Annotated in this window: 38 protein-coding genes and 1 pseudogene; 21 read left to right on the top strand and 18 right to left on the bottom strand. The window is 72.3% G+C overall.

Annotation, left to right across the window (positions count from 1 at the left end; translation table 11 throughout):
- The coding region (locus AB0K82_RS37715; protein ID WP_364406416.1) for a CHAT domain-containing protein at positions 1-1,218 on the top strand (1,218 nt) is incomplete at its 5' end.
- A 4-nt stretch (positions 1,219-1,222) separates the two neighbouring features.
- Here AB0K82_RS37715 and AB0K82_RS37710 read toward each other — a convergent pair.
- Entirely contained in the window at positions 1,223-1,576 is a 354-nt protein-coding gene (locus tag AB0K82_RS37710; RefSeq protein ID WP_364406413.1) for a hypothetical protein, read from the bottom strand.
- Positions 1,577-1,830: 254 nt separating this feature from the next.
- Here AB0K82_RS37710 and AB0K82_RS37705 point away from each other — a divergent pair, with 254 nt between their 5' ends.
- Complete coding sequence (locus tag AB0K82_RS37705) at positions 1,831-2,394, top strand: TetR/AcrR family transcriptional regulator (protein WP_364406410.1); 564 nt, start codon at positions 1,831-1,833, stop codon at positions 2,392-2,394.
- Between the two features lie 224 nt (positions 2,395-2,618).
- Positions 2,619-2,984, top strand: coding sequence for a DUF2203 domain-containing protein (locus tag AB0K82_RS37700; RefSeq protein ID WP_345363990.1), 366 nt, complete (start codon positions 2,619-2,621; stop codon positions 2,982-2,984).
- Between the two features lie 61 nt (positions 2,985-3,045).
- Here the strand turns inward: AB0K82_RS37700 and AB0K82_RS37695 are convergent, their stop codons facing one another.
- A complete protein-coding gene (locus AB0K82_RS37695; protein WP_364406407.1) occupies positions 3,046-3,879 on the bottom strand; it encodes a sulfurtransferase in 834 nt (277 codons plus the stop codon).
- Between the two features lie 209 nt (positions 3,880-4,088).
- Here AB0K82_RS37695 and AB0K82_RS37690 point away from each other — a divergent pair.
- Positions 4,089-5,268: pseudogene (locus tag AB0K82_RS37690) on the top strand (RNA-guided endonuclease TnpB family protein); the annotation flags it as partial.
- Positions 5,269-5,319: 51 nt separating this feature from the next.
- Here AB0K82_RS37690 and AB0K82_RS37685 read toward each other — a convergent pair.
- From AB0K82_RS37685 to AB0K82_RS37675, 3 genes are all read right to left on the bottom strand, one after another.
- The gene (locus AB0K82_RS37685; protein ID WP_364406404.1) at positions 5,320-6,432 is read right to left on the bottom strand and encodes a nucleotide pyrophosphatase/phosphodiesterase family protein; all 1,113 of its coding nucleotides are present in this window, start codon (positions 6,430-6,432) and stop codon (positions 5,320-5,322) included.
- Positions 6,429-7,019 carry a DUF5998 family protein gene (locus AB0K82_RS37680; protein WP_345363984.1) on the bottom strand — a complete coding sequence of 197 codons (591 nt, stop codon included), beginning with the start codon at positions 7,017-7,019 and terminating at the stop codon, positions 6,429-6,431. Before AB0K82_RS37680 ends, AB0K82_RS37685 begins: the two co-directional genes overlap by 4 nt.
- Positions 7,020-7,542: 523 nt before the next feature.
- Entirely contained in the window at positions 7,543-10,089 is a 2,547-nt protein-coding gene (locus AB0K82_RS37675) for a GNAT family N-acetyltransferase (protein ID WP_364406401.1), read from the bottom strand.
- Positions 10,090-10,231: 142 nt separating this feature from the next.
- On the opposite strand from AB0K82_RS37675, the gene AB0K82_RS37670 reads away from it, so the two are divergent.
- Positions 10,232-11,128: a sugar kinase gene (locus AB0K82_RS37670; protein ID WP_364406398.1), complete on the top strand. Its 897-nt coding sequence runs from the start codon at positions 10,232-10,234 to the stop codon at positions 11,126-11,128.
- Between the two features lie 319 nt (positions 11,129-11,447).
- Here the strand turns inward: AB0K82_RS37670 and AB0K82_RS37665 are convergent, their stop codons facing one another.
- The 3 genes from AB0K82_RS37665 to AB0K82_RS37655 all read right to left on the bottom strand — a co-directional run bounded on the left by AB0K82_RS37665 (position 11,448) and on the right by AB0K82_RS37655 (position 15,580).
- The gene (locus tag AB0K82_RS37665; RefSeq protein WP_364406395.1) at positions 11,448-13,574 is read right to left on the bottom strand and encodes a RecQ family ATP-dependent DNA helicase; all 2,127 of its coding nucleotides are present in this window, start codon (positions 13,572-13,574) and stop codon (positions 11,448-11,450) included.
- Between the two features lie 63 nt (positions 13,575-13,637).
- Positions 13,638-14,798: an alpha-hydroxy-acid oxidizing protein gene (locus tag AB0K82_RS37660; protein ID WP_364406392.1), complete on the bottom strand. Its 1,161-nt coding sequence runs from the start codon at positions 14,796-14,798 to the stop codon at positions 13,638-13,640.
- Positions 14,799-15,100: 302 nt separating this feature from the next.
- On the bottom strand, positions 15,101-15,580 hold the full coding sequence (locus AB0K82_RS37655; RefSeq protein WP_364406389.1) for a MarR family transcriptional regulator: 480 nt from the start codon (positions 15,578-15,580) through the stop codon (positions 15,101-15,103).
- Between the two features lie 113 nt (positions 15,581-15,693).
- Here AB0K82_RS37655 and AB0K82_RS37650 point away from each other — a divergent pair, with 113 nt between their 5' ends.
- Positions 15,694-18,228 (top strand): DNA topoisomerase IV subunit A, encoded by a 2,535-nt coding sequence (locus AB0K82_RS37650; RefSeq protein ID WP_364406386.1) that lies wholly within the window; start codon positions 15,694-15,696, stop codon positions 18,226-18,228.
- A gap of 51 nt (positions 18,229-18,279) precedes the next feature.
- Here the strand turns inward: AB0K82_RS37650 and AB0K82_RS37645 are convergent, their stop codons facing one another.
- From AB0K82_RS37645 to AB0K82_RS37620, 6 genes are all read right to left on the bottom strand, one after another.
- Entirely contained in the window at positions 18,280-18,819 is a 540-nt protein-coding gene (locus AB0K82_RS37645; RefSeq protein ID WP_364406383.1) for a GNAT family N-acetyltransferase, read from the bottom strand.
- 187 nt (positions 18,820-19,006) lie between these two features.
- A complete protein-coding gene (locus AB0K82_RS37640) occupies positions 19,007-19,363 on the bottom strand; it encodes a hypothetical protein (protein ID WP_252778589.1) in 357 nt (118 codons plus the stop codon).
- Positions 19,364-19,518: 155 nt separating this feature from the next.
- Positions 19,519-20,175, bottom strand: coding sequence for a response regulator transcription factor (locus tag AB0K82_RS37635; protein ID WP_364406380.1), 657 nt, complete (start codon positions 20,173-20,175; stop codon positions 19,519-19,521).
- A 49-nt stretch (positions 20,176-20,224) separates the two neighbouring features.
- Complete coding sequence (locus AB0K82_RS37630; RefSeq protein ID WP_364406377.1) at positions 20,225-21,388, bottom strand: histidine kinase; 1,164 nt, start codon at positions 21,386-21,388, stop codon at positions 20,225-20,227.
- Positions 21,385-21,861, bottom strand: a complete 477-nt coding sequence (locus tag AB0K82_RS37625; protein WP_364406374.1) for a hypothetical protein — start codon at positions 21,859-21,861, stop codon at positions 21,385-21,387. The genes AB0K82_RS37630 and AB0K82_RS37625 overlap by 4 nt, the downstream gene beginning before the upstream one ends.
- A gap of 1,476 nt (positions 21,862-23,337) precedes the next feature.
- On the bottom strand, positions 23,338-25,431 hold the full coding sequence (locus tag AB0K82_RS37620; RefSeq protein ID WP_364406371.1) for a DNA topoisomerase IV subunit B: 2,094 nt from the start codon (positions 25,429-25,431) through the stop codon (positions 23,338-23,340).
- Between the two features lie 188 nt (positions 25,432-25,619).
- On the opposite strand from AB0K82_RS37620, the gene AB0K82_RS37615 reads away from it, so the two are divergent.
- The 4 genes from AB0K82_RS37615 (at position 25,620) to AB0K82_RS37600 (ending at position 28,866) form a co-directional block, all read left to right on the top strand.
- Positions 25,620-26,522, top strand: a complete 903-nt coding sequence (locus AB0K82_RS37615; RefSeq protein ID WP_364406368.1) for an ABC transporter ATP-binding protein — start codon at positions 25,620-25,622, stop codon at positions 26,520-26,522.
- Complete coding sequence (locus tag AB0K82_RS37610) at positions 26,519-27,583, top strand: ABC transporter permease (RefSeq protein ID WP_364406365.1); 1,065 nt, start codon at positions 26,519-26,521, stop codon at positions 27,581-27,583. The genes AB0K82_RS37615 and AB0K82_RS37610 overlap by 4 nt, the downstream gene beginning before the upstream one ends.
- A gap of 132 nt (positions 27,584-27,715) precedes the next feature.
- Entirely contained in the window at positions 27,716-27,946 is a 231-nt protein-coding gene (locus AB0K82_RS37605) for a hypothetical protein (protein ID WP_364406362.1), read from the top strand.
- Between the two features lie 197 nt (positions 27,947-28,143).
- Complete coding sequence (locus AB0K82_RS37600; RefSeq protein ID WP_364406359.1) at positions 28,144-28,866, top strand: peroxide stress protein YaaA; 723 nt, start codon at positions 28,144-28,146, stop codon at positions 28,864-28,866.
- Between the two features lie 210 nt (positions 28,867-29,076).
- Here the strand turns inward: AB0K82_RS37600 and AB0K82_RS37595 are convergent, their stop codons facing one another.
- The 3 genes from AB0K82_RS37595 to AB0K82_RS37585 all read right to left on the bottom strand — a co-directional run bounded on the left by AB0K82_RS37595 (position 29,077) and on the right by AB0K82_RS37585 (position 33,911).
- A complete protein-coding gene (locus AB0K82_RS37595; protein ID WP_364406356.1) occupies positions 29,077-30,696 on the bottom strand; it encodes an RNA polymerase sigma factor in 1,620 nt (539 codons plus the stop codon).
- 198 nt (positions 30,697-30,894) lie between these two features.
- Positions 30,895-32,952 (bottom strand): SpoIIE family protein phosphatase, encoded by a 2,058-nt coding sequence (locus tag AB0K82_RS37590; RefSeq protein WP_364406354.1) that lies wholly within the window; start codon positions 32,950-32,952, stop codon positions 30,895-30,897.
- A complete protein-coding gene (locus tag AB0K82_RS37585; RefSeq protein ID WP_364406351.1) occupies positions 32,949-33,911 on the bottom strand; it encodes an HhH-GPD-type base excision DNA repair protein in 963 nt (320 codons plus the stop codon). Before AB0K82_RS37585 ends, AB0K82_RS37590 begins: the two co-directional genes overlap by 4 nt.
- Here AB0K82_RS37585 and AB0K82_RS37580 point away from each other — a divergent pair.
- From AB0K82_RS37580 to AB0K82_RS37540, 9 genes are all read left to right on the top strand, one after another.
- Complete coding sequence (locus AB0K82_RS37580; RefSeq protein ID WP_364406349.1) at positions 33,893-34,579, top strand: molybdopterin-dependent oxidoreductase; 687 nt, start codon at positions 33,893-33,895, stop codon at positions 34,577-34,579. The genes AB0K82_RS37585 and AB0K82_RS37580 overlap by 19 nt on opposite strands.
- A 200-nt stretch (positions 34,580-34,779) precedes the next feature.
- Positions 34,780-35,517, top strand: a complete 738-nt coding sequence (locus AB0K82_RS37575) for a cytochrome b/b6 domain-containing protein (protein ID WP_364406346.1) — start codon at positions 34,780-34,782, stop codon at positions 35,515-35,517.
- 81 nt (positions 35,518-35,598) lie between these two features.
- Positions 35,599-35,850, top strand: a complete 252-nt coding sequence (locus AB0K82_RS37570; RefSeq protein WP_364406344.1) for a hypothetical protein — start codon at positions 35,599-35,601, stop codon at positions 35,848-35,850.
- 121 nt (positions 35,851-35,971) lie between these two features.
- Positions 35,972-37,471 carry a hypothetical protein gene (locus tag AB0K82_RS37565; RefSeq protein WP_364406341.1) on the top strand — a complete coding sequence of 500 codons (1,500 nt, stop codon included), beginning with the start codon at positions 35,972-35,974 and terminating at the stop codon, positions 37,469-37,471.
- A gap of 9 nt (positions 37,472-37,480) precedes the next feature.
- The gene (locus AB0K82_RS37560; protein WP_364406338.1) at positions 37,481-38,362 is read left to right on the top strand and encodes a TetR family transcriptional regulator; all 882 of its coding nucleotides are present in this window, start codon (positions 37,481-37,483) and stop codon (positions 38,360-38,362) included.
- Between the two features lie 36 nt (positions 38,363-38,398).
- Positions 38,399-39,184, top strand: coding sequence for a putative hydro-lyase (locus AB0K82_RS37555; protein ID WP_364406419.1), 786 nt, complete (start codon positions 38,399-38,401; stop codon positions 39,182-39,184).
- Positions 39,181-39,924: a 5-oxoprolinase subunit PxpA gene (locus AB0K82_RS37550; RefSeq protein ID WP_364406336.1), complete on the top strand. Its 744-nt coding sequence runs from the start codon at positions 39,181-39,183 to the stop codon at positions 39,922-39,924. Before AB0K82_RS37555 ends, AB0K82_RS37550 begins: the two co-directional genes overlap by 4 nt.
- Positions 39,921-40,562 (top strand): 5-oxoprolinase subunit PxpB, encoded by a 642-nt coding sequence (gene pxpB, locus AB0K82_RS37545; RefSeq protein WP_364406334.1) that lies wholly within the window; start codon positions 39,921-39,923, stop codon positions 40,560-40,562. The genes AB0K82_RS37550 and pxpB overlap by 4 nt, the downstream gene beginning before the upstream one ends.
- Before the next feature lie 10 nt (positions 40,563-40,572).
- Entirely contained in the window at positions 40,573-41,412 is an 840-nt protein-coding gene (locus AB0K82_RS37540; protein ID WP_364406332.1) for a biotin-dependent carboxyltransferase family protein, read from the top strand.
- A 37-nt stretch (positions 41,413-41,449) separates the two neighbouring features.
- Here the strand turns inward: AB0K82_RS37540 and AB0K82_RS37535 are convergent, their stop codons facing one another.
- Positions 41,450-41,794 (bottom strand): helix-turn-helix domain-containing protein, encoded by a 345-nt coding sequence (locus AB0K82_RS37535; RefSeq protein WP_364406329.1) that lies wholly within the window; start codon positions 41,792-41,794, stop codon positions 41,450-41,452.
- 158 nt (positions 41,795-41,952) lie between these two features.
- On the opposite strand from AB0K82_RS37535, the gene AB0K82_RS37530 reads away from it, so the two are divergent.
- Both AB0K82_RS37530 and AB0K82_RS37525 read left to right on the top strand, forming a co-directional pair.
- The gene (locus AB0K82_RS37530; protein ID WP_364406326.1) at positions 41,953-42,405 is read left to right on the top strand and encodes a DUF5709 domain-containing protein; all 453 of its coding nucleotides are present in this window, start codon (positions 41,953-41,955) and stop codon (positions 42,403-42,405) included.
- 143 nt (positions 42,406-42,548) lie between these two features.
- Positions 42,549-44,639 carry a catalase gene (locus AB0K82_RS37525; RefSeq protein WP_364406324.1) on the top strand — a complete coding sequence of 697 codons (2,091 nt, stop codon included), beginning with the start codon at positions 42,549-42,551 and terminating at the stop codon, positions 44,637-44,639.
- Positions 44,640-44,729 lie beyond the last annotated feature (90 nt).

Raw genomic sequence — 44,729 nt, 5'->3', positions numbered from 1 at the left:
CGGGCGCGGGCGATCGCCGACCGGCCGCCGGCCATCCGCCCACCCCGTGACCGGCGGCTCGCCGGGCTGCTGGCCGAGCTCCGCCGCGTGAGCGCCGAGGTGCCCGACCGCCCGGAGCTGCTCACCGCCCAGGCCCGGCTGGAGGACGCCGTCCGCGCCCGATGCCGCCGCCTGCCGTCCAGCCGTGACGCGGTCGCCGGGTGGGGCTGGCTCGTCCCCGCCCTCGCCGAGACGCTGGGCGACCGGATGCTCGTCGAGTACGTCCGCGTGGGCGCGGACCTCGTCGCGGTGACCCTGGCGAACGGGCGCTGCCGCCGCCGGCCGCTGGGCCCGTACGACCGGGTCCGGGACGACGTGCGGCTGCTGCGCTTCGCCGTCTCCCGGCTGGCCCGTGATCCGGAGAACGCGGCGGCGCGCGCCTCGCTCGAGGCCACCGCCGGCCGCCTCGACGCCCTGCTGCTCGGACCGCCGTCCGTCGGAGAGCGGCCGGTGGTCCTCGCCCCTGTCGGGGCGCTGCACGGCCTGCCGTGGCCCGCGTTGCCGTCTCTGCGGGGCCGGCCGTGCACCGTCGTGCCGTCCGCCGCGGGCTGGTTGCGCGCGATGCGGATGTCTTCGCCCGGCGGGCATGTGGCGTTGATCGCCGGTCCGGGCCTCGCGCACGCGGACGAGGAGATCGGGGCCGTACGCGCGCGGTATCCGGAGGCGCGGGTCCGCGCCGGAGCGGCGGCGACCGCCGAGGCTGCCCGGTCGGTCCTCGACGGCGCCTCCGTCGCCCACGTCGCCGCGCACGGAGTCTTCCGTTCGGGGAACGCCCTGTTCTCCGGCCTTCGCCTGGCCGACGGGCCGTTGTTCACCTACGACCTGGAGCACCTGGAGCGGGCACCGCGCCTGCTGGTGCTGTCCGCCTGCGACGCGGGCCGCGCGGAGATCTACGCGGGCGAGGCGGTCATCGGCATGGTCACCGCCGCCCTCGGCTTCGGCACGGAGACGGTCGTCGCCGCCGTGTCCCCGGTCGGCGACGCCGCCGCCCGCGACCTGATGACCGGCTTTCACGCGCGCCTCACCGCGGGCCTGTCCCCCGCCGAGGCCCTCGCCGCGGCGCCGCGGCCCTCGTCCGCACTCGGCTTCGTCTGCTTCGGCGCGGGCCACACCCGAGCGGGGCTTCCCGTTGCCGCCGAAACTTTCGGTCGTCAGGACGACCAGAAGTCCCGGCGGTAAGGGATCAGCGGGTGCTCTCGGCGCGACGAGCGATCGCGTTGAGGAACTCGAAGCGGATGAGGCCGCTTCCGGCGCGGATGAGCAGCCAGTACCGGCCGAAGGCGCGCCGGCTGGTCCCGTCCGTGGCCCGGATGCGGGTCTCGGTCGCCAGCAGGGTGCCCTCCCCCGCCGGGCTGAGCTGGAACGCCATCGCGGCCTTGGCCCAACCGGGCTCGGCGAAGGAGACGAACCCGGCGGGATCGGTCGTCTCCTTCGGGCCGTACGCGGGGCGGAGCCGCCAGAACTTCGCGACGATTCCGCCCACGGCCTCGCGCCCCTCCTGGCGGCCCAGCTCGTTCGCGGACAGGACCTCTGCCATGGGCCCGGACATGCGGCTGCGGCCGGCCGAGCGGACGCCCATCAGCAGCCGGGTGACGGGGAGCTCGGCCGCGGTGACGGCGTGGAGCGCCGCCCAGACGGCCTCCGGGGACGCCGCGATCCGGCGGGTGTACCGGCTGCGGAAGTCGTACCTCGGGACCAGCCGATCCAGGATCGTCCATCCGGTCGCTCCTTGCGAGAGGGGAGTCGTTCTGTACGCCGCCGTACAGAACTGCCCTCTCCCAAGGTGACCCGATGCCGCGTACCGCCCGCCTGACCCGCGACGACTGGGCCGCCGCAGCGCTCGACGCCCTCGCCGAAGGCGGGCCGAGCGCGGTGGCCGTCGAACCGGTGGCCGCACGCCTGGGCGCGTCGAAGTCGAGCTTCTACTGGCTGTTCGAGAACCGGCAGGCGCTGCTGGAGGCAGCCCTCGAACGCTGGGAACGGCTGCAGACCGAGGCGGTCGTGGCCGGGCTGGCCGAGATCCCCGATCCCGCGGAACGCCTGCGCCGCCTGGTCCATGGGGCGTTCGCGGCGACGGGCGCGGGCGATCTCGCGCTGCGGCTGCTGACCGCCTCCGACGAGCCCGCCGTACGAGCCGTCGCCGCGCGGGTCACCCGCCGGCGGCTCGACGTGATCGAGGCGGCGTTCGCCGAGCTGGGACATCCGCCCGACCTCGCGCGCCACTACGCGATGGTGAGTTACTCCGCGTTCCTGGGCGCCGCCGCGCTGCGGCGCGTCGCCATCTCCCCGGAGGACACCCACGCGTACGTCGACGCCGCACTCGCGCCCTTCGGCATCCCACCGCGGGCACCCTGAGGACGTCTCCGCCCTCCCCCGGCCACGGACCGAATGCTCGGCGACCGGCCTCCCCTTCCGGTACAAATCGCCCATCTCGCGACCTCAGCCCGGGCTTTCACCGAGCGAAGCGGCACGCCTCGCCGTCGTCGTCGGAGGCGGACGGGCCGAAATCGGGGCGATGGCTCGCCCGTCAGTGCGGCGGATCCGAGCGAGGGCCGCTTCGCGGCGGTAGCGTACGGTCCGTGACCGAACGTGTCTTCACGCTCGGGGAGGCTCGAGCGCTGCTTCCCGAGGTGCGCGCGCACATCGACGTGATCGTCGCCGCCCGCGCCGACCTCGCCGAGCTGGCCTTCGACCTGCGATCGGGCCGGCCGTCGCCGCTGGGCGGCACGCCGGAGCTGAAGGCGTACGAGGCGCGCATCGACGAGGCGATCGGGTGGTTCACCATCCAGGGCATCGAGGTGAAGGGCGTCACGCCGGTCCTCGTGGACTTCCCCGCCTTCCTGCGCGGGGAGTCGATCCGGCTGTGCCTGCTGGAGACCGAGTCCGCGCTCACCTGGTACCACCGTGCCGACCTCGGCTTCGCCGGGCGGCGTCCCCTGACGTAGCCGGGGCGCGCCGGGCCGCGGTCCGGGGTCCCGCGCGGGCGCGGAACCCCGGCCGGAAGGGCTACGACCCGGGCTGGTCGCCGGTCTCGACGGAACGGGTGCCGTCGGCGACCCAGTTGGACCACGAGCCGACGTAGAGGGCGGCGGGCACGCCGGCCACCGTCAGCGCGAGGATCTCGTGGGCGGCCGTCACCCCGGAGCCGCAGTAGGCGCCGATCTCGGCGGCGTCCGTGGCGCCCAGCTCGGCGAACCGCTCACGGAGCAGGCCGGCGGGCAGGAAGCGGCCGTCGACCCCGACGTTCCCCGTGGTCGGGGCGCTGACGGCGCCCGGGATGTGCCCGGCGACCGGGTCGACGGGCTCGACCTCACCGCGGTACCGCTCCGGTGCCCGGGCGTCCAGCAGGACACCGCCCTTGGCCAGGGCGGCGGCGCCGTCCGCGTCGAGCGCCGGCAGACCGCCCGGCCGGGCCGTGAAGTCCCCCGGCGCCACCCTCGGTGATTCGGTGGTGACGGGCCGGCCGGCCTCGACCCAGGCGTGGTAGCCGCCGTCGAGGACACGGACGCGCTGGTGCCCGAAGTAGCGGAGGGTCCACCAGGCGCGAGCCGCAGCGGTGGAGTCCGCGTCGTCGTAGACCACGACGAGGCCGTCGTCGCGCACTCCCGCCCGCCGCATCGCGTCCTGAAATGCCTGCCGCTCCGGGAGGGGGTGCCGACCCGCCGGGCCGGGCGGCCCCGCGAGGTCGGCATCGAGGTCGACGAAGACCGCTCCCGGCAGGTGGCCCCGCCGGTACGCCTCGATGCCGGGCGGACCGCCGAGTCGCCAGCGGACGTCGAGCAGGACGACGTCACCACGGAGTTCGCGGACGAGTGACTGGACGTCGATGAGAGGTTGCACGCCGCCAGTCTGACCGTTAATCCCGCCGTCTGCGAGAGGCCGCCCGGCGTTCATCTGAATCTTCGAGGAGACCCCACCCTTCAGGGCGGGCAGGAATCGGGCCCCTGCGGAGCAGGGTGAGGATCAGTCGGGTCGCCGTCGCGGCGATCCGGCGTCCAGTCGCGAAAAACCCGTATGTGGTTACGCACTGACGCTATAGTCCACTGATTGTGACCATCCCCCGTGTGAAGCGTGCGTTCAAGTACCGCTTCCATCCCACCGATGCGCAGGCAGCGGAGCTGTCGCGCACGTTCGGGTGTGTGCGGAAGGTCTACAACCTTGCGCTGGAGGCCCGCAGCGAGGCGTGGCGGTCGCGGCGGGAACGCGTCGGTTACAACGACACCTCGGCGATGCTGACGGCGTGGAAGAAGACCGAGGACCTGGGATTCTTGAACGAGGTGTCCAGCGTTCCGTTGCAGCAGGCGCTGCGGCATCTGCAGACGGCGTTCGCGAATTTCTTCGCCAAGCGGGCGAGGTATCCGCGGTTCAAGGCGAAGAAGAAGTCTCGCAAGTCCGCCGAATACACGACCAGCGGATTCCGGTTCCGGGAGGGGGCACTCACCCTCGCCAAGATGACCGAACCGCTGAACATCGTCTGGTCCCGGCCGCTGCCGGAAGGGGCGAGGCCGTCGACGGTGACGGTGTCCCAGGGTGCGGCCGGTCGCTGGTTCGTCTCCCTGCTGTGCGAAGACCCCGGCATCCAGCCGCTGCCTGCGAACGGTGACGCGGTCGGGGCAGATGCCGGGCTGGAGCGTCTGCTGACCCTGTCCACCGGGGAGAAGATCACCAACCCCCGGCACGAACACCGTGACCGGGCCTTGGCCCGGGCGCAGCGGGAACTGTCCCGCAAGGCCAAAGGGGATGGGGCCAACCGGGCCAAGGCCCGGCGTAAGGTCGCCCGGATCCACGCCCGGATCACCGATCGGCGCCGCGACGGTCTGCACAAGCTCACCACTCGACTCGTCCGCGAGAACCAAGTGGTCGTGATCGAGGACCTGACCGTCAAGAACATGCTGAAGAACCATGCACTGGCCCGCGCCATCTCCGACGCCGCATGGAGTGAGTTCCGCAGCATGCTGGAATACAACGCCAAATGGTACGGCCGGCAGGTGATCGTGGTCGACCGCTGGTTCCCCTCCTCCAAACTGTGCTCGGCCTGCGGCACCGTGGCCGACACGATGCCGCTGGACGTCCGCACTTGGACGTGTGGCTGCGGCACGACCCATGACCGGGACGTGAACGCAGCGAAGAATCTTCTGGCCGCCGGGCTGGCGGTATCGGCCTGTGGAGCTGCGGTAAGACCTCGGCCGGGACTCTTCCCGGTCGGGGCTGTCGGCCTTGAAGCAGGAAGCCCTGCGGTGTGATCCGCAGGAATCCCCCTCGTTCACGAGGGGGAGGAAGTCAACCCGGATCCTCGTGGGACAGCAACGGAACAAGTTGCTCGGCGGCGACCAGCGAGCCGTGCATGCCGACGATGCTGGACTCCAGCGGTTCCGCCTCGGTCGCGACGATGGCCACGTCGGCGTACGGGATGGCGAGGACGTCGCCGATGCGCGGGGCCAGGGCCGCCTCGACCGGCCCGAACAGGCCCTCGTCGATCGCCTCCTCCCGGGACAGCACCCACGCCTGACCCGCGAGGCGCTCCCGCCAGGCGGCGAGCACGTCGGCGGCGGCCCCGGGCTCGGCGTACACGTGCCGGGCCCGCGCCTCACCGCCCAGCAGGGCCACGCCCTGCCGCAACCCGGCCTCGGCGTCGACGTCGACCCGGTCCGCGGGGTCGGTCATGCCGTGGTCCGCGGTGACGTACAGGGCGGCGTCCGGCGGCATCACCTCGGCCAGCCGCCGCGCCAGCAGGTCGACGAAGCCCAGGTGGTGGCGCCAGGCCGCCGACCGTGACCCGTTGATGTGCCCGATGGCGTCGAGGTCACCGTGGTAGACGGTGACCAGGGCGCGCTCGCCCTCGCGGACGGCCTGCTCGGTGCGGGCGACGAGCAGGCCGAGCAGGTCCGCGGGGAGATACCGCGCCCCGCGGTAGGCCGAGCGGGTCAGCCCGCTGTTCCGGAAGGCGCTCGCCGAGACGTGCCCCGTCGCCACGCCCGCGGCGGCGGCCCGCTCGTAGATCGTGGGCGCGGGCTGCCAGGTCAGCGGGTCGATCCCGGCGCTCCAGCGCAGGCAGTTGTGCAGCCGCCCCTCCCCCGGGACGGCGACCTGGTAGCCGAACATGCCGTGCCCGCCCGGCGGCCGGCCGGTGCCCAGCGAGGTGACGCTGGTCGCGGTCGTCGACGGGAAGCCGGCGGTCAGCGGCCGGCCCGGCAGCGCGGAGAGGTACGGCGCGGCGCCGGTGTGCGCGCGCAGCAGCTCCCAGCCGAGGCCGTCGATCAGGAGCACACAGGCGCGCGGCAGGTCGGGCAGGCCCAGGACGTTCGCCTCGCCCGGCACGCCCAGTGCGGCCAGCACGGAGGACCCCAGATCGGCCAGCGACTCCCGGCCGTACGCCGGAACGGGCAGTCTCATCGGCCCTGCGCGGACGTGACCTCCGACAGCGCCTGCGCGAACGCGAGAACCTGCTCGACGGCGTCGGCGCCGTCCGCGGCCTCGCTCACCCGCAGCGACAGGTCGTCGGCCGTGAGCGTGCCGGTGTAGCCGTGGTCGGCCTCACAGGACTCGTCACCGCAGGACGCCGGCTCGAGATCGATGTGGGCGATCACGCCCCAGCCGATGGTCAGCATCACCTCGGTCGGCGGCACACCGGGGACGTACGACGCGGGCTCCGGCACGACACGCGTCACCGCGACCGACTGGACCCGGCCCAGGCGCACCGCCTCCGTCGTCGTGGAGGCGTGCGGGTGCGGCACCGACTCGGTCGGCGGGTGCTCGTCGGTGTGACAGACCAGCAGACGCGTCGGCGACAGCACCAGCACGGTGACGTGCCGCCGGACCTCCATCGCCGGGTCGAACGTCGCCTCATGATGGACGACGTAGGAGATGACGGTCTCAGTGCCCAGAAGCGACTCGACCGCGTCTGCGACGAGCGCCGGGTAGTAGCCGCTCCGCTCGATCGCGGTGCGCAGCCCCTGAGCCATCGCTCGGGTTTCCCTCATGGCTCCCATCCTGCACTGCCCGGGCGTCACACGCACACCCACGGGTCGCGATCTGTGCATGACCGGGCGGAGCGAGGGAATCGTGGAGGTGCTTCCCCGATGGAGGAGGAACCATGAGCGAGCGGATCGGAAGCGCAGCGCCTCTGGTCACTTCTCCGACGAAGGAGGAACCATGACCCGACCGCCGACCCCTCCGCCCCAGCCGGAACCGCCCACGCCACAGCCGCCGATACCGGCTCCCGAGCCGCCGGTCCCGCCGCCGGAGCCACCGCCGGGACGGCCCACCCCACGGCCGATCCCCGAACCCGACCCCAGCCCGATCCCGCCGATGCCGGACCCGATCCCCCCGCCCCAACCCACCGAGCCCGCCTGACCGCGAGACCGCCCGCCCGGAGAGGCCGTACCGATTGCTCGGAGAAGAGCCCACGCCAGCGGCGAATCGTTGGCATCCGTCCTCTTCGGCGGCGCGGTAACCGAGCTCCCGGTCAGCCGTGGAGGAGCCCGGGTCCCGGCGGGGTCCCGGTCAGGAGGGTCTGAGGCGGCGGACGTGGTCGATGCGCGGGCCCGGGGGTCTGGCCAGCCACAGGCGCGCGGAGCGTACGACGGCGCCGGACGTCCGGGCGGCCACCTCGAGCTCCAGCCGCGCGACCTCCGGCAGGTCGTCGGACAGCCGGGAGGCCCGGAGCAGCAGGTGCTCCAGGGCCGCCACGTCGACGGGTTCGGCGCCCCGGTGTCCCAGGAGCAGCGGCGCGGCGCGGATCGCGCGGACCAGCCCGGCCGCCTCGACGTCGGTCAGCGGCGCCAGCCGGTACGCGCGGTCCTCGAGCAGCTCGGCGGTCGGATCGGCGAGCCCGAACGACACGATCGCCCCGAACGACGGGTCCTCGGCCGTCCTGATCTGGGTGACGACCCCTGCGCCCCCCGCCTCGGCACCGTCGGCGGGCTCGATGCCGTAGCAGGCGAGCAGTTCGGCGGTCCGCTCCGGGTCGAGTTCCCGCCGCTCCACCGGTGCGGGATCCGCGGCGCTGCCGGGTGGGGCGGCGAGGAGTTCCTCGATCAGCGTTCGGGCGCGGTCCCGGTCGACGCCGGGCAGGTCGGGCACCCGGCCCGGCGGGCGACGGCGCCGCTCGGCGTACCGGACGGCGTACGCCAGGGCCCGGACGGCGTCCTCGGGCGCCGGATAGGACGGCACGCTGCCGTGCAGCAGGCCGCGCTCGCCGAGATAGGTGGCGATGACCGGCTTGGCGGCGCCCTCCGCCTGCCGGACGATCGCGGCCGCCACCTCCGGGTCCAGACCGCCGCGTACCGGTGGCGCGAACACCGTGACCACCGCGTCGGCCGCCTCGTCGGCCAGGATCTCGGCCAGCGCGGCCTCGAACTCCGCCGGGCCGGCCGCGGGGCCGAGCTCCACCGGCGGCAGCGGGTCGAGGTCGGCCGCGGTGGCGGCGTCCTGGGCGAGCAGGCCGATGGAGTTGGAGTTGCCGACGATGGCGACGCGGCGGCCGGTCGGCAGAGGCTGGTAGGCCAGGATCTGCGCGACGTCGAACAGGTCGCCGAGCGTGTCGACCCGTACGACGCCGGCCTGCGCGAACAGTGCGCTGACGGCGTGGTCGGGCAGGCTCAGCGCCCGCGCCGCGTGGCCGAGCGGCACGCCCTGGGTCGTACGCCCGCTCTTGACGGCGACGATCGGTTTCGCCCGGCTGATGCGCCGCGCCAGGCGGGTGAACTTGCGCGGGTTCCCGATCGACTCCAGGTAAAGGAGGATCACCTCGGTGGCCGGGTCCTCCTCCCAGTACTGCATCAGGTCGTTGCCGGACACGTCGGCGCGGTTGCCCGCCGAGACGAACGTCGACAGGCCCAGTCCGCGCTCGGCGGCCCAGCGCAGGATCGTGATCCCCAGCGCGCCGGACTGGGAGAAGAAGCCGACCGGTCCGCGCCCCGGCAGGGTCGGGGCGAGCGTGGCGTTCAGCCGCACGGCCGGGTCGCTGTTGGCGATGCCGAGGCAGTTCGGCCCGACGACGCGCATGCCGTTCGCCCGCGCGAGGCGTACGAGGTCGTCCTGGCGGGCGCGGCCCTCGGGCCCGGCCTCGCCGAACCCGGAGGAGACGACGACCAGCCCGTGCACGCCCTTGGCCGCGCACTGCGCCACGACCTCGTTGACGTGCTCGCCGGGCACCGCGACGACGGCCAGGTCGACCGGGTCGGGGATCGCCGCGACCGTCGGATGGGCGCGGACGCCCGCCACCGCCGGCGCCGTCGGGTTCACCGGGAACACCGGCCCGGTGAAGTCGCCGCCGAGCAGGTTGCGCAGGACCGTCTGGCCGACGCTGCGCGCCTCCCGGCTGGCGCCGATCACCGCGACCGAGCGGGGGAACAGGAGCCGCTCGATCGACCGGGACTCCGCGCGGTGCTCGCGGGCGGCCATGACCTCACGGGACGTCTCGGTCGGCTCCAGGTCGAGGGTCAACCGGATCACGCCGTCCTCGAAGCGCTGCTGGGCCTCGTAGCCGGCCGCCCGGAACACGGTGGTCATCCGGCGGTTCTCCGGCAGGACGTCCGCGATGAACCGCCGGATGCCGCGTTCGCGGGCCGCGGCCGCGATGTGCTCCAGCAGCACGGCGCCCAGGCCGCGGCCCTGCTGGGCGTCCTCGACCAGGAAGGCGACCTCGGCGGTGCCGGCGGATTCGGCCGTCGCGGCGGTGTACCCCGTGACGGCCGCGCGCCAGATGTCCCCGCCGGGCCCGTCGGGCCCCGCCGAACCGTCGCCGGCGCCACCGGGCGCGTCCGGCCGGCGGCCGAGGCGGTCGTAGCGCACCACCGCGATCATCGCGTCTCCGATGGTCGCGATCAGCGCCACCCGGTCGACGTAGTCGACGGTCGTGAAGTGCTCGATCTCACGGTCCGAGAGTTGCGGCCGCGGTGAGAAGAAACGGTAGTAGATCGATTCGGGCGAGAGCCGGGCGTAGAACTCGCGCAGCAGCTCGGCGTCACCGGCCCTGATCGGGCGCAGGTGCGCCGTCCCGCCGTCGGCGAGGACGACGTCGGCCTCCCAGTGATCGGGGTACGGCACACGTCGAGAGTATGGGAGATCCCGATTTCGCGCCGGTTCGGGACCCACCCGGGTAGCGGGAGCTGTTAGGTTTTTCTCCGGGTCACGCAGGCAGGCCGTCGTTCGGGGCGCGGCAGCCGCAGGGAACAAGGTGGGTGACGTCATGACGCGCGTGGTCGTGGTCGGCGATCTGATGACCGATGCCGTCGCGCGAGCCGCCTTCCCGCTGGCGAAAGGCGGCGACACGCCGGCCAACGTGTCGATGCACGGCGGCGGCTCGGGTGCCAACGTCGCGGCCTGGCTGGCGGTCGAGGGCGTCGAGTCCGGGTTCATCGGGCGGCGCGGGGCCGACATCGCCGGCCGTAACCGCGACATGGAGCTGATGGGCTACGGCGTCGACGCCCGGCTCGTCATGGACCCGGAGCGCCCCACCGGCACATGTGTGGTCATGGTCACCCACAAGGGCGACCGGACGATGCTGTCCGACCCCGGCGCGAACGCCGCACTGCTCCCCGACGACATCCCGCAGGATCTCTTCGGTCCCGGCGCGCATCTGCACATCTCCGGTTACTCCCTGCTCAACGAGGGGTCCCGGCAGGCCGCCCTGCACGCCATGAACCTGGCGCAGAAGGCCCAGATGTCCATCACCGTGGACGGCGGCGCCAACTCCCACCTCAAGCGGGCCGGCGCCGAGCCGTTCCTCGAGTGGACCCAGGGCGCCGGGCTGCTGTTCGTCAACGCCTCCCAGGCCGAGGTGCTCACCGGCCGCGACAACCCGGAGCAGGCGGCCAAGGTCCTGACCGCCTGGTACGCCCAGGTCGTCGTCAAGATGGAGGCCGAGGGCGCGCTGTGGTTCAGCAACGGCCGCGGCGCCGAGCCGGTCCGGGTGCCCGCCGAGCCGGTCGACGAGATCGTCGACGGCACCGGTGCGGGTGACGCCTTCATCGCCGGGTTCCTGCCGGGCTGGCTGGACGGCAAGCCGCCCGCCGAGGCCCTCGCGAACGGCTGCCGCCTCGCCGCGCGGGCCATCAGCCACCTCGGCGCTCGCCCCATCCTCTGACGCCCCGGCGGACCGCCGTACGGGGCCGACCACGCCCCGACGCCTGTTCCCCGCCACGCCACGCCAGGCAGAGCCGGGTACGACCGACCGCGCCTCGACGCCCGGCGATCCGCCGACGCGCCCGGCGGCCGTACGCGCCGGCGACGCCCCGGCAGCCGTACGGCCGACCACGTCGGGACGTCCGTTCCCCGCCCCCGCCACGCCAGGCAGAGCCGGATACGGCCGACCACGTCTCCAGGCCCAGCGATCCGCCGGTTCGCCCGGCGGGTGTGCGCGCCGGCGACGCACCGCGCCGTCCGGCGCGGGGCCGGGGCCACGGTCAGGCGACGGTGGCGAGGACCAGGGGGAGCACGGCGGGAGCGCCGGTCTCGCGAAGGAGCCGGGTCACGACCGTCATGGTCCAGCCGGTGTCGACCTGATCGTCGACCAGCAGCACCGGGCCGGTCAGGGAGCGCACGGAGTCGGGGACGGCGAAGGCGTTCCACAGCGCGCGGACCCGCTGGGCGCTGTTGTGGCGGCGCGGACCGGGTCCGCCGTCGGCGTACGCGACCTCACCGAGATAGGGCAGCCGCCCGATCCCGGCGATGCGGCGGGCCAGGTCGGCGATCATCCCCGGCCGGGTGGCCGACGCCATGGCCAGCACGCCCGCGGGCCGGTCCGCCCACTCCCAGGCCGAGAGCACCTTGACCACCGCGCCGAAGACCTCGTCGGGCACCGGGGCGTCGGGGGCGCCCTCGGCCAGCAGGTCGCGCAGCCGGTTGCCCCAGCCGATGTCCGTCAGCCGCCCGAGCGCCCGGCCGGGCTCGGCCTGCAGTTCGGCGGGGATGCGCCCGGAGATGCCCTCGGCCTTCATGCCGGTGGGCCACATCCGCCGTGGTGTCAGCTCCACGCCGGGACGGCTCAGCCGCTCCCGGGCGCGTACGGTCTCCTCTTCGGGGACCTCCGCGGGCAGGTGCCGGCCGGTGCAGTTGTCGCACCGCCCGCACGGCGCGGCCTGCGGATCGTCGAGTTGACGGCGCAGGAACTCCATGCGGCAGGACTCGGTGGTCAGGTAGTCGAGCATGGCCCGCTGCTCGCGGGACCGCTCGGCCGCGACCCGCTCGTAGCGCTCCCGGTCGTACGCCCAGGGCGTGCCGGTCGCGGTCCAGCCGCCCTTGACGCGGCGTACGGCACCGTCGACGTCGAGCACCTTGAGCATCATCTCCAGGCGGCTGCGCCCCAGGTCGACGCGGGTCTCCAGGGCGGCGGTGGACAGCGTGCCCCCCGCCTCCTCCAGCGCGCCCAGCGCCTGGCGCACGACGGGTTCGGGCGGGAAGGCCAGGCCGGCGAAGTACGCCCAGATGTCGCGATCCTCCCTGCCCGGCAGCAGGATCACCTCGGCCCGCTGGACGCCGCGCCCGGCGCGGCCGATCTGCTGGTAGTACGCGACCGGCGACTGCGGGGCGCCCAGATGCACGATGAACCCGAGGTCGGGCTTGTCGAAGCCCATGCCGAGCGCGCTGGTCGCGACGAGCGCCTTCACCTTGTTGTCGAGCAGGTCCTGCTCGGCCTGCAGGCGCTCGGCCTGCTCCGTCTGCCCGGTGTAGGCGGCGACGGCGTACCCGCGGTCGCGCAGGAACCCGGCGACCTCGTGCGCCGCCGCCACGGTGAGCGTGTAGATGATCCCCGAGCCGGGCAGCGCGTCGAGTCGCCCGGCGAGCCAGGCCAGCCGTTGCTCTGCGCCCCGCAACTGGACGACCGCCAGGCTCAGGCTCTCGCGCTCCAGCGGGCCGCGCAGGACGAGTGCCTCTGCCGCCTCCGCGTCGGATCCGCCGGTGAGCTGGTCGGCGACGTCCCGCGTGACCCGTGCGTTGGCGGTCGCGGTGGTGGCCAGGACCGGGATTCCGGCCGGCAGGTCGGCCAGCAGCGTGCGCAGCCGCCGGTAGTCGGGCCGGAAGTCGTGCCCCCAGTCGGAGATGCAGTGCGCCTCGTCGACGACGACCAGGCCGGCTCCGGCCGCCAGGTCGGGCAGGACCTGGTCGCGGAAGTCGGGGTTGTTCAGCCGCTCCGGGCTGACCAGCAGAACGTCGACGGCCCCGGCGCGGACGTCGGCGTAGACCCGCTCCCAGTCCTCGAGGTTGGCCGAGTTGATCGTCGCGGCGTGGATGCCGGCGCGCTCGGCGGCGGCGATCTGGTTGCGCATCAGCGCGAGCAGCGGACTGACGATCACGGTCGGGCCCGCGCCGCGCCGCCGCAGCAGAGCGGTCGCGACGAAGTAGACCGCCGACTTGCCCCACCCGGTGCGCTGCACGACCAGTGCGCGCCGCCGCTCGACGATCAGGGCGCGGATCGCCGCCCACTGGTCCTCGCGCAGCCGGGCGCGGTCGCCGGCGAGCGATCGCAGGCACGCCTCGGCGTCCTCGCGCAGGGCGTCTTCGGAAGGGTCGGGGTGTGCTTCGTCGGCCATGCGCTCCTGCATACCAGGTCCCGCCGACGGCCTGGGCCGGATCGGCGGTGCGGACCCGGAGGATCAGCCGACCTCGTGCAGATCGTCCGAGGACAGGGCGGCGACGTGGTCGTGGCCGGACAGCCGCAGCGTGAGCTCGAGCTCGGCGAGCAGGCAGCGCAGCACGTGCCGGACGCCGTCCTCGCCGTCGAGCGCCAGGCCGTACACGTACGGGCGGCCCAGCAGGACCGCCTTCGCGCCCAGCGCCAGGGCCTTGAACACGTCCGCGCCGGTCCGTACGCCGCTGTCGAACAGCACCTCGATCTGGTCGCCGACCGCGTGCGCGATGATCGGCAGCGTGTCGAGGGCGGCGACGGCGCCGTCGACCTGGCGCCCGCCGTGGTTGGACACGACGATGCCGTCCATGCCCGCGTCCACCGCGCGGCGGGCGTCGTCGGTCGCCTGGATGCCCTTCAGCGCGATCGGGCCGTCCCAGTGCTCGCGCAGGAACTCCAGGTCGTCCCAGGTCAGACCGGGGTTCCCGAAGACGCCGGCCCAGTGGAGGACCGGGTCGTCGCCGGCCTTGGCGGTGAACACCGGGTCGGCGAGGTAGTTCTGGATCCCGATGCGGCGCAGGAACGGCAGGTAGGCGTTGTCGAGGTCGTACGGCCGCCAGGCCAGCGTGAAGGTGTCCAGCGTGACGACGAGGGCGGTGTAGCCCGCGGCCCGCGCCCGCCGCAGGAGGCTGACCGCCAGGTCGCGGTCGCCCGGCCAGTACAGCTGGTACCAGCGGGGACCCGCGACCTCGGCCACCTCCTCCAGGGTGTGCGACGCGGCCGTGCTCAGGACGACCGGCACCCCGAGGGCCCGCGCGGCCCGCGCCGCCGCCAGCTCCCCCTCCGGGTGGACGATGTTCAGCACCCCGACCGGGCCGAGCAGGACCGGGGCGGGCAGGTCCGTGCCGAGCACCCGGGTGGTCAGGTCGCCGCCCGCCGCGCCGCGGAGCATGCGCGGGACGATCCGCCGGCGCCGGAACGCCTCCCGGTTGGCGACCGCGGTGTCCCCGGTGCCCGCCGACCCGGCGACGTAGTCGTACGCCTCACGAGGCAGTTTCTCGCGGGCCAGCGCCTCGAGACGGGTCAGATCGGTCGGCAGCGGTGGCCTGACGTCGTTCAGGCCGTTGAGGTAGATCTCGAACTGGAAGTCGGCGTACATGCGGCGCTCCTCCTGACGACGTGAGATCACGTTATCGGGCTCCGTACGGAGGAAGGCTCCGCTTGGACGGCAGCGGAACGTCGCCGGGGCGCGGCGGACGCGGGGGCCCCGGACGCAGGAGTGCCGGACGCAGGAGTGCCGGACGCAGGAGTGCCGGCGCGTCGCCGGGGCTCCGCGCCGATCGTCATGCCGGCTGCGGTCCCCCGTCGCGCGGAGCCGACCGACCGTCCTGGTCCCGGGCGCGTGAGGCGTCGCCCCACCACCGGAGGACGCGCAGGTGGCGTCCCCGATGCCGCTCCTCGGTGAGGTCGTGCAGCGCTCGCCGGGTCGGCTTACAGCGTTACGGGCCCGTGCGGCCCCTCGGCGTCGTCCCGGCCCACCGCCTCGTGGAAGCGGTGCAGCGCGGCGGTCAGAACCGCGCGGTCGGACGGAGTGAGCCGAGCGAGGATCCGCGCCAGTTCCGCGCGCCGCCACCGCATGACCTGATCGACCAGTCGCCGGCCCGAGGGCGTGAGCGCCAGCGTCACGATGCTGCGGTTGCCCGGATCGTGGCCCCGGGCCACGTGGCCGCTCGCCTGGAGACGATCGGCGAGCCGGGTCACCGACGAGGCGCCCAGACCGAGTTCTCGTGCGACCTTCGACGAAGGCGACGCGCCCAGGTCGGCGAGCACGACGAGCATCCGGAACTGGGCGAGGGACACCCGCCCTTCCAGCAGTTCCAGGCTGCGGACGGTCACGCCGACCAGGTCCTTCGTGGCGGTCTGGAACACGTCGATCTCCGCGTCCAGCGGCGCGCGCGAGGGGTCTGTCACCGGCAAAGTATTGCATATGGCAAGACTTGCTCTGGTCAAGCATCCGGCGACGGACATGCCGAAAGAAAGGGACAGCGGCCAAAGATGTCGTCGGGACCGGCAAGAATGTCCTCATGGCACGACGCGGTACGCAGACCCCTCCCCCGCCGGACTTCGAGGAGAACATCGTCGACGTCGACGTCTCCGAGGAGATGCGGGGCAGTTATCTCGAGTACGCCTACTCGGTCATCTACCAGCGGGCGCTTCCGGACGCGCGCGACGGGCTCAAGCCCGTGCAGCGCCGCATCCTCTACTCGATGAACGAGATGGGCCTGCGCCCCGACCGCGGGCACGTCAAGTGCGCCCGCGTCGTCGGCGAGGTGATGGGCAAGCTGCACCCCCACGGCGACAGCGCGATCTACGACGCGCTCGTCCGCCTCGCCCAGCCGTGGGCGATGCGGATGCGCCTCGTCGACGGGCACGGCAACTTCGGCTCGCTCGGCGGCGACGACTCCCCCGCCGCGATGCGGTACACCGAGGCCCGCATGGCCCGCGAGGCCATGCTCATGGTGGACAGCATCGACGAGGAGACGGTCGAGTTCCGGCCCAACTACGACGGCCAGGAGACCGAGCCCGAGGTCCTTCCCGCCGCGTTCCCGAACCTCCTGGTCAACGGCGCCTCCGGCATCGCGGTCGGGATGGCGACCAACATGGCGCCGCACAACCTCACCGAGGTGATCTCCGCCGCCCGCCATCTGATCGACAACCCCGAGGCGTCGCTCGACGAGCTCATGCGCTTCGTGCCCGGCCCCGACCTGCCCACCGGCGGCAAGATCGTCGGCCTGGAGGGCATCCGCGACGCGTACGAGAGCGGGCGCGGCACGTTCCGCACCCGCGCCACGGCGCACATCGAGCAGGTCACGCCGCGCCGCAAGGGCATCATCGTCACCGAGCTGCCGTACGCCGTCGGCCCGGAGCGCGTCGTCGCCAAGATCAAGGACCTCGTCAACGCGAAGAAGCTGGCCGGCATCGCGGACCTGAAGGACCTCACCGACCGGCAGCAGGGCCTGCGCATCGTCATCGAGATCAAGAACGGCTTCCACCCCGAGGCGGTGCTGGAGGAGCTGTACCGCCTCACCCCGATGGAGGAGACGTTCGGCATCAACAACGTCGCGCTGGTCGACGGCCAGCCGCGCACGCTGGGCCTGCGGGACCTGCTCCAGGTGTACGTCGCCCACCGCATCGAGGTCGTGCGCCGCCGCAGCATGTTCCGCCGCACGAAGCGCCAGGACCGGCTGCACCTGGTCGACGGCCTCGTCATCGCGCTGCTCAACATCGACGAGGTCATCCAGGTCATCCGCGGCAGCGACGACTCCGCCGCCGCCAGGTCGCGGCTGATGGAGGTCTTCGAGCTGTCGGAGATCCAGGCGCAGTACATCCTCGACACGCCGCTGCGCCGCCTCACCAAGTACGACCGGCTGGAGCTGGAGAAGGAGAAGAAGCAGCTCACCAAGGAGATCGCCCAGCTCACCGCGATCCTCGAGTCGGAGAAGAAGCTGCGCAAGGTGGTCTCCGACGAGCTCGCCGAGATCGCCAAGACGTACGGCACGCCGCGCCGCACCGTCCTGCTCGAGTCCTCCGGGGAGACGAAGACCGCCGCGGTGCCGCTGGAGGTCGCCGACGACCCGTGCTTCGTGCTGCTGTCCTCCACCGGCCTGCTCGCCCGTACGATGTCCGCCGAGCCGCTGCCCGCCGACGGGTCCCGCGCGGCGCACGATGTGATCACCTCCGCCGTGCCCGCGACCGCGCGCGGCCAGGTCGGCGCGGTGACCAACACCGGCCGCCTGATCCGGGTGGACGTCATCGACATCCCGGCCGTCCCGCCGACCGCGACGGCGCCGTCGCTGGCCGGGGGCGCGCCGATCAGCGAGTTCGTCGCCCTGGAGAAGGATGAGACGATCGTCGGCCTGGCCTCGCTCGACTCCGGCGGCCTCACCCTCGGCACCGAGCAGGGCGTCGTGAAGCGCGTCGCGCCCGACTATCCGAAGAACGCCGACGAGTTCGAGGTGATCGGTCTCAAGGACGGCGACCGCGTCGTCCGCGCCGTTCACCTGGAATCGGAGGACGACGACCTGGTGTTCATCACCAGCGACGCGCAACTGCTGCGGTTCCCCGCCTCGTCCGTACGCCCGCAGGGCCGCGCCGCCGGCGGCATGGCCGGCATCCGCCTCGGCGCCGACGCCAAGGTGATCTGGTTCGGCGCCTTCGACGGCGCCCGTGAGTCGGTGGTGGTCACGATCGCGGGCAGCTCCACCGCACTGCCCGGCACCCAGACCGGCGCGATCAAGGTGGCCGACTACGCCGACTTCCCGGCGAAGGGCCGGGCGACCGGCGGCGTCCGGGCGCACCGGTTCCTGAAGGGCGAGGACACGCTGCTGTTCGCCTGGGCCGGCCCGGTCCCCGCGAAGGCCGCGGGGATGACCGGCAAGTCGATCGACCTGCCCACCGAGCTCGGCCGCCGGGACGGTTCCGGCGAGAAGCTGCCCACCTCGATCGCCGCGGTCGGCGGCCCCGTCACCCTCGGCGCCGCGGACGCGACCGCCCAGGCGGGCGCCTCGTTTACGGAGGAGACGTCCACGGACGAGGCGGAGCAGCCTCCGTCGGAGTGAGGTCACGCGGATCACTGAAGGGGCGGCCCCGTCACGGGCCGCCCCTCTCTTTCACCGGCCGGCGTCCCGCGCCGCGGGGCGGTCGCCGAGGGAACGCGTCATGCAGACGCGAGGCCACCGGTCGAGGCCGTGCGCGGCCTCCCGCCGGCGGATCGCCCGCAGCGCGGGGCTGAGCTCGGCCTCGGCCAGCCGCCGGAATCCGCACCGCACGTAGTACGGGGCGTTCCACGGAACGTCCTCGAAGGTCGTCAGGGTGAGCGCGGGCGCCCCTTCCGCCTCGGCCCAGGCCGCCACATGGTCCAGGAGTGATCGGCCCACCCCCCGCCGCGCGCTGTCGGGATGCACCGACACCTGCTCGACGTGCACTCCGGCGTCGATGCGGACGGCGACGAGGTACGCCACCGGCCGATCCGCCGGGTCCACCGCGACCCAGGCCGTCCCCGCCTCCTGATACCGGGCGAGCTCGGCGAGCGGGAGCGGCTCGTCCCCCGCGACCTCCGGCATGCCGACGTCGCGGAAACACCGCCCGGCGGCCACCTCGATGTCCTGGAGGATCGGAAGCTCGTCGACACGGGCCAAACGAATGCGCATCCCGCCATCATGGCCCCCGCGGCGGAGACTGGCATCCCACCATCACGGCCGCTCCGATCGAGACGGGCACCCCACCATCACGGCCGCTCCGATCGAGACGGACATCCCGCCATCACGGCCGCCCCCGATGGGGACGGGCATCCGATCATCCGCCCGGCACGGAGGCCTGGCGGGCGAGCCCGCGGTCTCAGCGGCGCAGCGAGCGGCCGCCGTCCCGCTGCGCGGGGATCTTGGGAGGTTGCACGGTCTCCGCGATGGCCGTCAGCAGGTCGGCCGGCCCGCCCATCACCTCCTCGTAGTGCCAGAAGCGCACGATGCGCTCGGCCACCTCGTTCAGCCGGAACTCGTCACCCGAGAAACACCCGGCCGCGGCGAGACGGGTGATGACCGCCGCGTCGTCCGGAAGGTCCGCGGCGTACGCCGCGGCGTCGAGAAGGGCGACCGCGCTTCGCGCGTTCCGCCCGTCATCGCGTGCGTCGGCTCGATTGAGTCGCCACCAGGCGTGACGACGCAGGCATTCAGCGATCATGCGGGAATTCCGCATGCGGCCTCCTTGGAAAGGCATTCAGTCCGACCAATCGCGCACAGTAGTCGACAAAGGACCCACTGTCACCGCCAATGTCAGCCGACGGCCGGAAACACACCGACCCCTTGCCTTTCAATGAGCCCCTGTTGCCGCTGCGCCCCCGGCCGGGCGGATCACTTCGGCGAGGCAAGTCCGTTCCTGTAGGCGTACGTCACCGCCTGCGCCCGGTCGCGTAGCCCCGCCTTGGCGAACAGGTTGTTGATGTGGGTCTTGACGGTCGCCTCGCTGATGAACAGCTCGCGGGCGATCTCCGCGTTCGACTTCCCCTCGGCGATCAGCGCCAGGACCTCCGCCTCGCGCTGGGTCAGGCCGTCCGGCAGGTCGCCCTTCCGGCGGCGCTGTGGTTGTCCCCCGGCGGTGAGCGCGTCGACGAGCCGCCGCTGCACGGACGGGTCCAGCTGCGCCGCCCCGTCCCGGACGGTCGCGATGGCCCGTGCGATCTCCTCCGCACCGGCGTCCTTCGTCAGGTACCCGCGCGCACCCGCCTGCAGGGCGGCGAACACCGACTCGTCGTCGCTGTACGTCGTCAGCACGACGACCTGCACCGCCGGGTGGGCCGCCTTGATCCGCCGCGTGGCCTCCACCCCGTCCACGCGCGGCATCCGCAGGTCCATCAGCACGACCTCCGGTTCGTGCTCGTCGACCAGGCGTACCGCCTCCTCGCCGTCGGCCGCCGACCCGACCACCTCGATGCCCGGCAACAGCCCGAGCAGCAGCACGAGGCCGTCACGCACCACCGTCTGGTCGTCGACCACCAGCACGCGCGTCACGGCCGCGCTCCGAGCGACACCCCGTACGGCGCTCCGAAACCCGCGCGCGTCACAGCGGCACCCTGAGCAACACTCTGAATCCCTTCTCCTCCGGACCCGCCTCCAGCGCGCCACCGATCAGCTCCGCGCGCTCGCGCATCCCGACCAGACCGTAGCCGCTCCCGGTGGCCGCGAGCGGACCGGGCCCCTGCCCGCCCGTGTCCCGTACCTCCAGCTCGCACCAGCGCTCGAGATAGCGAAGGTCGACGGCGACGTCCGCCCCCGGGGCGTGCTTACGGGCGTTCGTCAGCGCCTCCTGGGCCGTACGGATGATCGCCAGGCCCGCCTTGGGCTCCAGTTCGCGCGGCTGCCCCGTGATCGTCACCTCGCAGCGGGCGTCGGCGATCGACCGATGCTCGTCGGCGAGCTCTCGCAGCACCTCGTCGGTCGGGGGGATGTCCCCGCGCAGGGTGGCCAGCGCCCGGCGGGTCTCCTCCAGGCCGCTGCGCGCCAGGCCGCGCGCGCGTTCCACCCGGTCGAGGGCCTCCTCGCTCCGACCGTTGGCGATCAGCAACCGGGCGCCCTCCAGGTGGACGAGCTGCGCGGACAGAGAGTGCGCGAGGATGTCGTGGATCTCCCGGGCGATGTGGGCGCGTTCGGCCAGCACGAGATTCTGCTGCTCGGTCCGCTTCGCCGCCTCCTGCGCTCTGGCCGCGCGAAGCGCCGCGAACATGCCGACCAGGCCGACGATCGTCCAAAGATCACCGAGCGACCGGTGCTGCAGTTCGATGCCGAAACCGACTCCGAACCCCGCCACGATGACCGTCGGCCACGCCCGTCGGGTCGAGTACTGCGACGACACGAACCCGCACGCCACGAAGAGCAGCGTGCTGCCCGGCCTGTTCGGCGCGAGCAGGTACAGCAGGACGCCCGCGCCCGCGCTCGCCATGTAGAAGAGATGGCCGTACGGCCAGCCGCGCCGGTACGCGACGATGCCCAGGACGAGACAGAGCACCCCGGCGAAGACCCCGACCGTGAGTACGAGGTCCGCGGGCTGCGAGCCCAGACCGGGCCGCCGGGGTCCGTGCAGCATCGCGTAGCAGAACCAGACGAGCCCCGCCACGAGCGCGACGACCCGGAGCAGCGGGCGTTCCCCGCCCTCCCTCCCGCCGATCGCCGCGTACACCGAACCCGCCGAGGCGCGCAGGTCACGGCCGAACCGCTCTCCGATCACAGATTTACGCTAACCCGCACCGGCAGCGTGCGCGTCCGCCACATCAGTACGGCGTTCTGGGTGAGCATCCAGGCGGCGACCGACAGGAGGATGGCTCCGCTGCCGGTCTTGACCCCCGCCACATAGCCGACCGCCCCCATGCCGCCCCGCACGGCGACGGACGCGAGGAAGACGCCGAACGTCGCCCACGTGCCCCGGCTCCACAGCGAGCCGTCGGACGCGCGCCAGACGCGCATGGTCGCGCCGAGCCCGAGGCCGAGCAGCAGAGCGGCGAGGATCTCCCCGGCCAGCAGCCCGGCGCTGAGCATCTGGTGGTGGGTGTCGAGGGGGTTCCCGCGGGTCAGGCCGATGACGGCGAGAATCAGCGGCAGGACGAGGAACCGCGACTCGTCGACGCGCCGCGCCGTGAACCGGCGGACGATCACGAAGACGACGACGGCGACGACGATCAGCCCGTTGAGTAGCTCGTGCATGGCCTCGACGGTAGGGATCCGCCGACCGAGACGGATCGGAGCCGGGTTGGATCCCGACGCCCTCCACCCCCGGGTGGAGACCCACCACGCGCCCCGGCACCCCGCGTCCAACAGCCCCGCAGACCCCACACCACGCCACCCCGGGTCCCTCGCTCGACGACCCTGCGGACCCCAGACCAGACGACCCGGCGTCCCTCGTTCAACGGCCGCGCGGACCCCAGACCACGCCACCCCGGGTCCCTCGCTCGACGGCCTTGCGGACCCCGAACCACACCCTGCACACACAGCCGACTCCGGCCCACGCCCTCGGCCGCCGGCGGACCCAGGGTCGCGTGTTCAGCGGCGGCCGAGCGCTCCAAAGGCTCGGCGACCGCGATGGCGAAAACACCACAGACGACGCAGAACAACAGCCCCACCACCACCCTCACCGAGCAATCAGCTCACCGACCACGCACACGACACCGAACAACCCCGCCACAGGCATCGGCGAGCCGCCCACCCCGAAGCAAACATCAACCCCAGGCCAGCCCGCGACCAGACACCGACGCCGAACGCGAAACGGACACCGACGCCGAACGCGAAGCGCACGCCGCTCCCGCCTGACGGGAAACGCATGCCGCTCCCGCCTGACCCGAAGCGCACGTCGCTCCCACCGAGCGCGAAACGGACGCCGTTCCCGCCTAGCGTGCTGACCAGCGGTTGCCGAGCGCACGAAACGCTCGGCGACCACGACCGCGAAGCGGCATCAATCACCAGAAACGACCGGCCTCCGAGAACCTTCGCCGAGCATTCGGTTCACCTACCGAGGCCAACAGGAAGGCCACGACGTCGAACAACCACCCAGCAGACGCAGTCTGCCCACGCCACCCCGATAGTCGCCCGATCGCGCCCCCAGAGCCGCGCGTTCGCCCGCCCGGCAGTCCGCCTTAGGCGGCCGCCGAGCGTACGAAGGGCTCGGCGACCGCGGCCGGAAAACGACACATACGACGCGAGACGACAGCCCCACGACCACCTTCACCGAGCAATCAGACTCGCCCGCTCGAGCACACGACGCCGAACGACCTCGCCGCAAAGGCATGGGCGAGCCGCTCACCCCCCGAAGCGAATGTCAACCCCAGACCGAACCCGCGACCAGACACCGACGCCGGGCCCGAAACGGGCACCAATGCCGGACACGAAGCGGGCGCCGCCGAGCGGGCTAACCGGCGGTCGCCGAGCGCACCAAAGGCTCGGCGACCACGACCGTGAAACAACACAGACGACGCGAGACGACAGCCCCACGACCACCTTCACCGAGCATTCCGGCTCGCCCGCTCGGGCAGGCGATGGCGAGCGGCTTCGCTGCAGGGGTGGGCGAGGCGCTCGTGTCCCGGAGCGAGCGTCGGCTTCGGGCGGAACGGAGACCAGGCGTCGGTGCCGACCACGAAAGGTACGTTGCGCCCGCCGGGCATGGTGGCCGGCGGGCGCGGCGCGGTGTCAGATGTCGATGCGGGAGTCGTCGAGTTCGGCGGCGCCGGCGGCGATGAACTGGCGGCGCGGTGCGACCTCGGACCCCATCAGCAGGTTGAAGATGTTCTCCGCCTCCTGGGCGTCCTCGATGCGGACGCGGCGAAGCATCCGGTGGCGCGGATCCATGGTCGTCTCGGCGAGCTGGTCGGCGTCCATCTCACCGAGGCCCTTGTAGCGCTGGATCGGCTCCTTCCACCGGACGTTGCGGCGCTCGAACTCGACGAGCTTCTTGCGCAACTCGGCGTCGGAGTAGGTGTAGATGTGCTTGTCCTGGCCCTTCTTGGGCTTGACGAGCTCGATCCGGTGCAGCGGCGGAACGGCGGCGAAGACGCGTCCGGCCTCGAGCATCGGCCGCATATAGCGGTGGAGCAGCGTGAGGAGGAGGCACCGGATGTGCGCGCCGTCCACGTCCGCGTCGGCCATCAGGATGATGCGGCCGTAGCGCGCGGAGTCGAGGTCGAAGGTGCGGCCGGAGCCGGCACCGATGACCTGGATGATGGAGGCGCACTCGGCGTTCTTGAGCATGTCGGCGACGGACGCCTTCTGCACGTTGAGGATCTTGCCGCGGATCGGCAGCAGCGCCTGGAACTCGGAGTTGCGCGCGAGTTTGGCGGTGCCGAGCGCCGAGTCGCCCTCGACGATGAACAGCTCGCTGCGGTCGTCGGCGGTGCGGCAGTCGACCAGCTTGGCGGGGAGCGCGGAGTTCTCCAGGGCGCTCTTGCGGCGCTGGTTCTCCCGCTGCTGGCGGGCGGCGATGCGCGCCTTGGACGCCGCGACGATCTTTTCCAGGACGGCGCGCATCTGCTGCTTCTGACCGCGCTTCGGGCTGTCGAATGCCTCCTTGAGCTCCCGGGAGACGACCTGGGTGACGATGCGGGTGGCGGCCGAGGTGCCGAGGACCTCCTTGGTCTGGCCCTCGAACTGCGGCTCCGGCAGGCGCACGGTGACGACGGCGGTGAGGCCCTCGAGGATGTCGTCCTTGATGACCGGCTCGTCGCTGTTCTTCAGCAGCTTGGTGGCGCGCAACTGGTCGTTGATGACCTTGACGAGGGCGCGGTCGAAGCCGGTGACGTGCGTGCCGTGCTTGGGCGTGGCGATCACGTTGACGAACGACCGGGTGATCGTGTCGTAGCCGCCGCCCCACCGCAGCGCGACGTCGACGTCGATGTCACGCTCGACGTCGGTCGGGGTGAGGTGGCCCTGTTCGTCGAGGACCGGAACCGTCTCGGTGAAGTGGCCGCGGCCCTGGATGCGCAGCACGTCGCAGACCGGCGGGTCGCTCGCGAGATGGTCGCAGAACTCGCTGATGCCGCCGTCGAACCGGAACTCGTGCTCGACGGGCTCCTCGCCCCGCTCGTCGCGGACGGTGATGGTCAGCCCGGGCACGAGGAAGGCCGTCTGGCGCATGCGGTCGACGACGGTGTCGCCGGCGATCGCGGCGTCCTTGAGGAAGATCTGACGGTCGGGCCAGAAGCGCACGCGGGTGCCGACGATGCGCTTGGCGACCCGCTTGGTCTGGTGCAGCCCCCGCTGCTTCGCCGGCTTCTTGGTGAACTTGGCGTCGGGCCCCTCGGCGGCGAAGTCGCCGGGCAGGCCGCGCTTGAAGCTCATCGCGTGGGTGTGGCCGTCGCGGTCGACCTCGACGTCGAGCCGGGCCGACAGGGCGTTGACCACGGACGCGCCGACGCCGTGCAGGCCGCCGGAGGCGGTGTAGGAGATGCCGCCGAACTTGCCGCCCGCGTGCAGCCGGGTCATGACCAGCTCGACGCCGGTGAGCCCGGTCTTGGGCTCGACGTCGACCGGAATGCCGCGGCCGTCGTCGCGGACCTCCATCGAGCCGTCGGCGTGCAGGAAGACGTCGATGCGCGAACAGTGACCGCCGAGCGCCTCATCGACGGAGTTGTCGATGATCTCCCATAGGCAGTGCATGAGGCCGCGGCTGTCGGTCGACCCGATGTACATCCCGGGCCGCTTGCGGACGGCCTCGAGACCTTCGAGCACCGACAGGTGCCGCGCGGTGTATCCGTGCGGGTCCTCAGCGGTGATGGTGGCGGCGGTCAACGGCTGTGCTCCTCGGGGGTAGGACGTGCGGGCAGCAGGCTACCCGCCGGGACCGACACTACGCGGATCGGCGCGCCGGTCCGGTACGTCCTCCACCCTCAGGCGGAGACGGCCGCAGGACGGTCCAGACGGTGGAATCCACCGACAGGGGGGGTGTTCGGTGATCAATGCCTTTCTAATCTTCAGCCATGCCCAACACGATTGTCGCCAAAGACCTGCGAAAGCGGTACGGCGATGTGAAAGCGGTCGACGGAGTGACCCTGTCCGTCGAGGAGGGAGAGTTCTTCGGCATCCTCGGGCCCAACGGCGCGGGGAAGACGACGACTCTCGAGATCATCGAGGGATTGCGCCAGGCGGACGGCGGTGAGGTGTCGGTGCTCGGCCGGTCGCCGTGGCCGCGCGATCCCGAGCTGCTGCCGAGGATCGGGGTGCAGTTGCAGGCCTCCTCCTTCTTCGAACGGCTGACCGCGCGCGAGCAGCTGCGGACCTTCGGCTCGCTGTACGGGGTGCCGGACCGCAAGGCCGACGCGATGCTGGAGACGGTCGGCCTGACGGAGAAGGCGGACACGCCGGTGGAGAAACTGTCCGGCGGCCAGGCGCAGCGGCTGTCCATCGCCTGCGCGCTGGTGCACGAGCCGGAACTGGTGTTCCTCGACGAGCCGACGGCGGCGCTGGACCCTCAGGCGCGCCGCAACCTGTGGGACGTCCTGCGGGCGATCAACACGGAAGGCCGCACGGTCGTCCTCACGACGCACTACATGGACGAGGCCGAGACGCTGTGCGACCGGGTGGCGATCATCGATCGGGGCCGGATCCTGCAGAGCGGCCCGCCCGCCGCGCTGGTCCGCGGCCTGGAGGCCGCGACGCGGATCGGCGTGGCCAGCGGCGTGCTGAGCGAGGCGGAGGCCCGTGCGCTGCCGGGCGTGGACGACGTCACCGACGACGGCGTCTCGCTCGTCATCGCGACCCGTGACCCCTCCTCCGTCGTATCGGCGCTGGCCGGCCGCGGCGCGCTGGACGGCGTCCAGATCAAGGGCGCCACTCTCGAAGACGTCTTCCTCAACCTGACCGGGCGGGAGTATCGGGCGTGAGCGGTTTCAAGAGCCTGGCGCGGGCGATGTTCCTCGGGTTCCGCCGGGACCGGGGCGCGCTGTTCTTCACGATCGCCCTGCCCCTGCTGTTCCTGCTGGTCATCGGCGGGATCTTCGCCCGGCAGTCGACGCCGAAGTCGAAGGTCCTGGAGATCGGGTCGGTGTCGATCGTGGACCAGATGCCGGCGGAGATGCGGGCGGGGATCGGCAAGTCGCTGAAGTTCACCACGGTCTCCGACCGGAACGCCGCTCTGGAGAAGGTGCGCAAGGGCGACTACTCGGCGGCGATCGAGCAGAGCGGGGACCAAGTGGTGATCCACTACTCGGCCGCCGACCAGGTCAAGGCGGGCACCACCCAGGGGCAGCTCGAGGGCCTGGTGCAGGCCGCGAACCAGGCGGCGTCCGGCAGGCCGCCGAAGTACCGGCTGGAGAGCGAGCAGGTCGAGGACAAGTCGCTCAAGCCGATCCAGTACATCACCCCGGGCCTGCTCGGGTGGGCCCTCGCCTCGGCCGGCATGTTCGGCGCGTCCACCACACTCGTGACATGGCGGACGAAGGGCCTCCTTCGCCGGTTGCGTCTGTCGCCGGTGCCGATCCGGAGCGTGTTCGCCGCGCGGGTCGTGGTCAGCCTGGGCGTGGCCCTGGTGCAGACGGTGCTGTTCATCGGCGTGGCGACCATGCCGTTCTTCGGGCTGAAGCTCGCGCACTACTGGTGGATGGCGATCCCCATGGTGCTGTGCGGGGTGCTGGCCTTCCTCGCCCTCGGAATGCTGATCGGGGCCTGGGCGAAGACGCAGGAGGCGGCGCAGGGGGTCACGCAGATCGTCGTGCTGCCGATGGCCTTCCTGGGCGGGTCGTTCTTCAACATCGACGACGCGCCGCGGTGGCTGCGGATCGTCTCGGAGATCTTCCCGTTGCGGCATCTGAACAGTGGGATGCTCAAGGTCCTCGTACGGGGGGAGGGGCCGGCGTCCGTCCTGCCGCAAATGGGCGTCCTGCTGGGATTCGCCGTCGTGGCCACACTGATCGCCGTTCGGGTGTTCCGCTGGGAACAAATCTGACAATCGGCGTGACCGTGACTTTTGTCACCTGAGGGGGTATTCCGCTCTGGGCGTACACAGAACCCGCATGGGAACGTCCGCGTCAGGTTAGATGTTGTCCTAAGCGACCGACCCCGAGACGAGGAAGGCGACGTGACTGGAGCTCTTGCCCCAACCAAGCCGCTGACGGCCGTGGACCGCTGCGACCGCTGCGGTGCTCAGGCCTACGTCCGCGCGGTCCTCGCGGGCGGCGGAGAGTTGCTGTTCTGTGCGCACCATGGCCGTAAGTACGGCGAAACGCTTCGTGCGAAGGGCGCTGAGATTCACGACGAAACCGACCGGCTGCTTGAGACCCCTGCACCCCCCACGGAGGACGAGCGGTAGGCCAGGCCAGCCGACCCGATAATCCATGAGACGGCGGCCACCCAGCCAGGGTGGCCGCCGTCTCACGTTTCCGCGGCACGACCCCTGCGACCGCACCGTCACCCGGTGTGACATCCTGCCGAGGAACCGCGCTCAAGGGCACCCGCGGTGACACGCCACCGACGAGCCGACGAAGACGACGCCGGCGAAGGAGGACGATGCTGATCCTGCTGCCCCCGTCCGAGGGCAAGGCCGCCGACGGCGACGGGCCGCCGCTGGACCTGTCGGCGCTGAGCCTTCCCCGCCTGACCGCCACCCGTGAGCGGGTGCTCGGCGCGCTGGAGGCCCTGTGCGACGGCTCGGCGGAGGACGCACGGCAGGTCCTCGGGCTGTCCGCCGGGCAGGCCGGGGAGATCGACCAGGACCGCGCGCTGCGCACCGCGCGCACGCTGCCCGCGTCGCGGCTCTACACCGGCGTCCTGTACGACAACCTGGGCCTGCCCACCCTCGACCCGGAGCGGACCGCCCGCTCCGTCCTGATCTTCTCGGCGCTGTGGGGCGCGCTGCGGCCCGCGGACCGCGTCCCGCCGTACCGGCTGTCCATGGGCGTGAGACTGCCGCCTCTCGGCCCTCTGGCGGCCGTATGGCGCCCGGCGCTGACCGCGGCCCTCCCGGCGGACGGCCTCCTGGTGGACATGCGCTCGGCGCCGTACGCGGCCGCGTGGAAGGCTCCGGCGGTCCGGGTCCGGGTGTTCCGGGAGCACGAGGGCCGGCGCACGGTGGTCAGTCACATGGCGAAGGCGACGCGTGGGGCGCTGGCCCGCGACCTGCTGGCGAACGGCGCCGACCCGGCGACGCCGGAGGAGCTCCTGAAGACGGTACGGGACGTCGGGTACACCGCCGAGCTCAACGGCACCGACCTCGACGTGATCGCCCGCTGACCCCACCGACCCGCGCGGGGCGGCACCGCGCCGCCGTCGTACGCGTGCGCGAAGACGACCCCGTACGCGCGAAGACGGCCTCGTACGCGCGAAGACGGCCTCGTACGCGCGAAATCGGGCACGCGCGCGGCATGCGAAAGGGTCCGGACGGGAACTCTCGTCCGGACCCTTTCGTTATCCGATCGTTAGGCGAGGAGTGGCTCAACCGCCTCAGTCGAGGTAGTCGCGCAGCACCTGCGACCGGGACGGGTGACGCAGCTTCGACATCGTCTTCGACTCGATCTGACGGATCCGCTCGCGGGTCACGCCGTAGACCTTGCCGATCTCGTCCAGCGTCTTCGGCTGGCCGTCGGTCAGGCCGAACCGCATCGAGACCACGCCGGCCTCCCGCTCGCTCAGCGTGTCGAGCACCGAGTGCAGCTGCTCCTGCAGCAGCGTGAAGCTGACCGCGTCGGCGGGCACGATGGCCTCGGAGTCCTCGATGAGGTCACCGAACTCGCTGTCGCCGTCCTCGCCGAGCGGGGTGTGCAGCGAGATCGGCTCCCGGCCGTACTTCTGGACCTCGACGACCTTCTCCGGCGTCATGTCCAGCTCCTTGGCCAGCTCCTCCGGGGTCGGCTCGCGGCCGAGGTCCTGGAGCATCTGGCGCTGGACGCGGGCCAGCTTGTTGATGACCTCCACCATGTGGACCGGGATGCGGATCGTGCGCGCCTGGTCGGCCATGGCGCGGGTGATCGCCTGCCGGATCCACCACGTGGCGTAGGTCGAGAACTTGTAACCCTTGGTGTAGTCGAACTTCTCGACCGCGCGGATCAGGCCGAGGTTGCCCTCCTGGATGAGGTCCAGGAACAGCATCCCGCGCCCGGTGTAGCGCTTGGCGAGCGAGACGACGAGCCGCAGGTTGGCCTCGAGCAGGTGGTTCTTGGCCCGGCGGCCGTCCTCGGCGATCCACTCGAGGTCCTCGAGGACCTGGAACTCCAGGTTGTGCCGCTCGAGGGCGAGCTTCTCCTCCGCGAACAGGCCGGCCTCGATGCGCTTGGCGAGCTCGACCTCCTGCTCGGCGTTGAGCAGCGGGACCTTGCCGATCTGCTTGAGGTAGTCCTTCACCGGGTCGGCGGTGGCGCCGGCCGCGGCGATCTGCTGTGCCGGAGCGTCCTCGTCGTCGTCTCCGATGACGAAGGAGTCGTCCTCCGACGTGGGCTTCTTGTCGGCGGCCGCCGCAGGGGCCTCCTCGGTCTCCGCCTCGGCCTCGGGGGCGACGTCGGCGTCGTCTCCCGTGTCCAGCTCGGCGTCGTCGGCGACGTCCTCGAGGTCGGCGAGGTCCGCGTCGTCGAGGTCGGTGACCTCGAGGTCGGCGTCTTCGGTGACCTCGTCGGAGTCCTCCGGCTCCTTGGCCGCCTTCTTGGCGACCGCGGGCTCGGCCTTCTTCTTGGGCGTTGCCTTCTTGGGCTTGGCCGTGGTCTTCTTGGCACGTGCGGGCCGCGCGGGCACGTCGGCGTCGTCCTCGACGACGGCGGTGACGGTGTCCTGCTCCTTGGCGGCGGCGGTGGTCGTCTTGGGCTTCTTGGTCGCGGGCGTCGCGCGCTTGCTGCTGTTGCGCGCGCGCTTAGGCGCCGCGGAGTCGGCAGCGCTCACCATGACGGTCACACCCTCCTTGCTAAGACTCCGCAAGATGCTCGAGGCCTTCGACACGGGAATGTCGGCCTCCTCGAACGCACGGCGCACGTCATCGGCCTCGAGGTAGCCCTGGGAACGCCCACGCTCGATCAATTGCCTGACAACGTGCTCGTGCAGCTCGGACGGCTTGGAGGTCGAACTCGCAGGCGACACAAACACCTCTCGAACGAAACGTGTGGCTATGTTTACCCAGTGCTCTGTCGGGCGCCGGCCCTGCAGGCCCTATGCGCTGAGCAGCGTACCCCTGCTTCACTGTCGGTTTAGCAGTCTGGCACGCCCGCGTATTCCGCGCGGTGGAGTCCTGCCCGGTGACACCCACCTTAGAGGGCACTGAGCGGTCCTTCGTACGTGCTACGCCGTCTTCGGCGGAACATGTAGGGCAAGTACTGTCACGTCATCATCATGGTCGTACCCGGCCAGCATCCGGTCGACCAAGAAGTCAACGAGTATCTCAGGATCGGCAAGCACCTCCGATGGGGCAGCGGCGGCGATCGACACGATCTCGTCGAGACCGGCGTCGAGCCCCCGTCTACGGTTCTCCACCAGTCCATCGGAGTAGAAGACCACAGTGTTGCCGGGTGGAACGGAAAAACTTGTCTCTTCTCGCTCGGAGGGCCAGCCGAGCGGGGTGCCCGCCTCGGCGGTACTGACCCGCGGCGGGCCGTCCGGCAGGATCCGCAGCGGCGGCAGATGGCCCGCGTTGCTGATCGAGCCCTCGCCGGTCGCGGGGTCGATGACGGCGTACGCCAGGGTGGTGATCTGCTCCCATCCCTCGGTGGCGGCGAACAGCCGGTCCAGGCCGGTGATCACCGCGGACGGACGCGGGTCGTTCAGCGCGAGGGCGCGCAGCGCGTTGCGCACCCGACCCATTCCCGCGGCGGCCTTGACGCCCTTGCCCATGACGTCGCCGATCGCGATCGCCACCCGGCCGTCCCCGATCGGGAAGGCGTCGTACCAGTCGCCGCCGACCTGAACGTGCCGCGTGGCGGGGTGGTAGCGGGCCGCCAGGCGGATCGGCGGCAACTGCGGGAGACGGTCCGGCAGGAGGCTGCGCTGCAGCGCCTCCGCCGTCTTGTGCTCCCGCTCGAACAGGGTCGCCCGCTCGACGGCGAGCGCGCACTGACCGGCCAGGGCCTCGAGGAAGACGCGCTCCTCCTCGGTGATCTCCCGCGGCCGGGTGAAGGAGAACCGCAACGCGCCGAGGGCACGGCCGGCGGCCAGCAGCGGCAGGCCGACCCACGCGCGCTCGTCGGTGCGCCGGACGAAGTCGGCGATCTCGTCGCCGCGGAGCTGCAGCCGCAGGCTGACCGGGTTCTCGGCGAGGAACGGACGCCGCTCGCGGACCGCGATCGACATCACGCTGGCGCCCTCGATGCCGATCTCCTCCCGGGCGGGGCCGGGAAGCTCCGGAATGCCGCCCGGCGTGATCATGCGCAGGCGGAGCTTGTCCTCTTCGAGGAGGGCGACGGCGGACCGGTCGGCGCCGATCGCCGAGCGGCCGACCTCGGTGATCACCGAGACGACCTGGTTGACGGTCAGCGCCTCGGCCAGCATGGACGTCGCCTGCTGGAGCCGCGCGGTGCGCAGCGCGGCGGCCGACAGCTGCTCGGTGAGCCGGCCGCGCATCTCCTCGGCCTCGCGCTTGCCGGTGACGTCGGTGTTCGCGCCGACCCACTCGACGATCTCACCGTCACGGCGGATCGGCACGGCCCGTACGTCGTAGTTGCGGTAACCGCCCGCGCGGGTGCGGATGCGGTAGGTGGCCTCGAAGATCCGGTCGTTCGCCACGCAGGCGCGCCAGCTCTCCTCGATGCGCGGCCGGTCCTCCGTGTGCACGGCGCCCAGCCACCCCTCGGTGGCGTACTCCTCGTGCGTCTGGCCGGTGATGGCGCGCCACTCGGGCGCGTCGTCGACGACCTCGCCCGCGGGCGTGGTCACCCAGACGACCTGGGAGCTGGCCTCGACGAGCGAGCGGTAGCGCTCCTCCTTGCGGCGGATCGACCGCTCGGCCAGGACGCGGTCGGTGACGTCGACCGCGACCATCACGACCCCGGACACCTCGCCCTCGGCCGTGTGCGTGGGGAACCAGGAGTGCGCCCAGTGCCGGTCGCCGAGGGACAGGTCGACGTCCGCGACCGCGCGGTCCTCCTCCAGGGCCTTGCGGGCGGACGCCTCGATGACGCCGCCGAGCTCCCCGGGGATGACCTCGGCGGCCCGGCCGCCCTCCAGGTCGGCGACGCTCACGCCGTGCATGCGCGCCAGCGTGTCGTTGGCCCGCTTGAAGCGCAGGTCGGTGTCGAACAGCGCGAAGCCGATCGGAGCCTCCCGAAGCAACGTGGTGAGCAGCGCCGAATCCGACGCGTCGAGGCCAGAGATCCGGGGGTGCGGCACAGACGTATCGGTGCTCACCGTCGACACCTCCGTCGCGCGCTCGGCCCTACTGCGAGGCATTTCCGCATCACTATGGGTGAATGGGAGCAGGCTAGCGCTCCCGCCTCCATCACAACACCGCTCGGAGTCAGGTTTTCATCATCTCGATGCTTCGGCGCCGACGGAAGCCCCGGCGGCAACGTTATTCCGGTGACCGCGCGGGCGCGCCCTCCGGTCACCCGCCGGGCACTCGGCACGAGGCCGCGTATCCGGCGGGAAGCATGATGATAGGGGCCGATCGCCATCGGGCGGGCGACATCCCCGATCTCGGCGAGTCCCGTGTCGCCGGGACGGGGCGCTGAACGGTACGCAGGCGCCGTTCCGAAGGCCCGTCGTCTTCGCGGCGCATTTCCTGGTTTGACAAGCTTTGTAAATCGTGGACCGCCGTGGAAGTGGGTCACATCTCTCAAGGCCCGCGCCTTCGCCGCGGCCTTCATCTCCTGCTTGTAGGCACGGACCCGGCCCAGGGACTCCTCATCGACGATGTCGGCCACCGAGCGGTACGCACCCTCGTCGCCGTAGTGGCCGGCCGCCGCGCGCCAGCCCTTGAGCCGTACGCCGAGCCGCTTGCCGAGCAACGCGACGAAGATGCGGGCCTTCTGGTCGCCGAAGCCGGGCAGGCCCCCCACCCGCGCCAGGAGGTCCCGGCCGGTCGCCGCCTCCGTCCAGACCCGCTCGGCCGCCCCGTCGTACCGCTCCAGCACCGCGCGGCTGAGAGCCTGCACGCTGCCCGCCACGACGGCCACGAGCGCGTCAGGGTCGTACCGGGCCAGTTCGTCGGGATCGCGGTCGTGCTCCCCGAACCGGTCGCCGGGGTCACGGCGCCGTCGCTGTGGGCCAGGCGCCGGAGATGTGACGGTTCGCGAACGTGTCGCCCGTCGCCGTTCCGGCGCGGCGCCGGCGATGCTCGAATAGGGGTATGACCGGCGAAGGAACACCTGTCGGCCGACGCGTCGTCCTCGGCATGGTCGGCCTCGGGGCCGTGGGCGTCGTGATCGGCGCGCGCGTGCAGAGCGGTCTCAACCGCGCGGTGGGACCCGTCGGCGGCGGGGTCTCGGGACTGATCCCGGCGGCCGGCGGCTTCCGCTTCTACTCCGTGGTCGACTCGGTGCGGCGCGTCGACCCGGCGGACTACCGCCTCACCGTCGGCGGGCTGGTAGAACACCCGAGGACCTTCCGGTTCGCCGACCTGCAGGCGCTGCCGCAGACCCGGATGACCGACACGTTCCACTGCGTCACCGGCTGGACGGTGCCGGACGTCGCCTGGGCGGGCGTGGCCCTGCCCGACCTCCTGGACGTGGTGGGCGTACGGCCGGGGACGAGGGGCGTCCGGTTCACCTCGTTCGACGGCGCGTACACCGAGACGCTCACGCTGGAGCAGGCGCGCCGCCGCGACGTGATCGTCGCCACGAGCATGCTGGGCGGCCCGGTGAGTCACGAGCACGGCGGCCCGGTGCGGATGTACGTCGCGCCGATGTACGGCTACAAGTCCACGAAGTGGCTCGGCGGGATCGACCTGGTCCCCACGGTCAAGCCGGGGTACTGGGAGACGCGCGGCTACGACGTCGACGCCTGGGTCGGCCGGTCGAACGGGTACGCGTCATGACCGAGCGGAGCGAGGGAATCGATGGCGCAGCCCCTCCGGTCACTCCTCCGACGAAGGAGGTCTCATGACCGAGCGGAGCGAGGGAATCGACAGCACAGCTCCTCCGGTCACTCCTCCGACGAAGGAGGTCTCATGACCGAGCGGAGCGAGGGAATCGACAGCACAGCTCCTCCGGTCACTCCTCCGACGAAGGAGGTCTCATGATCCGGTTCGCCCGCGCCGTACGGGGCGTGCACCACGTGACGGCCCTCCTCATGCTCGTCTGCCTCGTCACGGCGGCCATGCTGTACGTGCCGGCGCTGGCCGAGGCGGTCGGCCGCCGCCACCTCGTCCGGATGATCCACCTGCTCGCCGGGTTCGGGCTGCCGGTGCCCGCGCTGCTGGGCTGGGCCTCGCGGGCGTTCCGGGCCGACGTCCGCCGGCTCGACCGGTTCTCCCCCGACGACTGGCGGTGGCTCCGGGGCCGGGACCGGCGCGCGACGGTCGGCGGCCGCGGGATCCACCCGGTCGGCAAGTTCAACGCGGGCCAGAAGCTGAACGCGGCGTTCGTCGCCGGCGCGATCCTCGTCATGCTGGGCACCGGGGTGATCCTCGCCTTCCCGCACCCGTGGCCGGAGGCCTTCCGCACCGGCGCGACGTTCGTGCACGACTGGCTGACCCTGGCGATCTTCGTGGTGGTCCTCGGCCATCTCTGGTACGCCCTCCGGGACCCTGGAGCCCTGTCCGGAATGTTCACCGGGCGCGTCACGCCGGAGTGGGCGGCCCGCCATCACCCGGCCTGGCTCGACGAGAACCGCGCGGCGGAGGCTCCCGGAATGGGCGATCCTGACCAGCCCCGTCCCCGTTCGAGGGGAAATTACGGTAGATCTGGTGAGGTCGCCGCCCCCGCCGGGAACACCGAAGAGGGCAAGGGCGACCTGTCCCCCCGGAGGTCTTGACACTTCTTCGGGGGAGGATCGAGATTGGGCGCTGAGCGGGACACAGGTGGACTGAGATCGTCTGGTGCGAGAGGTGTCCGCATGACCTCGACGCAGCTGGTCTGGCAGGCCGACGTACGAGACCCGGTGATCGGGCGGCTCCGCCGGGAGTTCCCCTCGATCCCCGCGGACGCCGTGGAGCGGTGTGTCCGCGACGTCCGGCTGCGTGCCCGGCACCTGGGGGTCGATCTGACGCCGAGGCTGGTCGAGGCGGTCGCGCGCGAGCACCTGATGTCGATGATCAAGTCGGAACCGCCCTCGGGACGCCGACCCGAACCCCTGCCGGGCGAGTAGGGTGAGTGGTCGGACACTGGACCACTAATCCCTCGCGCACCCGTCACGGGCGCGCTTCGGGACGTACTCCGAAAAGGTAGACCGTGAGCGACCTGCGCGAGGTGGGTACCGGGGAGGCCGCATGACACGGCGCCCCGCTCCGCCGCCGGACGCCGTGTTCGCCGAGATGCTCCGCGCCGCGCGTGAGCTCCTGGCCGTCCGCAGCCCGCTGGACGCCGAGCTGATCGTCAGCGAGATGCTCGGCACCTGGTGGGGCAAGCGGCTCGCGCACGACGACGTGGAGAAGGTCATCGGGGAGGCGCTGGTCGAGCACGCGGCCACGGCCCGTACGCCGGCGGCCCTCGCGCTGCTCACCGGCATCTCCGCCCTGGGCACGCCGCGGCAGGCCGCCAAGGCCGAGCGCGCCGCGCTGCCGCTGATGGAGGCCGGGGTCGCGCGGCCCGGCTGGGCCGACCGCGTCGGGATGGTCGTCTGCGAGGAGTGCCACGTCTCCCGCGACGTCTACGGGGACCAGGACTCGATCGTCTGCATCTACACCTACGGCGGCGAGGAGCGCCACGCGCTCGTCGTGGTGATCGACCACAACGAGCGCGGCATGGTGGTCGACGCGTGGGTGTCCTCGCAGGTGGACAAGCTGCTCGGCTACTGCCGCAAGGAGGCCGAGGAGAACCCCCTGATGCGGTTCGAGCCGATCCCCGCGGCGGCCGCCCGCGCACGGCTGGAGCGGGCCCTCGCGGTGACGGACGACACCGAGGACCCGCCGGTCAAGGAGACCTTCGGCAACTACCACGCGTTCGTACGGGCGCGGGTGCGCGCGCTGCCGCCCGGCGGCCGCTCCCCCGTCCCGCCCGTCTACGGCCACGACCGCCGGGCCACGATGGCGGCGCAGTTCCTCGCCTCGGACGAGGCCGAGGAGCTGTCGGACCGCTCCGCGGCGAGCCGCTGCGTCGACCGCATCATCGACTACGGCTGCGACCGCGACTTCGGCCGGCCGCTGCGGGTCAGCCCGGTCAAGTGCGAGATGTTCCTGCTGCACTGGCTGCCGCGCAAGGTGATGCTGTCGCCGGAGGAGCAGGAGGCGATGCCGCACGTGCTCGCGGCGTGGGTGCGCTGGGCGAGCCGGCGGACGGGGCTGCCCGAGGAGGGCGTCCGCCAGACCCTCGACAAGGTCTGGGACATCACCGGCAAGTTCGCCGAGGCGTACCGCGACCCGACGACGTTCGGGCTCGACCGGGAGCTGGTCCAGCGGCTGCTGCCGGACGGCGACCTGGAGGCCCTCGCCCGGCGCGCCTTCGCGTTCCCGTTCCTGACCGGCGGCAACGCCGACATCGACCTGACCCGCCTGAACCCGTCCGTCGACGCGGACCGGCGGCTGCTGCTGCGGTTCGAGCACCCGGACGCCGATCCGGCGCACATCGAGGCCCACCTCCGGCTCGCCGCCCGCATCTGGGACGGCGACCCGCCGCAGCTGTGGACGGTGGCGGAGCGCCTGCTCGACCGCGGGCACGACCGCCACTCCATCCTGCACCGGTTCATGGCCATCCTCCGCGAGACCGACGGCGACCCCCGGGCGCTCCGCGCCGCGCTCCTCGCGTTGCGGGACGCCCCCGACCTGTCCTAGAAGGTCGCGGTGACCGGGGTGATCCGCCAGGAGCCGGCGCAGGCGCGCGGCCGGCGGCGCAAGGACGCGCTGCTCGACGCGGCCGTCGACCTTCTCGAGAGGGGCGGGTCCGCGCAGGTGACCCACCGGGCCGTCGCGGACCGGGCCGCGCTGCCCCTCGCCGCGACCACGTACTACTTCCGGTCCCGTGAGGACCTGCTGACACAGGCGTTCACCCGGCTCGTCGCGCGCGGCGTGGCGGCGGTACGGGAGCGCCTGCGGCCGGTCGCCGGCGCCGGGCCCGCCGCGGTCGCCGACGTCGTCGTCGGGGCTCTGGCCCCCTTCGACGAGGCGGAGCGCAGCCGCCACCTCGCCCTGTGCGAGCTGTACTTCCAGGTGGGCCGCGAGCCCGCGTTCCGGCCGCTCGCGCGGACCTGGAGCACCGTCCGCCACGAGGCCGTCACCGAGGTGCTGAGGCAAGGCGGCTACCCGCACTCGCCGGCGGACGTCGACATCCTCGTCGCCGCGGTCGAGGGAATGATCGCCCAGGACCTCGTCGAGGCGCGGCCCGGCACGATCAAGACGATGGTGGACACGGTCACGCGGCTGCTGCGCGCCCTCCGGGCGACGGCCCCGAGCGGATCCCCTGCGCGGCCACCGGAGCCCACCGCACGGCCATCGGAGTCCACGGCACGGCCGCCCGAGTCCACCGCACGGCCATCGGAATCCACGGCACGGCCACCCGAGCCCGCGGCGCGCCCGTGGGAGCCGGCGGCGAGGCCCGCGGCACGGCCATCGCAGTCCACGGCGAGACGGCCGGAGTCCACGGCCGAGGTGGATCGGACCGCCTCGCGGCCGGTTCCGGCCGCGAGGCGCCCGTACGACGAGACGGACGCGCCGAGCGCGCTGTAAACGGCGTCCAGTGGGCATGAACCCGCCATGACGACCATGGATCAACCCGCGATCCTCACCCCCTCCCAGGCTCGTGAGGTGTTCCGGACCGGCGAGACGCCGGTGACCACGAGCGGCTGGTGCCGGGGCTACGTCCAGGCGAACCTCCTCGCCGTCCCCCGCGACCTGGCCTTCGACGCGCTGCTGTTCGCGGTGCGCAATCCGGCGGCCTGCCCGATCCTGGAGGTCACCGACCCCGGCGACCCGTACGCCCGCGAGATCGCCGCCGCCGACCTGCGGACCGACCTGCCCGCCTACCGGATCTACCAGGACGGCGTGCTCGCCGCCGAGGTGCCCGACGTCACGCGGTACTGGCGGGACGACCTGGTCGCGTTCCTCATCGGGTGCAGCTTCACGTTCGAGGCGGCGCTCGCGACGGCGGGCGTGCCGCTGCGCCACATCGAACAGGGCCGGAACGTCCCGATGTACGTCACGTCGCGGGAGTGCCGGCCCGCGGGCCGGCTGGCCGGCCCGCTGGTCGTGTCGATGCGGCCGGTCCCCGCCGACCTGGTGGACGTCGCGGTCGAGGTGACCGCGGGGTACCCGGCGATGCACGGCGCCCCGGTCCACGTCGGCGACCCCGCGGAACTCGGCATCGCGGACCTGGCGTTCCCCCAATTCGGCGATAGCGTTGAGTTCGAGACCGGCGACGTCCCGGTCTTCTGGGCCTGCGGGGTGACCCCGCAGGCGGTGGTGATGGCGAGCGCTCCGCCGTTCGCGATCACGCACGCGCCGGGACGGATGCTGATCACGGACAGATCCGAGGAGAGCCTGTTTACATGATCGACCTCAACGCCGATCTCGGAGAGGGGCTCGGGCCCTGGCGGCTCGGCGACGACCTCGCCCTGCTGTCCATCGTGAGCAGCGCCAACGTGGCGTGCGGCTTCCACGCCGGCGATCCCGTGATCATGCGCCGTACGTGCGCGGCCGCGGTCGAGCACGGTGTCGTCATCGGGGCGCAGGTGTCCTACCGCGACCTGTCCGGGTTCGGCCGCCGGGAGATGGACGTCGCCCCGGAGGAGCTGACGGCCGAGGTGCTCTACCAGATCGCCGCGCTCGACGGCATCGCCCGGACCGAGGGCGGCCGGGTCCGCTACGTGAAGCCGCACGGCGCGCTGTACAACCGGATCGTGCGCGACCCGGTGCAGGCCGAGGCGGTGGCCGCCGCGGTCGAGGCGTACGACCCGGCGCTTCCGGTGCTCACGCTCCCCGGGTCCAAGCTGCACGAGGTGACGAACCTGACGATCGTCAACGAGTGCTTCGCCGACCGCGCCTACACGCCCGCCGGCACGCTCGTGTCCCGCCGGGAGCCCGGCGCGGTGATCGAGGACGTCGCGCAGGTGGCCGACCGGGCGCTGCGGATGGCCGTCGAGGGCGTGGTCGAGGCCACGGACGGCACGCGGATCCGGGTCGACGCCCGGTCCATCTGCGTGCACGGCGACACGCCGGGCGCCGTGGAGCTCGCGCAGGCGGTCCGGAAGGCGCTGGAGAACGCCGCCGTCCCCCTGAGGTCGTTCGCGTGAAGGTACGACGGGTCGGTGACGCGGCGCTGCTGATCGAGACGGAGGCGCCGCACCGCGTGCACGCCGCCGTGCTCGGGCTCGCGCCGCCCGAGGTCGTCGACGTCGTGCCGGGGGCGCGGACGGTCCTGGTCACGGTCCGGCCGGGCGCCGAGGTCGGCCGGATCGGGGCGCTGCTCGCCGACCTGGCGCTCCCGGAGCTCGACGAGATCTCGGCCGAGCCGCTGTGCTTCCCCGTCGTCTACGACGGCGCGGACCTGGACGAGGTCGCCGGGCTGACCGGGCTGTCCCGCGACGAGGTGGTCGCGCGCCACGCCGGCGCCGAATACGTCGTCGCCTACCTCGGGTTCGCACCGGGCTTCGGATATCTCACCGGGCTGGACGAGGCCCTGCACGTGCCCCGCCGGGACTCCCCGCGTACGGCGGTGCCCGCCGGCTCGGTCGCCATCGCGGGTCCGTACGGCGCGGTGTACCCGACGCCGTCGCCGGGAGGCTGGCGGCTGCTGGGGCGTACGACGATGACGCTGTGGGACATCGACCGGGACCCCCCGTCCCTGCTGCGGCCCGGCGTCCGCGTCCGGTTCGTCGCCGAGCGGGCCACGGTTCGGGGCACCGGCCTCGGCCGGGTCCGCGCGGGCTGAGGGGCGCGTCGTGGCGATCGAGGTGCTCCGTCCCGGCCCGCTCTGCACGGTGCAGGACCTGGGCCGTCCCGGGTACGCGCACCTGGGGGTGCCGTGCTCGGGCGCGGCGGACGCCGCCGGCCTGCGGCTGGCCAACCGGCTGGTCGGCAACCCCGAGGACGCCGCCGGCCTGGAGCTGACCTTCGGCGGGGCGGCGCTGCGGTTCGACGCGCCGGCGTGGATCGCCGTGACCGGCGCGCCGGTGCGGGTGAGCCCCGGCGCGATGAACGCCCCCTGCCACGTCCCGGCGGGCACCACCGTGGAGTTCGGCACGCCGTCCGCGGGGGTCCGCACGTACGTCGCGGTCCGGGGCGGGGTCGACGTCCCGCCCGTCCTCGGCAGCCGCTCGACGGACCTGCTGTCCGGGCTGGGGCCCGACCCGCTGACCGCCGGGGACCGGCTGGCGGTGGGCCGCGCGTCCGAGCCGATCACCGTGGACTACGCGCCCGGCTACGAGCCGGAGGACGAACCGGTCCTGCGGATCCTGCCGGGACCGCGCGACGACTGGTTCGAGAGCCTCGAACCGCTCACCCGGGGCGGCTATGAGGTCAGCTCGCACAGCAACCGCGTCGGGGTGCGCCTGGAGGGGCGGCCGCTCGTACGGCGGCGGGAGGGCGAGCTGCCGAGCGAGGGGATGGTCACCGGCGCGCTGCAGGTGCCGCCGAACGGCCTGCCCATCATCTTCCTCGCCGACCATCCGACCACCGGCGGCTATCCGGTCGCGGCCGTCGTGACGAGCGCGGACCTCGGCCGGGCCGCGCAGCTCCGCCCGGGGCAGCGCGTCCGGTTCCGGCTGATCGCCCCCTCCTGACACCGGCCGGGCGCGGCCGGAGGGTTCGCAACGCCGCTCAGTCGCGGCCGGGGGCGGCCGGGTGGGCGCCGCGCACGTCCCAGTCGTTGTCGCCGACGACGATCCCGTCGTCGCCGTCGACGAGCATCTTCCGCTCCGTGAGAGTGCGGAGGCACGCCCGTACGGTGGTCTCGTCCATGCCGGTGGTCGCGGCGACGTCGCCCACGCTCATCGGGCGCCGTACGGTGGCGAGCGCCTCGTACACGACCATCTGTTCCTGGGTCAGTGCCTGGGTGTCGCGCGCGGCCAGGGCGGGGTCCGGCCCGGCGGCGCGCGGCGCGCCCTCCTGGTTCAGGGCCTCCGGAGCACGGTGCGCCGTCGGTCCGCCTTCGTGCCTGTTCATGGGAGCCCTCCTGATCGATCGCGTCGCTGACGACATGTGCGGGTGCCCGCCGAGTGTCGTCTCAAACCTCGTCCAAAGGCCGTCCGCCGCAGGTGAGGAGGGCCGATTCGTGGGCATGGGCCTGGTTCGAACGCATTCGACGGACGATGGAGAGACCGATGACACATCCGCATCCGGATCCCGATCCGTACTCGGAGCTGGAGGAGGAGGGGATCCCCGACCTGGAGGACTCCTACCCCGAGCGGCAGTGGGCGGAGGACCCGCAGCGCGCGCCGGTCCCCCGGGACGAGCCTGTCGGCGTCGAGGAGTTCGGGACCACCGCCGAGGAGCAGCGGGAGGGCGAGTCCCTGGACGCCCGCCTGAGACGAGAACAGCCCGATCCGGCGCTCGGCGGCCGCCGCCGGAGCGAGGACCGGCCGGACGCCGAGGAGCGCGACTTCGATCCCGTCCGGGAGAACGAGACGCCGCGCCGGGCGGGCCGGCTGGTCGAACCGGACGAGGGCGTCCGCGCCGACACGGAGAAGGACGCCGTCGCCGAGGACGTCGGGCCCGATCAGGCCGGCTTCTCGCCCGAGGAGCAGGCCATGCGCGTCGAGGACGAAGGCCCCTGACCGTACCGCTTCCGCCGCGCCCCCGGGGGACGGGGCGGCGCGGCGGAAGCGGGCACATTGGACCGGTGGATCACGCATAGGACGCCGCCCACCGGACATGGCTCCCTGTAATAGGGCCGTTTTCGACCTCGGAGGGGGACGCCATGACAACGCCGGACGACAAGGACCGCCAGCTCGACCAGGTCCGCGTCAACCCGAACCACGACTCACGACTGACGACCGACCAGGGGATTCCGGTCGACGACACGGACAACTCCCTGAAGGCGGGAGAGCGTGGTCCCACCCTCATGGAGGACTTCCACTTCCGTGAGAAGATCACCCATTTCGACCATGAGCGGATCCCGGAGCGGGTCGTGCACGCCCGGGGCGCGGGCGCGTACGGGTACTTCGAGGTGACCGATCCGCTCACCGAGTACACCGCCGCGGAGTTCCTCCGGGACACGTCGCTGCGCACGCCGGTGTTCGTGCGCTTCTCGACCGTCGCCGGTTCACGGGGGTCGGCCGACACGGTGCGCGACGTCCGCGGGTTCGCGACCAAGTTCTACACCCGGCAGGGCAACTTCGACCTGGTCGGCAACAACATTCCGGTGTTCTTCATCCAGGACGGGATCAAGTTCCCCGACTTCGTGCACGCGGTGAAGCCGGAGCCGAACAACGAGATCCCGCAGGCCTCCTCGGCCCATGACACCCTGTGGGACTTCGTGCAGCTCCAGCCCGAGACGATGCACATGATGATGTGGCTGATGTCGGACCGGGCACTGCCGCGCAGCTTCCGGATGATGCAGGGCTTCGGAGTGCACACCTTCCGTCTCGTGAACGAGGAGGGTGTCGGCACGTTCGTGAAGTTCCACTGGAAGCCGAAGCTCGGCACGCACTCGCTGGTGTGGGACGAGACGCAGAAGATCGCCGGCAAGGACCCGGACTTCAACCGCCGTGACCTGTGGGAGGCGATCGAGGCCGGGAACTTCCCCGAGTGGGAGCTCGGCGTGCAACTCGTACCGGCGGACCGCGAGCACGCCTTCGACTTCGACCTGCTCGACGCCACGAAGATCATCCCGGAGGAGGAGGTACCCGTGCGCCCGGTGGGGCGGCTGGTGCTCGACCGCAATCCGGACAACTTCTTCGCCGAGACCGAGCAGGTGGCCTTCCACCTGGGCAACGTGGTTCCCGGCATCGACTTCACCAACGATCCGCTGCTGCAGGCCCGGTTGTTCTCCTACCTCGACACGCAGCTGATCCGCCTCGGCGGCCCGAACTTCACCCAGTTGCCGGTGAACCGGGCGGTCGCCGACGTGCGCAACCACCAGCGCGACGGCTACCACCAGTCGATGGTCCACACGAGCCGGGCCGCCTACCATCCGAACTCGCTCAGCGGCGGCTGCCCGGCCGTCGTCCCGGAGGGCGCGTTCACGCACTACCAGGAGCGGGTCGACGGGAACAAGATCCGTAAGCGGAGCGAGAGCTTCGCCGACCATTACTCCCAGGCGACCCTGTTCTGGAACAGCATGTCCGACTGGGAGAAAGAGCACATCGTCTCGGCGTTCCGCTTCGAGCTGGGGAAGGTGGACCACCGGGAGATCAGGGAGGGGGTCGTGGCCAACCTGAACAACGTCGACCACGACCTGGCCGTCGCGGTCGCGGAGGGCGTCGGCGTCGAGCCGCCGGCGCAGCCCACGAAGCCGAACCACGGGCGCAGCTCGCCCGCGCTGAGCCAGGCCAACGCCCCGCGCGACTCGATCGAGACCCGCAAGATCGCCATCTTGGCCGCCGACGGCGTGGACACCGGCGACGTCCAGTCGCTGCTGGAGGCGCTCTCGGCCGTCGGCGCGATCCCCGAGGTGCTGGCCGCGCGGGACGGCGCGGTCGAGGGCTCCGAGGGGCCGGTCGAGGTGACGCGCGCGCTGCCGACCGTCGGCTCGGTGCTGTACGACGCGGTCGTCGTCCCCGGCGGAAAGGAGTCGGTGACGGCGCTGGAGGCCGACGGCAGCGCCGTTCAGTTCGTCGCGGAGACGTTCAAGCACGGCAAGGCGATCGGGGCCATCGGAGACGGGATCCGCCTGCTGTCGAGCGCCCGGCTGAACGGGGTGAACAACCACGGCGAGGCGCTGACCGCCGACCAGGGGGTCGTCATGCAGTCGGCGTCCGGCGTGACCGGCGAGTTCGTCGAGCAGTTCGTCATGGCGGTGGCGGCGCACCGTCACCACAACCGCGACCTCGCCCCCGTGCCGGCCTGAGCCGCGCCGGGACGGCGGGCCCGGCCCGACGCCGTACGGCCCGGCATCCCCGACGTGGTCCCCATCGATGCGACCAGCGTCCACAGGCGG

Source organism: Actinoallomurus sp. NPDC052274 (assembly GCF_040679475.1).
Classification (GTDB): Bacteria; Actinomycetota; Actinomycetes; order Streptosporangiales; family Streptosporangiaceae; genus Actinoallomurus; species Actinoallomurus liliacearum.
The sequence above is the reverse complement of the archived record's forward strand: the minus strand, read 5'-3'. Positions and strand labels throughout refer to the sequence as shown.

Bases quoted from the DNA above. Each gene is read 5' to 3' on its own strand.
- AB0K82_RS37525 (WP_364406324.1), top strand. From the start codon at position 42,549: ATGACAACGCCGGACGACAAGGACCGCCAGCTCGACCAGGTCCGCGTC.
- AB0K82_RS37530 (WP_364406326.1), top strand. From the start codon at position 41,953: ATGACACATCCGCATCCGGATCCCGATCCGTACTCGGAGCTGGAGGAG.
- AB0K82_RS37570 (WP_364406344.1), top strand. From the start codon at position 35,599: ATGACCTCGACGCAGCTGGTCTGGCAGGCCGACGTACGAGACCCGGTG.
- AB0K82_RS37710 (WP_364406413.1), bottom strand. From the start codon at position 1,576: ATGGCAGAGGTCCTGTCCGCGAACGAGCTGGGCCGCCAGGAGGGGCGC.
- AB0K82_RS37705 (WP_364406410.1), top strand. From the start codon at position 1,831: ATGCCGCGTACCGCCCGCCTGACCCGCGACGACTGGGCCGCCGCAGCG.
- AB0K82_RS37575 (WP_364406346.1), top strand. From the start codon at position 34,780: ATGATCCGGTTCGCCCGCGCCGTACGGGGCGTGCACCACGTGACGGCC.
- AB0K82_RS37550 (WP_364406336.1), top strand. From the start codon at position 39,181: ATGATCGACCTCAACGCCGATCTCGGAGAGGGGCTCGGGCCCTGGCGG.
- AB0K82_RS37665 (WP_364406395.1), bottom strand. From the start codon at position 13,574: ATGGCCGACGAAGCACACCCCGACCCTTCCGAAGACGCCCTGCGCGAG.
- AB0K82_RS37685 (WP_364406404.1), bottom strand. From the start codon at position 6,432: ATGAGACTGCCCGTTCCGGCGTACGGCCGGGAGTCGCTGGCCGATCTG.
- AB0K82_RS37555 (WP_364406419.1), top strand. From the start codon at position 38,399: ATGGATCAACCCGCGATCCTCACCCCCTCCCAGGCTCGTGAGGTGTTC.
- AB0K82_RS37645 (WP_364406383.1), bottom strand. From the start codon at position 18,819: ATGCGCATTCGTTTGGCCCGTGTCGACGAGCTTCCGATCCTCCAGGAC.
- AB0K82_RS37615 (WP_364406368.1), top strand. From the start codon at position 25,620: ATGCCCAACACGATTGTCGCCAAAGACCTGCGAAAGCGGTACGGCGAT.
- AB0K82_RS37535 (WP_364406329.1), bottom strand. From the start codon at position 41,794: ATGAACAGGCACGAAGGCGGACCGACGGCGCACCGTGCTCCGGAGGCC.
- AB0K82_RS37580 (WP_364406349.1), top strand. From the start codon at position 33,893: ATGACCGGCGAAGGAACACCTGTCGGCCGACGCGTCGTCCTCGGCATG.
- AB0K82_RS37670 (WP_364406398.1), top strand. From the start codon at position 10,232: ATGACGCGCGTGGTCGTGGTCGGCGATCTGATGACCGATGCCGTCGCG.
- AB0K82_RS37650 (WP_364406386.1), top strand. From the start codon at position 15,694: ATGGCACGACGCGGTACGCAGACCCCTCCCCCGCCGGACTTCGAGGAG.
- AB0K82_RS37680 (WP_345363984.1), bottom strand. From the start codon at position 7,019: ATGAGGGAAACCCGAGCGATGGCTCAGGGGCTGCGCACCGCGATCGAG.
- AB0K82_RS37625 (WP_364406374.1), bottom strand. From the start codon at position 21,861: ATGCACGAGCTACTCAACGGGCTGATCGTCGTCGCCGTCGTCGTCTTC.
- AB0K82_RS37565 (WP_364406341.1), top strand. From the start codon at position 35,972: ATGACACGGCGCCCCGCTCCGCCGCCGGACGCCGTGTTCGCCGAGATG.
- AB0K82_RS37600 (WP_364406359.1), top strand. From the start codon at position 28,144: ATGCTGATCCTGCTGCCCCCGTCCGAGGGCAAGGCCGCCGACGGCGAC.
- AB0K82_RS37640 (WP_252778589.1), bottom strand. From the start codon at position 19,363: ATGCGGAATTCCCGCATGATCGCTGAATGCCTGCGTCGTCACGCCTGG.